The following is a 44,014-nucleotide window of genomic DNA, read 5'->3' on the forward strand; positions in this document are numbered from 1 at the left end:
GAACGATATAATCCCATTGTTTATTGTCATGTATTCAATCACGTAAGTATATATTTCATTTAATCTACTATCCAATATTGAAATTCTATAGCTGTTTGGATGTTAATGTGATGTCATGAAAATAAATTTGAAAACTTATTTATTAGATGCTATTAATCATGAGGTGAAATAATTATTGAAGAGGTGGTGTTATGAATGTAATAAAAGATGTTTGGACTATTATGATTAATTTTAAATATATAATAATCACTGTTGTGTTATATTCCGTGGCGTGTCTATATGGCTTGATAATAAACTTTTCTGATACGGCTAACTTGCCAATGAAAGCTTTATTTGGAACTATTTCTTTTTCATTGATTATGTTCTTGCCGATACTTTATAAATGGATCTACATATCGGCAAGAAAATTAATTAATAATTTTGATGATTAATCATTGGTCTAATTGTGCTTAGGGTCTCTTTTCGAGTTTGGATATATAGTAACAATTGTTTTGGTAAGGGAACAAACACCTATATAGCTGAGAATTATAATTGAAGTAATATTATTATTTAGTACTATGGAGTCAAAATAACTACCTCCAAGAGGTTTAGATATTGCCACAATTGATACAATTGCTACTGATGCCGTCAAGCCAATGTCGCATACCTTATTTATAACGGCTCTCATTTCTGGAAGCCAGTAATAAATCATGGAAAGTACTATTGATATAACTATTGGTGGGAAAAATAAGAATGTCGGTGAGAGGGTTTGTGAGATTGTTATTTTAACAAGATATACTGTTGAACATAATATCACTAAAAATATTATAAAAAAAGTAATTACAGAGCTAATCAAGAACCTTTTAACCGACATTCCTAAAATAACGTTCGGTTTTATTTCTTCGGTTTTTGCCTTTTGAGAGGGGGTGTTATTATTTTCTGGATTTTTAGGGTTGATATTTTTCACTTGCGTAATATCCTTCATAATATTTCCTTTCCTGACACTATTTCAATTAGTCGTAAATGAATTTATAGCATAATCGCCCAGTTTAACCTAGTCTGCCGCAGACCATGTAAGCATCCTAATAGTCGATAGGATATAGTTCATAGGTCTAACAAATTTTAACCTTATATATCAATTAGTTAATTGACAATGGAAAGTGCTGATGTATCATTCGCTTGTAGTTTCTGATTTCTGTTTGCGTTCATAAAAATTGCACCCATACTTATCTTCACATAAGAAGTTAAATTTTCATCCTCACCCCCACCAGCTCTCATCTTTCTAGGTTGCTCAAGGTATTGAAAGTGGGTGTAGGCTTCCTTGACATCAATGATGTCAAGGATAATGGCCAACGCTTCTTCGAATAAGTCAGTATAGAATCCTTTCGCATTGTGATTGCTGAAGGCATACATCTCATACTATGAGCCACTAACAACTCTTTGAAACCCGTGCGTTTTAACGTCATGTTAGCTTCTTAGCTGTTTGCCGGTGCAAGCTGCATATGAGAATCAGAAAGCATTATTGATTATCATAGGATAAGCAGCATCATTTTTCGGAATCGCCATTCAGATGCTAACATCTTGTAACATATTTATTAAATGGTGTATCCTCATTTCTATAGGAAAAATCCGCTTTAAAGCGGTTGCTGATTGTGATTATTAGTTTTGTGAGGCAATGGCAATGTGCGAAAGGACGTTAAAAAAAGATGTTTATTCTGAATGGGTTATACGCAATAGCCTGTACTGGATGACTTCGCTTACTCAGTGGAAACTTTGTGAAGATATATCCTCCTGGACAATCTCTTTTGAAAACAATGGTCCCGAATGCCTCTATGAATTCGAGAGGCTGCTGAATGATTATGCTTTGCGAGAAAAACTACAGCATAAAACGGGGGCGTTGAGAGATTCTATTGTCCATAAAGTGCTTCGCAGTGTCGATGAAAGGCTTTCGTGATGGAATTGATGCCATTCAATTTTGACAGATTGCCTAATGGACAGGTGTTTATAAGCAACCTCGCTGGTTTTCATCACTTCATTGATGAGCAAGAGCTGCTTGATCTTTCTGATGAGCAAATCAGTGCGGAACAATCAAACGCACTTGAAAGCAAGCTGTTCATAACCAACGAAAGCTCATCAGCTATTGCTCCCTATGCTTTAAGTTCTGCTTTTGCAAAACGATTGATGAATGAACTGGCTATCAGGCCAATTTTCATGATTGTGCCCACATTACGTTGCGACCATACCTGCAAGTATTGTCAGGTCAGTCGAGCTTCAGTGAACGCCTCTGGTTATGATTTAGATCCCGCTCTCATCCCTGATATCATTTCTACTATCAAAAAACTATCAACTCCACCTTACAAGATAGAGATACAGGGTGGAGAGCCACTCTTGCGGTTCGATTTAATTCAGTCTATCTATGAGCAATGTGCTGAAACGCTGGGAAGCACCGATTTTGAGATGGTGGTAGCATCAAGCCTGTCTGTCTTGAATGAGGATATGCTTGAATGGTCGAGAGATAGGAACATAACGTTCTCTGTTTCGCTTGATGGTGAGGAAGTTGTTCACAACAGTAATCGAATTCTTGGTCATGGGCTTGCGTACAGTAGAACAGTGTCAGGGGTAGAGGCTATCAAACGGTCTTTAGGCGCTGGTCGCGTTGCAACGGTTACTACAGTTACTAAAGATCTCATTAGGCATCCTGAATCGATTGTCAAGGCTCACTTGTCTCTTGGCATCAAGGACATGTTTATCCGACCTGTCAGTCCCTATGGGTTTGCACAAAAAGCATCGTTCACATTTTCTATGGAGGAATACTTCAGTTTCTATGCCTCGTTGATAGATGAAATTCTCAAGATGAATAATGAAGGGATAAGGGTTGTGGAACATTCGGCCTCCATTCATCTGAAAAGGATCTTCAATCCCGGTTTTAGTGGTTATGCGGATTTAAAGTCGCCAAGCGGGGTCGTGCTTAACAGTATTCTTTTCAATTATGACGGTCGAGTATATGGTAGCGATGAGAGCCGTATGTTGCAGAAGGTGAACCCTGAAACGGAGTTCAGTGCGGGTGAGGTTAAAACGCTATCATTTTCTAAGAGTCCTTACTATAACGCAGTGTTGAGTTCATCGTTCAATTTTGCTCTGCCGGGTTGTGATACATGTGCATATCAACCATTTTGCGGTGCAGATCCATGCCAGAACATAAGTGTACAGGGTGAGCCTGTCGGTGATAGGAGTCGTTCAACGTTTTGTCAGTATCACAAGGGGATGTTCAGGTATCTGATGAACTGCATCTCAGAAGGTGGTCCGAAGGCTGAGATGCTAAAAGGATGGGCATATGTCTGAGGTTATCAGGAACGATATCTTTCATTTTGCTTCAAAAAAGAATGTGCCCACAGGGTTCTATCGGTTATGCAAACAAAAACCAGTGAACCCTTTATTCTTTTTGCCCAATTTGCTGGTAGTTGCTGAAAGCAATAATGATGCCATTCTACCATGCTTTGATTACTCTGTTATTAGCACTGAATTATTTGAGTCAATTGAAGATGGAGATATTGGGGTAATTAACAATGGCAATATGATCCGCGTTATTCTGTCCCGCAGAGCCAATCATAATACTGTCTTAGTAACGGAACGCTGCAATAACTTGTGTCTCTTTTGTTCGCAGCCACCAAAGAAATCAAATGATGACTGGCTACTTACCCAATCAGCTCTTGCTATCGCTTCATTTGGGTTGAATGGAGTAGTTGGGGTCAGCGGTGGTGAACCTTTGCTGTATGGAGATGATTTCCTTAACTTCATTGATTTTATCATCGAGAATTCACCAGATACTGCTTTGCATGTTTTAACAAATGGACGCAAATTTGCTGATACCAACTTTACTCATGAAATGGCAAAGCGAAGTAAAAAGATAAAAATCACCTTTGGTATACCGCTCTACTCATCAAGACCACTTGTGCATGATCATTTGGTAGGAAGTGATGGCGCATTTAATGAAACGGTTAAGGGGTTAATCAATGCAGGGAACTCAGGGATTAATATCGAACTTAGAGTTATTCCGACACTGGCTAACTATACGGAATTGGATGACATCATAGAGTTCGTTGGCCGTGTTTTCTCCAACATCAATCAGATTTCCCTTATGGGGTTGGAATCTATCGGTTGGGCGCGAAAAAACTGGTCAACAATCTTCATTGAACACAGCAGCTATAGTGAGAAAATAACCTCCGCTATAGACGCTGCACACAGGTCAGGTATACCTCTAACAATTTTTAATTATCCTTTGTGTCATCTTCCTGAAAGAGCCTGGGAGCTTGCTGCTCAGTCGATCTCTGATTGGAAAAATTACTATCCTAAAGAATGTGATGAATGCACTCAGAAGTCTTCCTGTGCTGGTTATTTCAGTTCTTCAACGGGCCGTTTTCATCAACCACCGAGACCAATTTTATGAAAAAATTTAATTTTGCTGCTCTACTTCCGGGGTTTTTGGCACTCAATAATTCTGTATGGGCAAGTGATTCATCTACCGGAGCAAGTGATTTGCCTGGTATGACTCTTAATGAACATGATTTAGTGATAGCCCCACTTAACACCGAAGTTCCATTCTACATTGCAGGGCATCGCAGTCATAGCTCCCATCGGAGCCATAGTTCTCACCGTTCATCATCAGGTGGCGGGTACTATGGTGGCAGCACTCCCTATTATCCAAAAACATACAGCTCACCAAGTTCATCTGGGTCTTCAAGTTCAGGAACAACTTCCTCATCGTCCTCTTCCTCTGTGCGTTCGCTTCGTTCTAACGACAATATTAACTCTACTACTACGAATTCAGTTGGAACTACAGAAGCTAACCGTGCAAGTAATGGGCTTACTTCTGCTACAGAGAAGCGTAAGCGCTTAATCATGCGTGTTCAGTTCGCATTGCTGGACAAGGGATTTTACAATGGGAATATTGACGGCATTATGGGACCATCTACGAGGCAGTCTGTGAAAAATTACCGTATTGCGAACGGATTACCTATTCCTGCAACTGAAACACTCGACACTCAACTTTTGAATTCTTTAAATATTTTGGCTCGTTAAATCTCTATGGAGCATAAAATGAAAAGTAATAATTTGGCTTTACCGTTTTTGGCTCGATTCGCTACCGAGAGAACAGAGGGGGAAAACATTCCCGGTTGGTACTCGTATGAGCAAGATCTTTGGGTAGTTGAAGAGGACAGTAAAGAAATCCCAATAATCTCTAAATATACTCTTACACAGACAGTAACTAAAACTAAAGTAAGGCAAGAAAGCGATGATGATTCATCAGTTTCTATGCTTGAATTAACCACTAAAACAGAGGCTCAACTAGAAAGGGATGATTCCGATTTAAGTATGAACCACCTATTAGAGTTAATGACCAAAACAGATACAATCCAAGAACGAGACGATGATAACTGGTGTGCAGGAAATATTCTGGAGTTATCTATTAAAACGTTTGTTTCAGTAGAAAGAGATGAGGATTTCTCTATGCATACTTATGATCACCAAAGGGAAGGTTTAATTTAATGATATTGTTGGTGACTAATAAGCGCGATATAACTATGGATTATATCGTGGTTGAGTTAAAAAAACGAGGCATCAAGTACTTCCGTCTTAATACAGAAGACTTGCCAAGATCATACTGTTCTATGTCAGATTCATCATTTATGGATTGGAGTATATCTATTAATGGAAATACAATAAAAGGTATCGATGTTAAAGCCGCCTACTTTCGTAGACCTGGGAATCCCGAAGTTCCTGCCTCAATAACTGATCCTGGTATTGCTGATTACATTCAGGGAGAATGGAATAGTTTCCTTAAGAGTCTTTATTCGCGACTTGATTCTTTTTGGTTTTGCTCGCCTACTAATATAATTTTAGCTGAAGATAAACCAAAGCAACTGGTCGTTGCCAAACGTTTGGGTTTTAATATTCCAGAGTCAACCATCACTAATTCATTTGAAGAAATAAAAAGTTGTAGCAATAGCTTTCAAATGATCGCTAAGCCTTTACGACAAGCTCTATTTATAAATAATGATGCTGAAAGTATCATTTTTACCAACAGATTAGGTCAACTAGATGAGACCGATTCGAGTTCACTTTCTTTGGTACCTATTATAGTTCAGCATGAGATAATAAAAAAGTTTGATGTTAGAGTAACAGTAGTTGGGAAAAGAGTTTTTTCTGTTGCAATTTACTCCCAAAGCCATAAAGAAACAGAGGTAGACTGGCGCAAGGGGTCTCGAATTGACTTAAAACATAAACCTTTAGAGCTACCTACATCATTGAGTTCTAAGTGTATAGATCTAGTCGAATCACTTAATCTTCGATTTGGGGCAATAGATTTTATTTGCGACGAAGATGATGTTTTTTGGTTTTTAGAAATTAATCCTAACGGTCAATGGGCATGGATAGAAAACCAGACAGGTCTTCCTATTGCTAGTTCTATAGTCGATGAACTTATGAGGATCGGTAGATATGAGTTTTGAAGATATCAGAGAATTCTTTTGGCCAGTTTTAGTTGAACTGAATAGTGAAGAAATAAGACAAGATCAAGAAAAGCTGGATAATGATATCTTAATTATTAAAAATACTGACTGGACAAATGAAAGTGAACTAGCCCTTGATGAGGCAAAAAAACTCAATGAATTAGAAAATCAAAGAAGAGTAGGAGCTGAGAGTAAAGCTGCAATATATTTAACAGCTATTACTGCTCTTGCTCCTGTATTAGTCTCGTTAGTTCCCGGTATTATTAGTAGTGGTGGAAATAATGCCTTTGTGGATTTTTTGTCATTTGCAATTTTTGTGTATGCACTTTCTAATTTGCTTAGAGCTGCATTATGGGCTTTTAATACCTTAAAAGTTTCAGCTTCCAATAGAATCGACACGATAGATTTAGTTAGAATTTGGGGGGGAGCCGGAGATGCATACAAAAAAAATTTAATTGTTGAAAATCTTTGTGCTGTTCGAAAAAATAGAGATGGAGTAAATCGTAAGGTAACATGTATTAAAATGACGCATGAACTTCTCCTTAGAACATTTCTTGCGTTTGTTTTACTCTTATTGTTACAAACATCGATGTCATTTATTCCTAATATCAGCATTGCCAATCAGGTCTCTTCAACTACATGTAATGATAAACAGGATATTGTTCAACATCCTGTTAATATTTATAGAATATAGTAAAATTGAACGATACGAATCTAAATGCTGAATCTATCAATAGAAATAGAGAGGGCTAGAAACCCTCTCATTCCTTACCGAAAATGAGAGAATGCCCCATCACTTCCTTTTGGTGCAAACCAGAATACTCTTTTTATCCCTCGTGTTATAGCTACATATGCCAAACGATATGACTCATCGATCATAGCTTGATCATAACTATATTTGAAGTAGGGAATCTGTTTATAAACTTCATTTCTTAAAATGTGTCCTATATGAGCTTTGCTATCATCAAAGATCACACATACTTCCCCCTGCAAACCTTTAGCTTTATGGATCGTTAAAAAATTTATTCCTTTAATACTGCCATATCTTTCTATATAAAAATCTCTTATTTCTTTAAGTGTATTATTAGTTCGACTCAAAACTATAATATGAGTTTTATCTTTATGTTTTTGATTTTTTACCATATTTAATTGTTCATAAATTAGCTGAATTGCTTTATTTTTCCATGAATTATCATCTTTTTTATCATCATACCCATAACAATAGACACCATGCTCATCACCATCAGGTTTTCGGCATGATATAGATTCTTTTATGATTTTCCCTTTAACTAAAGCCATCATTTTTTCAGCATCATTAAGAATCGCAGCATCCGAACGATAGTTTTCCATCATAAAAACTGTCTTATGTTTTCCCAATGATTTATGCACAGGGAAAAAATCTGAAAAATTCATGAAAATATCAGGAGAACTGCCTCTCCATGAATATATTGATTGCCAATCATCACCAATAGCCATTATCGTAGGCCTTCGACTTAAAATTGCATTTTCTTTATGTATTGCCCTTAACCAATTAGCTATTTGAGGTGAAATGTCCTGGAATTCATCTACTAATAGATTTTCAAATCTAACATATTTATTTTTGAATAAATCACGTCTTTGCTGCAACACTAACTCATCTGAAAACATTATGAACATTCGATTGAAAGTCATTATGTTATTTTTATGGATAGTCTCTTCAAATAATGGCCAGAATAAAGCCAAAGCCTTGGCAAAATAATACTCAATACCCTTTTCTCGAAAAAGCGTAATATTAGATATTGTCGTAACAACTTCTTTGCCAAGACTTTCAATAAAAGAGCCTTGGTCATATAAAAGTTCAAGTATATTTGTTGAGTTTAACTCACCATGCAACTTGATTGAAAAATTGCTAGGGGATTCGCCAGTTTTAAATGTTCTCAGAAAGTTATTTACTGAGTTTAGTTTGTCATTGCTATTTATAAATATAGAAATTCTATTATTGTATCCAGCAACTATTTTGTTTTTTATAGATATTGCAGTACTTAAAAGTACTTTTTTCTTGGGATCGGTTTCATGAGGATCAAAAGAGTCATTCCCATCAAATAATTTCTTACTCCCAATATTACCTGATAAAAAAACCGGCATTTTATTATGTTCAACATACCCATTAGCATAAAAAATATTTCCATTAACATGAAAGCACTTTACGGGACCAGGCACAATTCCCTCTATAGGCCATTTCCCATCTTTAGACCATAGATCATTAATTTTTTTTGTTAGAGCAAGGTCTCTCTCTGCTGCATAATTAATTAACCAACTTCTTTGCTCTTTTTCATCGGATGAAGAGGATGATGTTATTGAAAAATCAACAAGCTTATCAATACAAATTTTGAATTCCTTGTTATTATTATATAACTCGGTGTAAACGCTTTTCAAAATGTCTATTTGCTCATTATTTTTTTTGCCTAACGATATTTCCAAGGCAGACTCATTCTCATTTTTATGTTCGCCTAAAAAATCGAAAACACTTATTCCTGGCATTGAGTTCAATGAAAACCTATATATAAGAGAGTGGAATGTGCTGACGAGTGAATTAACAGATTCTTTATCATACCCTTCATCCCAAAAAGTAAATACTTTATTTAACTTTTCACTTAACTCCTCACATGATTTTTTTGTAAATGATATTACTGTAATTTTATTTAATGGAATCTTTAAATAAAAATGCATAAACACTACGCGAAGAATTAGTGTTGTTGATTTACCTGAGCCAGCACCAGCAACAACGCAAGTCGCTGGATGATCTGAAAAAATCATTTCCCACTGAGAGGGGGAAGGTGAACTTATAATTCCAGCTTTAGTTGCAACTCTTACTTTTTCAATCATGAGTTGCTCTAATTCTCTCGTAACGCCAATATTTTCTGGTCCATAAATCGAGTTGTCAATAGCGGACATCGAGAACGTATCGATTTCGCGACGAATGTGATATTTTAACACACCATCATCATGACCTTTACGATAACCCTTATCTTTCCCCTGAGAATATCCTTTCTTGTACGAACGCTGAATTATTATTTTTATTTTTTTATAAAAGAACTTTACGAATATTCTGTCAGTTAATTTCATGTATATCCTTTATCTTAGTAAATATGTTTGAATATTTAGATAGAATAATATTTGTTGTGTGCAGTGTAAACGATTTTAAGTGTAAGAGGGCTTCAATGTTAGGCTATAATCATGGCAGGTAGAATTATATGTGAAAATGAAGCTCCTATCTTTATGGCAGGGGGCACTAACCCATTGCGATTTTACTAAGATCGTTTCAAAAAGTGCATACTTGATGAAAATTGACCTTGATACTTGGTTTGAACCTGGTGGATTATAGTAAACAGGTGCGCGTGATGGTATCAATGATGGTATCATACCCATTGTGGTAATTTTTAATGTCTTAAGATCATGAGGATAGTAGTGATGTGCGAGTCCGGCCTTCGCACTCATCCTCTAAACACCTCTCTTCGATGCCACTCCACAAACTCCTCCCTTGGATAATTCCCTTTCACCACCGGTAGCGCAATCTGCATCCCGGCAAAATCCCAGAACAACTGCCCAACAATCCCACCCCCATTCACCGCCTCAGAAACCAGCACCCGCATACTCTCATCCAGCCCTATCGATCCCTTATCAAACGCCTTATGATGAATCGCGCACAGCGCTAGTCCGTTCGGGATCTCACAAGGTCCGCCAAACTGCTTCCACTTGATATGTGCGGCTTCAAGTCCAACAGAGGCGTTATCATGCCGCATGTTAAATCCGCAGATGGCACATTCATAATTATATGCACGCAGCACCTGCTGACGGAACAGCGGATCGCGAACCTTACGGATCTGTTGAATATCAAAACCCATCTCATCCGCGATCTCCTCCTGAATGCTTTCAGGAAAGTGCGCTTCAAGGATCTGCTGCGCCAGCGAGCAGATCAGGTTTTTGTTCCTACTCAGCAGCGCAAAGTGTTCTTCATCAAACCCGCCTGCGACGTTATTTTCTACAAGTTCTTTAACAGGCGGTTGCTTACTGCCAGTGGTCGAACAGAACTCGGTATTCTTCAGATCCCAAAATCCATCACCTTTGAGCCGCCAGAAAGGCATATTCGGGTAATGCGCCTTCCGCTGTGGGCCAAAGCGTTCTAACAGGCTAAGCAGTTGCTCGTGGACCTCGGTTCCGTAATCAAACAGTCTCACATGCCCCTGCTGATAGTTCGCCAGCACGTACAGAAGCAATAAGGGCTTATGCGGCGCACGCTGTTCGCCTTTGCGCCAGATGGTGATGTCGGCAATTGCCTGTTCGAGAGTTTTGCTGGAAGCCATCGCGTTACGGAAGAAGGTAAATAATTGCGATGATGCTCGCAAAACCCAGACCAATCAACCCGCAACGAACAAAAAAATGACCTTACCGCACATAACTCTATTTCCTGAATCCCCTTCGCAAATTCCAAATTTACCCCACCCAAAACCGCTGTATTTATATTCAGCCCTGTATAATAGGCACCAGAAATTACGCCGAACGGCAAAGGAAGTATCAAGGAATATTTAAAGAGAGAATTCGCGATATGAAGGTGCTGCAACACCCCCATACCGCTAACCACTACCAACTACTGAGGAGTTGAAAATGGCTGCGACGAATTTTAAGCCAGAGTTTACTGTTTGCAAAACAGAATCAGACGCTTTCACCAGCATGATTGAAAACCGCGAGCTGGTACGCAAAAACAGCGCCCGCCGTCTGCACGGCAACCCGCCCAACGCGGCGCCCGTCCACCCACGCGCGGAAACGCCGCAGGACAGTGCCGCTTGCTGCGAACTGTATGCACGCATAGACATGAAATACCTTCTCCTGGGCGGCGACTGGTTAACCCGTGCAGGCTTTATCAACGGTATGCCTGTGAAAATCCGCGCCATGAAAGACTGCATCGTGATTACGCCACAGCATACAAGAGAATTATGGGGATGTCTGGAAGGTATGAGTGTGGTGAATATAAATAAGCAGAAAGTCGCCCAGTGGTTAAAAACGTTTCCGGGAGCGCTGAATGATACGGGAGATATACCTATGGTGAAGCGCGGAAATGGTCTGGCAAAGTAAGAATAATATCTAAAATATCCCTTCATTAATCATGTAAAAGGATAAGTTAATACGGGCTTGAATACGCATGCCCGTATTTTTCCTTTTTTAAATGAATTATCTAACACCGCTGGTGCACTCAATAAATCGGTTGTAACATTCTCCGCAAAGCGACAGGGAGGATTGCTATGCAGATTTGTAGGATGGATTACAACGATGTCTCAGCCGATGGACGAAGGCTGAAACTACACGTTTATGGCGTTGGGACGTTTCCCGTTTTTTCAGGAATAGAACCCGTAACCAATATTGCAGAGTGCGCCTTTATCAGGAATGCAGCATTACCTGTGGGTACGTACTGGATCGTTGATGCACCGGAAGGCAGTATTGCTAATCGGGTCGAGCGGTTTGTAAAAGACTTCAAGAACGGTACCAAACATTCTGAATGGTTCGGTTTGTTTAATGCTACTACCATGGCTGATAACGTATTTGTGAATGGGGTCGACAGAGGCTCATTTCGACTTCATCCATTGAGGCCGAATGGCGAGGGAGAGTCGTGGGGATGCATAACGTTCTATAATATCCCTGATTTTCAACTGGTCAGACAATCTTTGCTTGCACGTAAGAAGATTCGTGTTCCTGGTGGTAAAGGGTTGATGGCATTTGGACGTATTGATGTGACAGGCAGGGCTGATTATGCTTCATGCAAAGTTAAAAAATAATATCCTGATTGGTCTGGCATGCCTCATTGCTTCCTTCTTTATCGTCCTGTTTCCTTTGGGAGGCTTGCTCGATTACTTGTCTCAAGCCAGCAATGATTTTTTAAATCGCACCGGTTTGGGGTTTGCTGATGGTGAAGCAGACCCATCATTCCTGTGGGTGTTGGGTGGGATGATGGTCGTCGTTACCGCGCTACTGATGTTCGTCATTCGGAAGATATGCAATCTGAGGCAGGGATAAGACATTTCATGGGCATTTTCTATGACAATCCTTTTAAACGCCCTGAAGTGGTCAGCGCTCACGGTTGCCACTGTATGTATCCTCGGATGGTTGTTTGTATGGCTTGTGGCATCTGATTCTGATGCGACGACTGTTTATACGGAAAACGATTTTTTCCACTACCGGATACTGACAGACAAGGATATTAAGAACGCCCCAAAAGTAACGGACGACTATTATTTTGAGGCGCATTCGGGCGATGGTTACGAACCTTCAAACAGTATCATTTTTAAAGGCGCTACCAGTGCTGTGCCGTTGCGCGCTTATCTCGAAACGTTAGGGTATGTGAAGGAAAAGCGTAGCCTGGAAGTGAAGGAGGTCTGGTCGAAACCCGAACGGTTAAACGCAGATTTTTTCTATCTGTACTTTAATACCGCTACGGGTGACATTGAACTGACCAAAGTGATAGGTAACGGGCATGTAATCCCATGCCCGTAGTAAGAAAAAATCACTCGTGCTTTATCTGCTCTTTCACAGCCTTAACCAGTACAGCATGAAGTTCGCCAACGGTTAAATCGCGTATCACAGGTTCCGGTAGACCACGTATCCTGCGAATCAAACGGCAGAAACCAAAGTAATCTATGCCCTCGGTGCTAAAAAGAAACTCGTTTTCAGCGAGGGAAAAAATTTTCTCATAACCATCTTCTTCAATGACGAGCGTAACGCCAAACGCTTCCTCGCAGTCTTCAATCAGGGCATCGCCATCCATGCCGCATATATCGAGGTCGGCTTCGATTAGGGTGTTCTCATCAATGCGCTTGCGATGATGTCCCGAGGACTGACGTACAACCTCAATGACCTGCGAAAGAGTGGGGTACATTATGTTGGCTTCCGTGGGTGAAGAAATGACGTAGACATTGATTAATAGACCGAATTAACGTCTGGGATTTATTATTGAAGGTACAAAGAAAATCAAAACAGTCCACGCAAACATCCCAATGATTTTTAGCGGCCAAGGTTCGAATACATCAAAGCACACAATTGCGCCTATAACTAATAATGGTCCTCCCAATAATTCCACTATTCCTTCTAAGATCGATAACTTATGAGGCAATACACGATTCAGTAAAACGGCCATGAAATGTGCGCATCCTAAAGTGATGATTATAGCTATAGTGCATTCTTTCCAGTTATCAGTGACGCCCACGCATATGAGGCATAACACAATCAAAAAAACACAAAGTAACGTATTCAGCATGGAAATAATAAACTTACTCATAATAGTTGCCACGACGTTTAAAAATATAAAGAGCCTATGAATATCGTGCACCTGGTAGGATGACAAACGACATTCACTAATAATGCATTTAAGAGGCTCTTGCGCTTTAACTATTATTTAATCGGCTACAAAGCGGCTTCGTGCTCTTCCCACGCACTCCACCGCTAAATCGACTTTAACTAAACACCGGCACCCCCAGCCCAACCTTCACCTCCCTCAGCGTCGCCTGCGTCACCCCCTGCGCCCGTTCGGTCCCGCGCTTCAGCATCGCCATTAGCTCCCCCCTGTCCTGCATATACATCGCCCTCCGCTCCCGCATCGGCGCAATCAGCTCCTGCAAACACCCCTCCAGCTCGTTCTTACAAACCCGGTCACCCAGCCCGCCCGCCTGATAATGCGCCTTCATCGCCGCCACCTTCTCCTTGTCCGGATGAAACGCGTCGAGGTAGGTAAACACCACGTTCCCCTCAATCTGCCCCGGGTCGCTCACCTTCAGGTGGTTCGGGTCGGTGTACATGGCGCTGACCGCACGGTGAATGGTCTCTTCGCTGGCCGAAAGGTGCAGCGTGTTGCCCAGCGATTTCGACATCTTGGCGCTGCCGTCGATGCCGGGCAGGCGGCTGGTGTCGCTCAGCATCGCCTTGCAGTGGCGCAGCACCGGGGCGGGCAGCAGGCTGTTCATCTTGTGCACAATCTCGTTGGTCTGCTCAATCATCGGCAACTGGTCGTCGCCGACGGGCACGCACTCGGCCTTAAACGCGGTGATGTCCGCTGCCTGGCTGATGGGGTAGGCCATAAACCCGACCGGCAGCGAGCGGGCGAAGCCCTTCTGCGAAATCTCGTTTTTCACCGTCGGGTTACGCTCCACGCGGGCGACGGTGACGATGTTCATATACAGCATCGTCAGCTCGGCGAGGGCGGGCAGGGCGGACTGCAGGCAGATCGTGGTCAGGTTCGGGTCGATACCGGCGGCGAGGTAGTCGGCCAGCACTTCGGGGATGTTGTCGCGGATCTTCTGCGGGTTGCTGCCGTTGTCGGTCAGCCCCTGAAGGTCAGCAATCAGCACAAACTGGTTGTGCGTCTGCTGAAGCGCCACGCGCTGGCGCAGCGATCCGACGAAGTGGCCGAGGTGCAGCGGGCCGGTTGGGCGGTCGCCGGTGAGGATGGTTGGTGCGTTCATAAAGACTCCTTAATGTTGTAATGCCGAAAGGGGTCTTAGAAATGTGAAAGCCGCCTTTCGGCGGCTATCTGAAAATGGGGAAAACTACTCCGTGCCGCCTTTAAGAAGGCAGCCACCAGCGGTTTACGGTGAGCACGGCGTGGTTTATGTTCATCTCTTTACCGTACCACGTTCGGCGCGAAAAACAAAAGGGCACGTCATGCTGCAATCACTCAACCATTTGACCCTCGCGGTCAGCGACCTGCAAAAAAGCGTCACCTTCTGGCACGAGCTGCTGGGGCTTGCGCTGCACGCCCGCTGGAATACCGGGGCCTATCTCACCTGCGGCGATCTATGGGTCTGCCTGTCCTACGACGAGGCGCGCCAGTACGTGCCACCGCAGGAGAGCGACTACACCCACTACGCGTTTACCGTGGCGGAAGAGGATTTTGAGCCGTTCTCGCACAGGCTGGAGCAGGCGGGCGTCACCGTCTGGAAGCAGAACAAAAGCGAGGGGGCGTCGTTCTATTTTCTCGACCCGGACGGGCACAAGCTGGAGCTGCACGTGGGCAGCCTCGCCGCGCGGCTGGCGGCGTGTCGCGAGAAGCCTTATGCGGGCATGGTATTTACTTCAGACGGGGCTTGAGGCGCGCACCTTCAGCCTGCCCGCCAGCGTCACGTGTGTGGCGGCATCTTCCTGATTGCACAGGTACTCCACCGCCAGCCGTCCCAGCTCGCTGTAGGGCAGCTGGATACTGGTCAGCGGTGGGGTGAGCTGTTCGGAAATCTTCTGGTCGTCGTAGCCCGCCAGCAGCATGTCCTGCGGGATACGCACGCCGTTCACCGCCAGCGCCTGGTAGCAGCCAATCGCCAGCCAGTCGCTGGCACAGAAAATGGCGTCCGGGCGTTCGGTCAGTTCCAGCAGGGACGTGGTGGCGGTAAAGGACTCGCTGAACTGCCAGTTGGTCTGGCGCACCAGGCTCTCGTCACACGTTAAACCGGCCTGCTTCAATGCCGCCTGGTAGCCCGCCAGACGCTGGCGCGAGGCCTCCATCCAGCTCTCGCCGGTGATGTGGGCGATGCGCGTGGCGCCGCAGGCGATGAGGTGTTTAGTCACCTGGAAAGCGTTGGCGTAGTCGTCCGGGATAAACGACGGCAGCAGCGGCGAGCCAGGGTCGCGCTGGTTGAGCAGCACCAGCGGGATGCGGGTACAGTCCTGAAATGGCGTCATATCGACGACGTTCGTGACCGGAGAGGCAAGGATAATCCCGATGCAGTTGCGCTTGTCCAGCTGGCGGATGATGTTCAGGGCCAGCTCCACGTCGTCGCCGTAGTCGTAGACGGTGAGCAACGTTTCGTTGCGCCACGCCGCTTCCCGCGCCTGGCTGATGGCGTCGATAAACGGGTCGAAGCTCTGCAACGAGCTGACCAGCAGGGCGATCTCCTCCTGGTTGCGCGGAGCGTGAATGGCAGGAAGACGGTCGTAGCCGAGCTCGGTAGCGACGCTAATCACCCGCTGGCGGGTGTCGTCGCTGAGCTTGATGTTGCGGGACTGGTTAAGCACCAGCGATACCGTCGCCTGCGACACGCCCGCCGCCCGCGCAATATCGTTCATCGTCACCTTCGTTTTTCGCTTCATCCGTCCTCTCCCTTTCGCGAATTTGCATCATACCCTAACCGCACGCTTTAGCGCCGCCGATCACGTTTCTCATTCATCGAAGCGTGAACTTTGTGAGAGGCGTCGCTTTTCTTTGCACCGCGATTTGCGCATTTATCCCGCAGCTAATATTTATTAGCTAAACATTATCAGCAAGAGGATGCGTAATGAAAGAGCAGTGGAGTAAAGAACAGGCACAGGCGTGGTATCAGCAAAAAGGCTGGCTGTGCGGGTTCAACTATCTGCCGTCGACAGCGGTGAACTGGACCGATATCTGGCAGGAAGAGACCTTCGATGCCGCCACTATCGACCGCGAGCTGGGCTGGGCGGCGGACGCAGGCTATAACACCCTGCGCATCAACCTGCCGTTCATCGTCTGGGAGCACGACCGTGACGGGCTGATGGCGCGCATCGACCGCTTTTTGACGATTACCGACGACAACGGGTTCAGCACCATGCTGACCCTGATGGACGACTGCGGTTTCTCCGGCGACGAGCCGTACCTCGGCACGCAAAAGCCGCCCGTACCGGGCAAACACAACAGCCAGGCGGCGGCGAGCCCGGGGCGCGACAAGGTGTGCGATCGAGACTGCTGGCCACAGATTGAGCGCTATATCCGCGACGTTGTGCGCCAGTTCCGCGAGGATAAGCGCGTATTGCTGTGGGACCTGTATAACGAGCCGGGAAACCGCGGCATTTTCGCGACGGGCACGGAAGAGGTGTTGTACGACGAGAAGCTGGAGACCTGCGCGCACGAGTTGATGAAGCAGGCGTTCCGCTGGGTGCGTGAGGAAGACCCGACCCAGCCGCTTACCGTCTGCGCCTGGCGTCTGCCGGCGGAAGAGGAGGGCGAGACGTTTTATCAGCACCCGCTGGACCAGACCGCGCTGGAACTGTCGGACGTGGTGAGCTATCACGCCTACACCAATACCGGGCGCATGACGGCGATTATCCAGCAACTTCAGGCGCTGGGCCGCCCAATCTTCTGCACCGAATGGCTGGCGCGTCACGTGGGCGGCACCATCGAAGAGCAGCTCCCGCTGATGTACATGGCAAAGGTCGCGCCGTATCAGTGGGGGCTGGTGCGCGGTAAAACCCAGACCTGGCTGCCGTGGCCGGTGGTGATGAAGGAGTCCACGGACTACTGCCGCCTGTGGTTCCACGACGTGTTCGAGGAGAACGGTATCCCGTTTTCACGCGCTGAAATCGCGCTGATGAAGAAGCTGCGCAATATCGCCCCGGATCCGCAGGGCTAATAATAACGACCCGGCGCGCTGTCGCCGGGCAACCAGGTACGCACTATGGCAATGACAATGAAAATACCGTCTCGCGAGTTATGGTCCTACTTTGGCTATGGTTTAGGTCAGTGTTTTAGCTTTGGTTTAGTGGGTTCGTTTATAAACTATTTTTACACCGACGTGCTGGGGATCTCGGCGCTGGCGGCAAGTACCATCTTCCTGATTGCCCGCGCGTGGGACGCGGTTCACGATCCGCTGTTTGCCAGCATTATGGACACCATTAACAGCCGGTTTGGAAAGTTTCGCCACTTTTTACTGATTGCGCCGCTGCTGATTACCGGCGTCACCCTGCTGGCGTTCTATAAAATCGAAGCGGACATGACCACCAAAATCCTCTACGTCGGGGTGACATATATCCTGTGGGGGACGCTGTACGCCATCTCCGATATCCCGTTCTGGTCGATGTCGTCGGTGATGACCAATGACTCCGGCCAGCGCACCCGCGCGGTGACGGCGGCAATGCTCGGGGTAAACGCCGGGATTGCCTGCGCCAACATCTTCTTCCCGAAGCTGGCGGCGTTCTTTGCCCAGTACAGCAACGATAAAGGCTACTTTATGGCGGCGCTGGTGATGATGCTGGTGGGGCTGCCGCTGATGCTCAACGGCTTTATGCAGATCAAAGAGCGCGTCCCGCCCAGCCCGGAAAAGGTGACGATGCGCGATACCTTCCACAACCTGCGCCAGAACAAGCCGCTGTTTATCGTCCTGCTGTCGTTCTTTTTCTGCGTGTTCCATAACGTGGCGGGCGGCCTCTATATCTACTTCTTTATCAACAACATGGGCGACGGCAGCCTGCAAATGGCAATTGGCGTGATGGGGATAGTGGCGGCGGTGCTGTGCCTGGTCGCCCCGCTGCTGACGCGCCGGATGCAGAAGCGGAAGCTGTTTATGATCCTCTGCGGGCTGGACGTGGCGGTGCGCGTGGTGATGTGGTTCACGGGCTATCAGCACACGGCGCTGCTGTTTATCCTGCTCGGCCTGAGCACGCTGTTCGTGATGATGACCAACATCCTCACCTCGTCGATGATTGCCGACACCATCGAGTACGCGGAGTACCACACCCACAAGCGCTGCGCGGCGATCACTTTCTCCGGGCAGACCTTTACCGGCAAGATGTCGGTGGCGGTGGGCGGCGGGTTAATCGGCGTGTTTCTGACGATGATCAACTATGTGCCGCAGGCGCAGATCCAGAGTGAAGGCGTACTGGCGGGGCTGTTCTTCGGCATTTGTTTGTTGCCGGCGATTGGGTCGCTGATCCGCATGGGCTTTATGTCGCGCTTTACCTTTACCGAGGAGAAGCATGCGGAGATTTGTCGGCTTCTGGCGGAGCGGAATGCGTCTGCGAAAGCGCCGGGTGGTGGCTGCGCCTTACCCGGCCTACAGGACCAGCCCTTGTAGGCCTGATAAGCGAAGCGCCATCAGGCTTCGCGTAATGACTTACAGCGACTTCACAAACGCCAGCAGATCTTCGTTGAGCTGATCCTGGTGGGTCAGCGCGAAGCCGTGCGGCGCGTTGTCGTACACCTTCAGCGTGGCGTTTTTGATCATCTCCGCCGCCAGCTTGCCGGTGCTTTCAAACGGCACGATCTGGTCGTTGCTGCCGTGGATCACCAGCGTCGGCACGTCGATTTTCGCCATATCCGGACGGAAGTCGGTTTCGGCGAAGGCGGTCACGCAGTCGATGGTGCCCTTGAGGGACGCCAGCAGAGCGATGTTCAGCGTCTGCGTCAGGGCACCCGCGGAAACGGTCTGCCCGGCGTTGGTGCCGTAGAACGGGGTGGCGAAGTCGCTGATGAACTGGGCGCGGTCTTTACGCAGTCCGTCACGGATGCCGTCGAACACGCTCTGATCCACACCCTGCGGGAAGGAGTCGGATTTGCCGAAGATTGGCGTCACCGCGCCCAGCAGCGCCAGACCAGCCACGCGTTCGCTGCCGTAGTTGTTGATGTAGCGGGTCACGTCGCCGCCGCCCATGGAGAAGCCCACCAGCGTTACGTCGCGCAGATCCAGGGTAGTAATCAGGTCGTTAATGTCGGACGCAAAGGTGTCGTAGTCATAGCCGTTCCACGGCTGATCCGAACGCCCAAAGCCGCGACGGTCAAAGGCGATGGCGCGGAAGCCGCGCTCGGCCAGGTAGTTCAGCTGGCTGTCCCACATGTCGCCGTCCAGCGGCCAGCCGTGGCTGAAGAGGATCGGTTTGCCCGCGCCGCAGTCTTTGTAGTAAATCTGCGTGCCGTCTTTTGCCTTAAACAGTGCCATAGTGTGTTCCTGTGCAGGTGATTGTTATGGTTATACCGGCGCGACCAGATAGCGAATTGCCGGTGATGTTGTGCCCTGATGAAAAGCCAGAACGCGGCTCTGCAACAGGAGGTCATTCATGGTGTGGCGTTCCTGCTGGCGCAAATGCTCAATCCAGGAACCCATCAGGAAGGTCTCGATAAACAGCCCTGGACGTTCGATATCCTCGTACACCGCCCAGCTCATCGCTCCGGCGCGGCGGCGCACCCGGCGTAGCTCGTGCACGGCCTGCAAAAACGCTTTCGCGTTCTGTGGGTCGATGATGTACTCGTGCGACACCAGCACCGGGCCGCGCTCGTTCGGGAGTTCAATCTCCACGCCGTCCAGCGGCTGCCCGCTCAGGTCGAGATTTAAATTCGGATCTTTCTCCAGCTTCCAGCGGAACGCCGTCGCGCTTGCCAGCACCATCCCCAGCGTGGCAACCACCAGCGAGGTCGGGGTGCCGAACTGCGAGGCGATCTGCCCCCAGACGGCGCTGCCTGCGGTCATCGAGCCGAAGAACACCGTCAGATACACAGCCAGCGCCCGGGCTTTTACCCAGCGGGCGGCGCTGCGCTGTGCGCCAAGGTTGAGGGTGGAGAGCACCGCAATCCACGCGAAGCCGGTAAAAAACTCAAACAGGTTCAGCAGCCAGACGTGGCGCACGAACGCCAGCGCCAGCATGGTGAGGGCAAACGTCAGGCTGGCGGCCACCATCAGCCGATCGGCATTCAGCCGCTGGCGCAGGCGCGGCAGCAGGATCGCCCCGGCAATCGCCCCCAGGCCGATACACGCCAGCATCACGCCGTAGCCCGCCGGGCCTAAGCCCAGCTCGCGGCGCGCCACCAGCGGCAGTAACGCCCAGCCCGCGCTGCCGAAAACGAAGAACGCCACGGTACGCACCAGCACGTTACGCAGCACCGGGGCGGCGTGCACGTAGCGAATGCCGGACCGCACCGCCGAGAAGAAGTGCTCCGGCGGCAGCCGCTGCACGGAAGGCGCCGGACGCCAGCGCCACAGCACCCACGCCACGCCGACCACGGATAGCGCGTTAAGCGCAAACACCATCCACGGTCCGGCCAGCGACAGCAGGAAACCGCCCAGCGCCGGGCCAATCGCCCGGCTGATGTTGACCCCGAGCGAGTTAAGCGCCACGGCGGAACCCAGCTCGGGCTTGCTCACCAGGTCAGGCACAATCGCCTGAAACGGCGGCGAGCTCATGGCCGCGCCCACGCTCAGCAGAAACGTTGCCGCCAGCAGAACGGTGGGGGTGACGTGTCCGGTAAAAGAGAGCAGCGTCAGCCCGGCAGCGGCGATGAATACCCATAGCTGGGAGAAGAGCAGGTATTTTCGTCGGTCAACGATGTCCGCCATCACCCCGGACGGCAGGGCGAAGAGGAACATCGGCAGGCTGCTGGCCGCCTGCACCAGCGCGATATCCAGCGGATCGGCGCTGAGCGTCAGCATGCTCCAGTTGATGCCGACGTCGCTCATCCATGAGCCGACGTTAGAGACCACCGTGGCGATCCACAGTATGCGGAACACCGGCTGGCTCAGCGGCTGCCAGGGCGAAGCCGCCGATGCGGGCGTCGTCTCGACGTGTGCGTCGCGAACGTCGTTAACCTGGGTCATGCGAACCTCTCCGTCGTCTTACGCTGCAGCCGCCACTGGCCCGGTCCGGTGAGGGCGAGGGTGGTGAAGATAATCAGCAGCAGCCAGCCAAACTGCCCTTCGGCAATCGACCAGTCCGGGTGCACCGCCAGCATCGCCACCAGCAGCACGGCGATAATCGGCAGGCACGCCAGGCGGGTGTAAACCCCTGCAATGATAAACAGCGGGCAGATGACCTCGGCGACGATCGCCGGGATTAGGCTCGCGTAAGGTCCGAAACCAAACGGATCTTCGATGCGCGTCAGCTCTTCGCTGAAGTGGAGCACCTTCGGCAGGCCGTGCACGTAAAGCAGCAGCAGGCTGCCGGTCAGGCGCAGGAAGAACAGCCCCGGATCGATCCGGGGTGAAGCGTCATTATGTTTCATCAGAATGCAAAGCAGCTGCAGCCCAGCGCCCCCCAGAAAGCGTTATCGTCGGACACCGGCATCTCTGACGTGCGGGCGAAATCATGCTGGTGGCTATGAACCCCGCACGGGCCGCTGCAGTGGTGGACGGCGCTCATGCCGACGCGTGCGGCCTGCGGCGGCGCGCTGCGGTAGTGGCCCGGCACTTTCACCACCGGGGACCACTCGGGCAGGACCGGAATGGCGGGCGGCGCGAGCGGGCCAAAGCTGCCAGCAGCGTAGACGATATCGCCGTTGACCACGGTGAGGACGGACTCGATGCCCTTGATCTCCTCTTCCGGTACGCGGAAGTAATCTTTGCTGAGCACCGCCAGATCCGCGAGCTGGCCCGTTTTGATCTGCCCCTTCTGGTTCTGCTCGCTGGAGAACCACGCGCTGCCCTGGGTCCAGAGCATCAGGGCGGTATCGCGATCCAGACGGGCGCTGTGATCGTACATCTGCATCCCGCCAACGGTGCGGCCGGAGACCAGCCAGTAGAGCGCGGTCCACGGGTTATAGCTCGCCACGCGGGTGGCGTCGGTGCCTAAGCCCACCGGCACGCCGGTCTCCAGCATTTTCGCCACCGGCGGCGTGTGGCGGGTGGCTTCGATGCCGTAACGCTCGGCGAAGTATTCCCCCTGGAAGGCCATGCGGTGCTGCACGGCAATGCCGCCGCCCAGTTCTTTGATGCGGTCGATGTTGGCCTGGGTGACGGTTTCGGCGTGGTCGAAGAACCAGTGCAGCCCGTTGAACGGAATGTCGCGGTTCACCTTCTCGAACACATCCAGCATGCGGCTGATGGATTCGTTATAGGTGGCGTGCAGGCGGAACGGCCAGCGGTGTTCGACCAGATGGCGCACCACGCGCTCCAGCTCGTCCTCCATGCCCGGCGCGAGATCCGGGCGCGGCTCGAGGAAGTCTTCAAAATCGGCGGCGGAGAAGACCAGCATCTCGCCCGCGCCGTTGTGGCGGAAGAAGTCGCTGCCCTGGCCCGGCGTGAGCATGTCGGTCCATTTTTCAAAGTCTTCCAGCTCGTAGCCCGGACGCTGGGTAAACAGGTTGTAGGCGATGCGGATGGTCATCTGCTTTTTCTCGTGCAGCTCGGCAATTACCTCGTAATCTTCCGGGTAGTTCTGGAAGCCGCCGCCTGCGTCGATGGCGCTGGTCAGCCCCAGGCGGTTCAGCTCGCGCATGAACTGGCGCGTGGAGTTGACCTGCTGCTCCAGCGGCAGCTTCGGCCCTTTGGCGAGGGTTGAGTACAGGATCATGGCGTTCGGGCGGGCGATCAGCATCCCGGTCGGGTTGCCGTTGGCGTCGCGCTGGATCTCCCCGCCCGGCGGATTCGGCGTGTCCCTGGTGTAGCCGACCACCTTCAGCGCGGCGCGGTTGAGCAGGGCGCGGTCGTACAGGTGAAGGATAAACACCGGCGTATCCGGCGCGGCGTCGTTGATCTCATCCAGCGTCGGCATACGGCGCTCGGCAAACTGGAACTCGCTCCAGCCGCCCACCACGCGCACCCACTGGGGCGACGGCGTGCGCAGGGCCTGCTCTTTCAGCATGCGCAGGGCATCTGCCAGGGACGGTACGCCTTCCCAGCGCAGCTCGAGGTTGTAATTCAGCCCGCCGCGGATCAGGTGCAGGTGCGAGTCGTTCAGGCCGGGGATGGCGGTGTGGCCTTTTAAGTCGACCATCTTAGTGCCGTCGCAGTGGTGTTGCATCACCTCGGCGACGGTGCCCACTTCCAGGAATTTCCCGTCGCGCACGGCAACGGCTTCCGCGAGAGGGTTCTCGCGATCGACGGTGTGAAACTGGCCGTTAACCAGAATGAGATCGGCTTTACCGAGGGTAACCATAACTGCTCCAGACTGAGAGGGGAATGGTCAGGATTATGGGAACCGGTTTCGGGAAAGATCCAGTTATACAATAGGATAGGTATACCAAAGTATAACTATACCTAAGGTTAACTATACGAAGAGATAATTACGCGCCAGCGGCGTGGGTCATAGGATGAATGCGATTTTATCGGCGTGCTGTTCGCGGCGATTTTAACCTTTAACCTCACTGGATAATCTTATGACCACTACAAAGCTCGAAGTCTTAACCCCAGCCAACTGTCAGATCATCTTCATCGACCACCAGCCGCAGATGGCGTTTGGCGTGCAGTCTATTGACCGCCAGGTGCTGAAAAACAACACCGTGGCGCTGGCGAAAGCGGCAAAAGTGTTCAACATCCCGACCATCATCACCACCGTTGAAACCGAAAGCTTCTCCGGTAACACCTATCCGGAGCTGCTGGACGTGTTCCCGGGTCAGGACATTCTGGAGCGTACCTCCATGAACTCCTGGGACGACCAGAAGGTGCGTGACGCGCTGAAGGCTAACGGCAAGAAGAAGGTGGTTGTCGCGGGCCTGTGGACCGAAGTGTGCAACAACAGCTTTGCCCTGTGCGCGATGCTGGAAGGGGACTACGAAATTTATATGGTGGCGGACGCGTCCGGCGGCACCTCCAAAGAAGCCCACGACTTCGCGATGCAGCGCATGATCCAGGCGGGCGTGATCCCGGTGACCTGGCAGCAGGTGATGCTGGAGTGGCAGCGTGACTGGGCGCATAAAGAGACCTACACCGCGGTGATGGATATCGTGCGCGAGCACTCCGGCGCGTACGGCATGGGCGTGGATTACGCCTACACCATGGTGCACAAAGCGCCGTCTCGCCAGAAGAGCGAGCACCGTACCTTAGCGCCGGTTCCGGCACGCTAAATCCCGGCGGCGGGCTGGTCCCTCATCCGGCTCGCCACTGCCTTTTTCTCTGGAGTTCACAATGAGTACAGGGTTGATATCCCTCGCGGCAGGCGTGCTGATTGGCCTGATGTATGCCGTGCTGAAGGTGCGTTCCCCCGCGCCGCCCGCGCTGGCGCTGATTGGCCTGCTGGGCATGCTGGCAGGGGAACAGGCGATGCGTCATCTTTTATCCCGCGATAATCCCGCTGGCGTGCAGGTGACGGTTCCCCACGTTCAGCACCTGACCGGAGCGTCATCATGAAGGCCTGGATTATTTCGCTGGTGTGCGGGGTCGCGGCTGGGGTAATTTACGCCCTGCTCGACGTGCATTCCCCGGCGCCGCCGGTCGTCGCGCTGCTTGGCCTGTTCGGCATGCTGGTGGGTGAACAACTGATCCCCATCGGACGGCGTCTGGTGAGCCGCGAACCGCTGACCCTGGCCTGGTTTCGTCATGAATGCGTACCGAAAATCAGCGGTACCGCGCCCCCAGCGCCCGCGAAGGAAAGCCGCGACGCGTAACGAATTGTTTGAGGAAAGACAGCATGACGCTGCCGTGGCGCATTGCCATCATTGATGACGAACGCTCTGTTCGCAGCGGGCTCAGTAACCTGCTGCAATCGGAAGGGTATGCTACCGATACCTTCGATTCGGCAGAGGTGTTTTTGAGCCACCCTCTCGCCCTGTCCGGCGCGTCGCTGGTGATCACCGACATCAAGCTGCGCGGCATGAACGGGATCGAGCTGTTTGAGAAGCTGCGGTTGCTGGCCACGCCGCCGCCGCCAATACTGTTTATCTCCGGCCATGCGGATGAAAATATGCAGCGGTATGCACTCAGCCTGGGCGCCGCTGCATTTTTGCGTAAGCCGATTAACATCGATATTCTGCTGGATCATATTCAGCGGGAGCTGACCCGCCGACAATAAGGATCGCGGATGAACGAACAAACGTCGCCTGCATTTTGGCCCGCCCGGGGAAGTCTCCATGAAGGGCGGGCTTTTGTTCTGAAAGAGGATGTTATTTTTACCGTGCTGGCGCAGGAGGGCGGCATCTCCTGGATGAACGGGCGGCATCCCCAGTCCGGCGGTTCGTTTATTATTGCCACCGCGGTCAGCGATGAAGAAGAGGAGCGGGCAACGCGGCTGCTTAAAAACGAGTTTGCCCTGCGCGATCGGCTTCATGACGGCTGGGCTATCCGGCCCGTCGCTTCAACCCAGTACCGCGGACGTTTTGCGCTGGTCTACGCGCCGTTCTGCTTTGAACTGCTGGCGTGCCGGGCAGGTAAGGCGATTTCCGGGATCGCCCGCTTTATCGAGATGGCGATCCGCATCTGCGGTCCCCTGCGCCAGATGCATCTGCACAACCTGATCCACGGCGATATCAAACCCGGGTCGATCTTCGTTCATCACGACGCCACCAGCCGTCTGTGCAGCTTTGGTCTTTCCTGCGCCACTTCCGACGCATTCTCACAGTCCCGGCTTGCCGCGTCTGGCGGCACGCCCGCCTACATGTCACCGGAACACACCACGCGTACCCGGCGCGCCGTCGACAGCCGGAGCGATCTCTACAGTCTGGGTATCGTGCTTTATGAACTTCTGACCGGGCGATTGCCGTTTGAACTGAGCGCTGATGACCAGACTAACTGGGCGCATTACCACATTGCCTCCGAGCCGCTTGCGCCGGGCCGGGTGCGTCCGGACGTACCCGGCATGCTCTCGACCATTATCCTTAAGCTGCTGGAGAAGAATCCGGAGAATCGCTATCAGACCGTCGACGGGCTGATTGCCGACCTCAGGCGCTGCCAGGCGACGCTGACCGCCGAAGGTGAGATCGTCGACTTTATTCCCGGCCAGCAGGATCGCTCTCCGGCGATCCATCTTGCCGATTCGCTTTTCTCTGCGCATCCGCAGGCCAGCGACGTCATCGCCGCGTTTGAGCGGGTCAGCCAGAGCGGTGCGCCGGAACTGGTGACGATTGGCGGTCCGTCGGGGATCGGCAAATCTTCCGTGATCGCCACCACGCTGAAATCGCTGCAACAGCGCAAGGTGCTGCTGGCGGTGGGCAAGGTCGATCAATACTCTCCCACGCTGCCCTACGGCGTGCTGAGTTCGGCGTTTCGGACGCTCACGCTGCACCTGCTCGGGCTGCCAGCCGGGGAGGTGGCGACGTGGAAAACCCGCCTGTCGCGCGCGCTGGAAGGCTTCGAGGAGCTGGCTGTCAGCCTGGTGCCGGAGCTGAATTTATTTCTTGAGAACAAACCGCGTTTCTCTGCGGATACATTTTCCATCGACGCGCGGGCGCGCTTCAGCCATATGGTGCTGTCGCTGGTGAAAACCTTCGCCACCCAGGGCGCGCCGCTGGTGCTGCTGCTGGATGATGTGCAGTGGATCGACGCCGCCAGCCTGCAAACGCTCGATCACCTGCTGCGCACCTGCGGCGCCATCCCGCTGCTGGTGGTGGTGGCGCACCGCGATCTCAGTTCGCTTTCTGATCCCAGCTTGCAGACCGCGCTGGCGGGCCTGCCGGAGGTGGCGCAGCATGCCATGACGATCGTGCCGCAGCCGCTGTCGGTGAAGGCCGTGGCACGCTGGCTCGGGGGGATTTTTCATGCCCGCAGTACCGGCACCTCCGATCTTGCCACGCTGATCCATGAAAAAACCGGCGGCAACCCGCTGTTCGTTCAGGAATTTTTCCGCCGCATCGTCGATGACGGACTGGTGGTGCACAACAAATATCAGGGGAAATGGCATTACGATCTCCAGGCCATCCGCGCCCGGCATTACACCGAGAACGTGGTGACGCTGGTGCTTGAACAGCTCAAGGAGATGCCCGACGAGACGCGCCGCCTGTTGGGCAGCATCGCCTGCCTCGGCTGCACGGGCGAGCTGGAGATGCTGTGCCGCGTGGTGGGGCAGTCGGCGGCGGAAATCCGCTACGCCCTTCATCCGGCGGTTACCGCTCAGCTGATTGTGCTGACGGAGAAAGAGTACGCTTTTACCCACGATCGGGTGCAGGAAGCCGCCTTTGCCCTGCTGGATGAGGGCGAGAAAAGCCATCTGCACCTGACCACCGCCAGCCTGCTGGCGGATGCCGCGCGGCAGACGGCGGGTAACGAACTGCTGTTCCGCGCGGTTCACCACGTCAGCGCCGCGCTGGACTGCATCCAGCCTGCGCCGCAGCGCCAGAGATTCCGTGAGCTGAGCCTCCAGGCCGCGCGGCGTGCGAAGCGTACCGGCGATTACCTTTCCGCCTTAAGTTACATCCAGACCGCCAGAGCGCTGGGGAACGCGGGTCCGGTCTCGGACTTTATGCTGGATATCGAAGAGGCGGGCTGTGAGTTCGCGCTCGGGCACCTGGAGCGCACGCGCGCGCTGTGCGATACGATCCTCGGCTCACCGGGCGGGCTGACGGAGAAAGCGCTGGCCGCTAACCTGCTGGCGGAAGTCTATATGCGCCAGTCGGAGATCCGCCTGGCGCTGGAGGCGTCGTTATGCTGGCTGGGCGTGTTCGGGATCCAGATCAGCCGCTACCCGGAAAATGCCGAATGTGACGAGGCCTGGCAGCAGTTCTGTCAACGCACCGCCGACGCGCCGCAGAACCCGTTTACTCAGCTTAAGCTGATGGAGAGCGCGGAGACCGAAGCGGTAATGAACCTGCTTTACAGCGCCAGTATTTTCGCCAGCTTTACCTGCCCGCGCCTGCACTTTTTACTCCTGTGCCGGATGATGCACCTCACGCTCGATCGCGGCATAACCGGCGCATCCACCACGGCGATGGCCTGGTTTGGCGTGCTGATTGGCCACCGCTACGCCGAATACCGTCTCGGGTTTGAGTACGGCACGCTGGCTCGCGAGCTGGTGAACCGCCACGGCTATGATGCCTATGAAGCTAAAACTCTGCTGCCGCTCGACCAGCTCAGCGTCTGGACCCAGCCGCTGTCGTACACTATCGAGTGCGCCAAGGCCTGCTTTACCTCGGCGGTGACCCACGGCGACATGACGATGGCCTGCTTCGCGGCTTGTCATCAGATCATTAACTTCCTCTCCCGGGGCGATCATCTGGACGGCGTGTTGACCAGCATCGATCGCGGTCTGGCCTTTGTGCGTAAAACGGATTATCAGGACATTGAAACCGTTCTGCACATTCAGCGCCGCTACGTGGAGTTTTTACGCACGCCGGTGACGGGCACATGGAGCGCCGCCCAGGCGCTGCCTGACGATCTGCTGCCCGCACCGCCGGAGCAGGCGCCCGAGCAGACCTCGACCATGCTGTTCTGGTACTGGCTCTATCGCGGGATGGCGCACTTTACCTGCGGCGAATACGCCGACGCGCAGGCGGATTTAGAGAGGGCGGGCTGGTATGCGTGGTCCGCACCGGGCCATATCCATCTGCTGGATTACCATTTTTACAGCGCGCTGGCGCTCTCCCGCCAGCTCACGCCGGAGACCTTCTCGGCGGATTATCGCCGCAGTATTCATCACCATTACGACAAAATTGCCCTCTGGGCGCGGATCAATCCGGGCACGTTTGCCGATAAAGAGGCGCTGATTTATGCCGAAATCGTCCGTCTGGACGGCATGAACAGCATCGCGCTGGAGCAGTATGAAAAGGCGGTGCGGCTCTCGCGGGAGGGCGGGTTTAACCCGATCAATGCCCTGGCCCACGAGCTGGCAGGGCGTTTCTCGCTGGCCTGCGGCTACCCGACCGCCTCCGACGCCCATTTCCGCGGTTCGATTGCCGCCTGGGGCCGCGCCGGGGCGCAGGCCAAGGTGCGTCAGATGGAGCAGGATTTCCCGCATCTGCTGGCCTCCGGGCAGAGCCGCGCGTACGACACCGTGGCATTTGCCCAGAACGAGGTGATCCGCGATTTACAGAGCGTCATCAAAGCCTCACGCGCCTTGTCCGAAGAAATCAACCTCGAGCGTTTAATTGAAAACCTGATGACGCTGCTGCTTGAACGGGCCGGGGCGCAGCGTGGCCTGCTGCTTCGCGTCAGCGATAATCACATCCCGGAGATCGAAGCCAGCGCCTGGACCAGCACCGACGGGGTGCGGGTTCGCATCCTGAAAGAGACACCGATGGCGACGGACATGCCGCTGTCGGTGCTGGCCGCGGTGATCCGCACCGGGCAGGAGATCCGCACCGGCAAACCGGAGGAATTTCACCCGTTCAGCCAGGATCCTTATCTGGTGACGTCCGGCGCCGCCGTGATGTGTGTCCCGATGTTCAAACAGGCGCGACTGGTGGGGGTGCTGTATCTGGAAAACCGCCTGATGCCGGAAGTGTTTACCGCCGAACATTCGCGCGTGGTCAGCCTGCTGGGCGCGCAGGCGGCGGTTTCGCTGGAGACGGCACGGCTCTACGCCGAGCTGCTGGCGGAAAACATCCACCGCCGACGGGTGGAGAAAGAGCTGCGCGCCAGCCAGACCTCGCTGATGCTGGGTGAGCAGATCAGCCATACCGGCAGCTGGCGCTGGGAGCTGGTGCAGGATCTGATGTTTATGTCCGAAGAGTACGCCCGTATTCTTGGCCTGCCGGAGCAGCAAAAGATGATCTCAATGGCGGAGTTTTTGACCTTCGTGCATGAGGATGATTATGGCCGGATCGGTAACCTCGTTAATCAGAGCGTGCGTGACGGACTGTCGATGCGCGCGGAGTTTCGCATTATCCGCACCGACGGCTCCGTTCGCTACATTCTCGGGATTGGCGATCCGGTGGGCGTGGGCAGCGAGGTGAATGAGTATTACGGCATCATTACCGACATCACCAGCCAGCGGGCGGCGGAGGATGCGATGCGGGTGGCGCAAGCGGATCTGGCGCGAGTCTCACGGGCCACCACCGTCGGGCAACTCACCTCCTCGATCGCGCACGAGATCAACCAGCCGCTGATGTCGATTGTCTCGAACGCCGGCGCGAGCCTGCGCTGGCTCAACCGCGATCCGGCGCGGCTGGACAAAGTGCGAGAGGGGCTGGAGGAGATCGCCGCCGAGGGCGAGCGGGCAGGGGAGATCATCCGCAGCATTCAATCTCTGACGCGCAAACAGGACCCCACGTTTACGCGAATCGATCTGCACTTCCTGATCCACCACATCATTATGCTCTCCCGCAGCGAACTTGAGCTGCGACACATAAGCGTTGATTATCTCCTGAACGCTGACGACAGCTTTATCATCGGCGACAGCGTGCAGATCCAGCAGGTGCTGCTTAACCTGGTGATGAATGCGATGGAAGCGATGGCGGAAGTGACGGATCGCCCGTGCTGCATCACGATCGCCACCGCGAACTGCGCCGAAGGGAAGGTGATCTTTGAGATCGCCGATACCGGCAGCGGCATTGAGCCGGAGCTCACCGAGCGGATCTTTGACTCGTTCTATTCGACCAAAGCGCAGGGAATGGGGATGGGACTGACCATCAGCGCCAGCATCATTGAACGGCACCGGGGAAAACTGAGCGCGCGCCGCAGAGAGCCGTACGGCACGGTGTTTACCTTCGCGTTGCCGCTTGCCGGACAGGAGGCGTAACGGTTATTCCGCTGGCTGATGTTTTGTCAGGCGCTCGACGGCCCTGACCAGCTCGGCCACGGAGCGGACCTGCATTTTCTCCATCACCCGGCGGCGGTGTACTTTCACCGTAATCTCACTGACGCCCAGCTCGGCGGCGATCTGCTTGTTGAGCTTGCCGCTGATGGCAAGCTGAAGCACCTCATGCTCGCGCGGCGTGAGGGACATGTGGCGCTGTTTCAGGGCGTAGTGCTCTTTGACGCGGGCGGCGTTGTGCTGTGCCAGCCTGAGCGCGGATTCGATAGAGCCAATGAGGGCGCTGGATTCAACGGGTTTAGTGAGAAATTCGTAGGCCCCGCCTTTGATCGCCCGGACGGACATAGGGATAGTGCCGTGACCGGTGAGAAAGATGATCGGTATTTCTCGCCCGTTGGCTTTCAGCGCATCTGCGACATCAAACCCGGTGATCGTGGGCATCTGCATATCGAGGATCACGCAGGAGGGCAAATCCTCAAAGGGATGGCTGAGAAAGGCTTCTGCTGAGGAAAAGCCAAGGGCGTGTATATCCGCTGATTCCAGCAGCCCAACAACGGACTGCCTGACTGCGTCATCGTCATCAACCACATAAACAATGTGTTCCATTCACCGCCCCGGTGTGATCAGTAAACCATCGAGAATAAAATGCGCCTTTTTGAACGTAAGCGACTGTTTGCTATCCTCATTCATACTAACACATTAATAATTATTATGATTCGGCAATATGAAGATGATATGAAAGTGTAATAAAAATGTGGCGAATTGGTTAGGATCGGAACGCTGTTTTTAGAGACCTTTCCGGCTGCGAAGCCAGAGCGTGACACAGGCGATATTCATCCTGAGCCACGATGTTTTGTGTGAGGACGCCGACGGGTAAAACAGGCTACACTCTGATTTTGAGCGCGACAAGCTGAGGACATAACGATGCACTACACACTGAAAAGCAGTGACGATAAAGAAAAAGCGGAAGGAACAAGCGGCGCGGGCGCTCTACAGCAAAAACTGCTGGAATCCCGTTCGATTGTCATCTCCGGTGAGATCAACCAGGAGCTGGCCCAGAAAGTCATCACTCAGATGATCCTGCTGCAAAGCGTCAGCAACGATCCGATCAAGCTGTACATCAACAGCCAGGGCGGCCACGTGGAAGCGGGCGACACCATCCACGACTTCATTAAGTTTATCCGACCGGAAGTGCACGTCATTGGCACCGGCTGGGTGGCAAGCGCCGGGATCACCATCTTCCTGGCGGCGAAAAAAGAGCACCGCTACTCGCTGCCGAATACCCGCTTTATGATCCACCAGCCGCTGGGCGGCGTGCGCGGTCAGGCAACGGATATCGAAATCGAAGCGCGCGAGATTATCCGCATGCTGGAACGCGTAAACAAACTGATTGCTGACGCCACCGGCCAGCCGCTGGAGAAAGTGAAGAAGGACACCGACCGTAACTTCTGGATGTCACCGGCGGAAGCGCTGGACTACGGCATCGTGGGCAAACTGATCACCCATTATGACGAGCTGAACCTGGATTAAGTTTTAGCCCGCGCGTGCGTCGGGTGACGGCTTCGCCTTACCCGACCTACGCGCGCTCGATTGACCCATGACAAGTTCCCCCCTGGCTGTCTCTTCTATAATCGCGCCTGTCTCCCCTCTCACTGGTGCTAACCATGGCGTATCAACTGAACCTCGACTGGCCGGAATTTCTTGAGAAATACTGGCAAAAACAACCCGTTGTGCTGAAAAATGCCTTCCCGAATTTTGTCGACCCCATTACCCCTGATGAACTGGCGGGTCTGGCGATGGAGCCGGAAGTCGATAGTCGCCTGGTAAGCCATGCTAACGGCAAGTGGCAGGCGAGCAATGGCCCGTTTGAGCATTTCGATAACCTCGGTGAAACCGGCTGGTCTCTGCTGGCGCAGGCGGTGAACCACTGGCATATGCCCGCCGCAGAGCTGGTGCGTCCGTTCCGCGTCCTGCCGGACTGGCGTCTCGATGACCTGATGATCTCCTTCTCCGTCCCGGGCGGCGGCGTTGGGCCGCATATCGATCAGTACGATGTGTTTATTATTCAGGGGATGGGTAGCCGTCGCTGGCGCGTGGGTGACAAGCTGCCGATGCGTCAGTTCTGTCCGCATCCGGCCCTGCTGCACGTCGATCCGTTTGAGCCAATCATTGACGAAGATCTGGCCCCGGGCGATATCCTCTATATTCCGCCTGGATTCCCGCATGACGGCTTCACCCATGAAACCGCGCTCAACTACTCTGTCGGTTTCCGCGGGCCGAACGGTCGCGATCTGATTAGCAGCTTTGCCGATTACGCGCTGGAAAACGATCTGGGTGGCGAGCACTACAGCGATCCGGATCTGACCTGCCGCGAACACCCGGGCCGCGTAGAGCAGTACGAGCTCGATCGAATTCGCCAGATGATGATCGACATGATTAGCAAGCCGGATGATTTTACAAAATGGTTCGGCAGCTTCGTCTCCACGCCGCGTCACGAGCTGGATATTGCCGCCGCCGAGCCGCCGTATTCCGCAGACGAGGTGCTCGACGCGCTACAAGGGGGCGAAACGCTTTCACGCCTGAGCGGGCTGCGTGTGCTGAACGTCAACGGCAGCTTCTTTATCAACAGCGAACAGCTGGAGACGGCGAATGTGAACGGGGCGGACGCGCTGTCCCGCTACACCCAGCTCGGCCAGGTCGAGCTGGGCGATGCGCTGAATAATCCGGCGTTTGTGGAAGAGTTGACCGGATTGATTAACCAGGGATACTGGTACTTCGACGAGTAACAGACAGCGGCGTTTAGTCAGACTAAACGCCGCTACGTTTAAACCAGCATATTACAGGCCTTCCAGTAGTTCAGAAGCCGCTCATCGTCGCGCTCTTTTTCCGCTTTAATTTTCATCGCCTGGGCGAGATTTTCTCGCGATACCTCATGGCCTTTTTGCACGATGTCTAAGACCGCTTCACCAAGAGCCAGCGAAATTTCTGTCCGATTGTTGCGAATCGTCATAAATACCTCCTCGTTGGTTGCGATACTTTAATTATGAACGGGAAATAATCAGTCGCTAATAATTAATCTTATTCTTATTTTATCAATTCGGCGCTAAATAGACATAATATTCGGTTCTGTCAATGATGTTTCAAAATGCTAATACGCATTTTAGTTCCGAATTTATGCGCTACAGTTAATTTCGTGCAACAGGCAAATAACCGAAACAGGAGAATGAATATGGTAGATAAAAGCGCAATTAAGGATCACACTCAGGTTGTCGCCAGCTGCGGAACGCATGTCGGGGTTGTGGACCATCTTGATGGTGAGCGTATCAAGCTTGCGAAGAGCGACCCGGAATCAGGCGGCAAGCACCACTTTATTCCTCTCGGCTGGGTCGATAAGGTCGAAGATAATAAAGTTGTCCTGACCAAAAACCATAAAGAGGTTTTTGCTGAGTGGCAGGAAGCATAAATATATTTCTCGTAAAGAAATATACGCCTTCGCTCCGGCTTCGTCCGGAGCGTAATAGTGTCTGCGCCCGGTGATTGCTGCCATGGCAAATGAATGGTACTGTTTTGCCTGTCCTTTCCCCGATGCAGGCTCCGAATTATGCTCCAGAGTGAAAATACATCAGCGAAGCGCATATTTTTTGTTGAGGATTTTCAAATATTCGGCGAGCGCTACGGCATCGACTACCGTTTCCCGCAGCTAAAAGATGAGCAGGTCAGCGGCAGCCCCGTGTTGCAGGGGAATGTTGAAGAGATGACGCTCTCGTCCGGCATTTCACTGACCCATTCCGACGTACGTGTATTACAGCCCTATGAAACCACCTCTCGCCACAGCAGCCCGCTTTATATGCTGGTGGTGCTGGAAGGGTGCGTGACGCTCACGCTCAATGGTATCGATTATCCCGTCCGCCCGGGCATGGCGTTCAGCTCGCGTCTGAGTGAAGATCAGGTGATGAGCGCGCGTCACGATGCTGACAGCACGCTGAAAACGCTCTCGTTTGGCGTGTACCCGCACGATGCCGGACGTGAAGCCCTGCTTGAGTCGCTGCTGCTGGAATGGCAAAGCCTGAATACCCCCGCGTTTGTCTGGCACGTTCCCGAGTTTGTGATGTCAGGCATTCAGCATGCACAGCGGCAGGGGGGAAGCGTGCTCACGCGTAAGCTGTTGCTGGAGGGGCTCATGTACCAGCTGCTCGGCCACGGCCTGAACCAGTGCCAGCTGCCCTGCCCGAGCCGCCCTGAGCATGCGCGTCTGGAACGCGTCCGGTGCCTGCTGGAACAGTCTCCTGAACGTGACCATACACTCGCGCAGCTGGCAGCCCTTGCTGCCATGAGCCCAAGCAGCCTGCGCAGCAAGTTCCGTCAACGCTACGGCTACACACTCTTCGATTATCTCCGCGACTGTCGCCTTGCGCTGGCGCGTCGCTATCTGCTGGAAGGCCACAGCGTACAGCAGGCGGCGTGGATGTGCGGGTATCAGCATGCCACCAACTTCGCCACCGCGTTTCGTCGTCATTACGGGATTTCACCGGGTGACGTGCGCAAACTCCGCTAACGTAATTTTGTCCATCGCGCGAACGTATCCCGTGCGGTTTAGCATCGCGCATACATAACCTGGCGGCGCGCATAGCTGTTTGCACCCTCAAAAAGGTAATAATTCTTATTAACAATAAGAAATATCTCTGGAGAGGGTTATGTTTGCTAAATCGCGTCTGGCACTGCTGGTGGGATGGGTTACCGGTAGCGTCGCTTTTCCTTTACTGGCGCAGGATGCCCAAAAAACTGACACCGTGGTGGTGACCTCGCAGATGCAGTCTGCGGCCACCAAGCTTGAAACGCCGGATATTGAAACCCCGCAATCGGTCTCTATCGTCACCCGCGAGCAGTTCGAAGAGCAGGGCGCAACCAGCGTGCGTCAGGCCGTGAGCTACACGCCGGGGGTCTACAGCAACCAGATTGGGGCATCAAACCGCTTCGACTACATGGTGCTGCGCGGCTTCTCGGACGGCAGCCTGGACAACGTCTACCTCGACGGCCTGAAGATGATGGGCGACACCAATTCCCACAGCTCGCTGGTGGTTGATCCGTGGTTCCTGGACAGTATCGAAGTCGTGCGCGGCCCGGCCTCCGTGCTGTACGGTCGCTCATCGCCGGGCGGCATCGTGGCGCTCACCTCCCGTAAGCCATCGTTCGATCCGGGCGGGGAGATCAAGCTCTTCGCCGGTAACAATAACCAGCGCGGGGCGATGTTCGACGTCACCGGCCCGGTTGATGATAACGACCGCGTGGCGGTGCGCCTCAGCGGGATGACCCGCTATGCCGATTCCCAGTTCGATCCGCTCAAAGAAGAGCGTTACGCGCTGATGCCGAGCCTGACCTGGCGTATCACCGATAATACCCGTCTGGATCTGATGGCCTACCTGCACCGCGATCCGGAAGGCGGCAGCCACTCCGGCCTGCCGTATGAGGGCACCGTCGTGCCGCACAGCGGTAAGAAAATCTCCAACACCTTTTTTGAAGGTGAAGACGATTACGACAAGTACGATCGTCGGGAAAACATGGTCGGTTATAACATCGAGCACTTGTTTGACAGCGGCTGGGCCGTGCGTCAGAAGCTGCGCTACCTGCACACCAAAGTCGAGCTGAACCAGGTGTATGCCGCAGGCTGGCTGAACGACACCGAGCTGAACCGCGGCTATTCCGGCTCCGATGAGAAGATGAACGCCATCACCCTGGATAACCAGGTCGACGGCAGCTTCGATACCGGCGAGGTGAACCACCGCGTGCTGATCGGCATGGACTACCAGGACCGCACCAACAACGTCACCGGCTACTACGGCGGCTTCCCGCCGATTGACGCTTTCCATCCTGCTTATGGCGCGAAGCCGGACTACATCATCCAGTACAGCAGGGAAAAGCATAAGCTGCGCCAGACCGGCTACTACCTGCAGGATCAGATGTCCATTGACCGCTGGCGCCTCACGCTGGGTGGGCGTTACGACCAGGTGAGCGTGTCGAACGTCGACAACTTCAACCATACCCGCAGCGATCTGGATAAAAACAACTTTAGCAGCCGCGCGGCGCTGCTGTATCTGTTTGATAACGGCGTCGCGCCGTACGTCAGTTACTCCACCGCCTTTACGCCGACCAGCTTTGCCGACGAGCAGGGGAATATCCTGGATCCGATGAAGGGCAAGCAGTGGGAAGCGGGCGTGAAGTATGAGCCGGAGGGGATGAACAGCCAGTTCAGCGCCTCGGTGTTCCGCATCAACCAGAAGAACATTGCCACTAAAGAGGAGCCGACCGATCCGTACCGTTCCATCGGTGAAATCGAATCCGAAGGCGTTGAGCTGGAGGCGATTGGACAGCTGACCGACAGCCTGCGCATGCAGGCGGCCTACACCTATACGGATATTCGCTACAAGAAGAGCAGCCCGGAAGAGGAGGGCAAGCGCGCCGTCTATGCCCCGCGTAACATGGCCAGCGCCTGGCTGAGCTACGACGTCAAAAGCGGCCCGCTGGACGGCCTGACCGTCGGCTCCGGCGTGCGCTATGTCAACGGGATCGCCAGCGATCGTCAGAACACCCATACGCTACCGTCATACACCCTGGTGGATATGGTCGTGGGGTATGACCTGTCGAAAGTGGGGCTCACGGGCGTGAGCGCGCAGTTGAACGTCAATAACCTGACGGACAAAAGCTACGTTGCGGCGTGTAATTCGCTCTCTTACTGCTACTTCGGTGCAGAGCGCAGCATTGTCGGCAGCGTTTCGTGGACGTTCTGAGTCGTTAGCCAATGCCCGGTGGCGCTGCGCTTACCGGGCCTACGGGATCGGTTTTCACCCTCTCCCTGTGGGAGAGGGCCGGGGTGAGGGCAACAGGCCGCACTACCCCTCCATCGCAATCACAATCGCCTCACCCATCTTCTTCAACGCCTCGCGATGTTTATCCGTCGGCGGCAGCGCCACGTTGATCCGCAGACAGTTGCGGTACTTACCGGAGGCGGAAAACAGCGACCCGGCCGCAGCCTGGATTTTGAGACGGCACAGCTGCTTGCTGACGCACACCATGTCGACCGTCTCCGGCAGCTCGACCCACAGCAGGAAGCTGCCCTGCGGGCGGGTAACGCATATCTCTGCCGGAAAATACTGCCGCACCCAGCAGGTATAGGTCTCCATATTCTGCTGATAAATCTGGCGCATGCGCCGCACGTGGCGATGGTAATGGCCGTCGCGAATAAACGCCGCCACCGCCATCTGCGTGCCCGGCACGTTAAAACCGCCCGCGGCGTATTTCATGTGCATCACCCGGTCGTAATAGCGCCCCGGCACAATCCAGCCGACGCGCAGCCCGGGCGCCACGGTTTTGGTAAAGGAGCTGCAGAGGATCACGCGGCCATCAATGTCCATCGAGTGAATGGTGCGCGGGCGCGGGTACTCTGCGGCCAGCTCGCCGTAGATATCATCCTCCACAATCACAATATCGTGCCGCTGGGCGAGCGCCAGCACCTGCTTTTTACGTGCTTCCGGCATGATAAACCCGAGCGGGTTATTGCAGTTGGGGACCAGGATCACCGCTTTGATCGGCCACTGCTCCAGCGCCAGCTCTAACGCCTCGATGCTGATCCCGGTCTCGGGATCGGTAGGTATTTCAATCGCCTTGATGTCGAAGCCGCGCAGCATCTGCATGGTGCCGTGAAACGACGGCGACTCGACCGCCACGATATCCCCCGGCTTGCACACCGAGAGCAGGGCGATCGACAGCGCGCCGTGGCAGCCGTTGGTGATCACAATCTCGTTTGCCGCCACGGTGGAGCCGCCGTCCAGCATCAGGCGGGCGATCTGCTCGCGCAGCTCCAGACGACCATCGAGCACGTCATAGCTCAGCATTTCGCCAGGGTTATGCTGCGCAATGCGGCTCATCTCGCGCCACAGCGGCTTCAGGCTCGGCTGGTTGATGTCCGGCGAGCCGCCGCCAAAGGAGATCATCTCTTTGTCGGCGCGGGCGTCCAGCAGCATCATCACCTCATCCCACTGGGTGACGTCCACGGGGCGCTGCACCGGGCGCGTCATCGCCGGTACGGGCGGCTGCGCTTTGCGTTTCGAGACAAAATAGCCGGAGCGCGGCTGGGGCGTGATCAGCTGGAGATTTTCGAGGATCTGGTAGGCCTGCTGTATGGTGCTGATACTCACGCCGTGTTCCTGGCTCAGCGTGCGTACCGACGGCAGACGTTCGCCGCTGCGATACAGCCCTTGTTCGATACGTTCCGCCAGTAGGTTGGCCAGATGTTGATAGCGCGTCATGCTGTATCCTTTGTTTTCACCATACAGATTATTAAACCAGTACAGACTGGTGGGTAAAACGCCATGCAGATACCGTTTTAGTGGATCTGTATGGTAAACAAAAGCAGTTTTTGAATCTGTATTGTACTGGCCGTTTTCCATGATGATAACCCCCTGGCACAGCGAGGAGAGCATCATGGAATTCTACGAGAATCGTTCAAAACGTCCGTTTATCGCGTTTGTCTGGGTAGCGAAAACGCTGCGTAACTGGTATCGCATCAACCGTACCCGCCGCATTCTGAGCCAGATGAGCGACGAGCAGCTCAAGGACGTTGGGTTATCGCGATATGATGTGTAAGCATAGGGTTGCCCGGTGGCGCTACGCTTACCGGGCCTACAGGAGACCGTAGGCCGGGTAAGGCGCAGCCGCCACCCGGCGGTTTTCAACTCAACAGCGCAAGCGTCTGCCGTTTCGGCCTTTCCAGCAGCTCAACCGCCTCCTGATATGACCGCACGTTGTTATAGCCCATCACCAGCCCGTAGCGTTTGCCCGACCCGCGATACCACTCCGAAAGCGCATTAACCTGTAGTTGCTGTTCCTGCCAGCAGCGGGCAATCTCCCGGTCAGCGCTTCCCTTTGCGAGGAACGCGACAATATGCATTCCACCGTCGTTTTGCTCGGTGAAGAACAGGTCACCATAGACCTCACCCAGGGCGGCAATTATCCAGTCGCGGCGGATCTGATACAGGGCGCGCATCTTTTTCAGATGACGAAAAAAATGCCCTTCGTTGAGAAATGCGGTGAGGATTTTTTGCGTCAGCACCGGCTGGCCGCTGGTGGTAATGTCCGCGCAGTCGGTAAAGGCCCCGACGGTGCTGGCGGGCATCACCACGTAGCCCATGCGCAGTGAAGGCATGATGGTTTTGCTGAAGGTGCCCATAAAGATCACCCTGTCATGCTGGTCGAGGCTTTTCATCGACGGCAGCACTTTGCGGGTGTAGTGAAATTCCCCGTCGTAATCGTCTTCGATAATCCACGCCTCGTTTTGTGACGCCCAGTCGAGCAGCTGCTGCTTGCGCGGCAGTGAGAGCGTCACCGCCAGCGGACTCTGATGCGACGGGGTAACGATGGCAAAACGCGCGTCGCGATGATGACGGAGCAGGTAGTCCGTATCGATGCCGCAGCGATCAACCGGCACGGTGTGCAGGCGGGGCACGATCCGCTTGAGCAGCTGCTGGCCCATAAAATAGCCCGGATCCTCAAACACCACCTTGTCGCTGCGGCTGGCAAGCGTGTCAAGGATCAGGCGCAGGCTGCCGCTGTAGCCGCTGGTGATCAGTACCTGTTCGGCGGTGCAGGATAACCCGCGCGAGATATTGAGATAGCGGGCAATCGCCTCGCGCAGCGGATACCAGCCCAGCACCGGCGGGTTGAGCATTTCATCCTGACGCATGGCGCGCGTCGCTTGGCCCGCCAGCAGCAGCCATTTTTTATAGGGGAAGCTGTCGAGCGCCGGAATGCCGGGGCGCAGAAAACCGGCCCGTTCGCGCTGGCTAATCAACGACGCCGGCAGCGTGCCGGTCGCTTGTTCTGTGGGGGCGTGTTGCGCGGGCAGCAGAAGATCCGGGTTCACCCGCGTCCCGCGCGCGCCCTGGCTTACCAGATACCCTTCGCCCGTCAGAATGGCATACGCCGTCTCGACGGTTTTACGCGCCACCTTCAGCTCTTCGGCCAGCACGCGGATGGCAGGCACTTTATCGCCCGGCTTCAGCACGCCGCGCGTGATGTTGTCGCGATAGCGGGAATAAATCTCATGATAGCCCGGCTTCATGTCCTACCTCATTTCACGCTTTTTGTGTCTTTTTACTATGTCATTAACGGCGTAGATTTGCCTTATCGCATGAAAAAAACGGCACAAAAAGAGGAAAGACAATGAGCACCCGCGTAAACCACCACAAAGCCACACCTGCACTTGCCAACGCGCTTTCTGCCCTGAGCATGGAGGTGGCGAAAACCTCCATCGACCCGGCGCTTAAGCACCTTATCGACATTCGCGTATCGCAGCTGAACGGCTGCACCTTCTGTCTGGATATGCACTCGAAAGAGGCTAAAATCGCCGGTGAGCGCGAGCTGCGCCTGTACCATCTGGCGGCCTGGCGCGAGTCCCCGCTGTTTAGCGCCCGTGAAAAAGCGGCGCTGGCCTTCACCGAAGCGCTGACCCAGATTGGCGTACATGGCGTGAGCGATGCGCTGTACCGCAGCGTGGCGGAGCACTTCTCGGATGTCGAGATTTCAGAGCTGAACTTCGCCATCGTAGCGATCAACGCCTGGAACCGCCTGGGCATTACCTCCCGCATGGAGCCGGGCGCGCTGGATGCGGCTTACGGTCTGAACAAGGCTAACCTGGAATAATTCTGCGCTCGCGGATCATCGCCACCAGCGCCCGTAATCCAGGCGAGTGGGGGATTGGGGCGTTTATGGAGTCGAAGTCGATGGTGGGTTAAACCCTGCCCGGTGGCGCTACGCTTACCGGGCCTACATGAGCCCGTAGGCCGGATAAGCGCAGCGCCATCCGGCAAACACTTCGCTCCATACCGAAGCATTGTGGTTTTTCCTCCTGCATTCTCTCCACACCCTCACAACGGAGAGACACCCATGATCGCAGTCCTTTTTGAAGCCAAAGCGGAGCCTCATCATCAGGCGCGCTATCTGCAGCTTGCCGCTGAACTCAAGCCTTTGCTGGCGGACATCGACGGCTTTATTGATATAGAACGTTTTCAGAGCCTGAGCATCGACGGCAAAATCCTGTCCCTTTCCTGGTGGCGGGATGAAGAGGCCGTCCGCCGCTGGAAGCAGAATGTCTTCCATCAGGCCGCGCAGGCCGAAGGCCGGGAGTCGATTTTTTCTTTCTACCGTATTCGCGTGGCGCAGCTGGTGCGGGAGTACAGCTCCGAAACGGGAGGGCACGCGGATGTATGACGTTCACGTGATTTTTAGCGACAGGCCCGGCGAGCTGGCGCGCTTTGGACAGCTGTTAGGCCGCAACGGCGTGGGGCTGGAGGGGGGCGGCGTTTTCGGTACGGATGCCCATTTCCTGGTGGAGGACGGGGAAAAAGCCCGCCGTGTGCTGCTCGACGCCGGGTTTACCGTGCAGGCGCTGCGAAAGCCGGTGATCAGAAAGCTTAAGCAGGAGCGTCCTGGCGAGCTGGGCGAGATAGCGGCGGCGCTGGCCGCAAAGGGCGTGTCTATCCTGACTCAGTACAGCGACCACGCGAATCACCTTATTCTGCTGACGGATGATGATAAGCTGGCCGCTGAGATCACCACACCCTGGGCGACGAATGTTAAAGACGAGCTTACCCTCTGATAACAGCGCGATGCTGGAAAAGGCCATTGCTGCTGTAGCGGCTGCAATGGCCGATCCGTCGCGCGTGAAAATGCTGTGCGCGCTGATGGACGGGCGAGCGTGGACGGCCACCGAACTGAGTGCGGCGGCAGACGTTGCGCCGTCGACCGCCAGCGGGCATCTCGCCCGGCTGGTTGAAGGGCAGTTAATTACCTGCCTGTCGCAAGGGCGGCATCGTTATTATCGTCTTGCCGGGCACGACGTGGCGGCGCTGGTGGAACAGATGATGGAGCTTTCGTGGAGCCGCATTACCCCGCCGGAAACTACCGCGCCGAAAGCCATGCGTAAAGCCCGAACCTGCTACGACCATCTCGCAGGCGCGGTGGCGGTGCAGATCTACGATTTCATGCAGGCAGCAGGCTGGCTGGAGGTAGACGGTTCAGCGCTCACGCCGTATGGTCGGGAGCAGTTTCTGAAGCTCGGCGTTTCGTTAAGCGCTCATTCGCGCCGAAAAGCGTGCTGCGCCTGCCTGGACTGGAGCGAGCGGCGGTTTCATCTCGGAGGCGAAGCCGGCGCGGCGCTGCTTATTTATCTGGAAAGCAAAGGGTGGATCCAGCGGGTGGCGGGGTACAGGGAGGTGGTTGTGACGGCTTCAGGACAGGGCGCCATCACCAGACATTTTAGCCGCTAAACTCCGCTGCGGGCTGTGCCCTCACTCTGCCCTTCTCCCACAGGGCTGAGGGATCCCCAGTAATTTTTTTATGCAGAAGCAATAAAGTTGCTTTCTAAATGACTGAGGGCTGTCAGCGATGCCCTGGTCCGGCTGTAAATC

General features: G+C 53.4%; 44 protein-coding genes. 29 read left to right on the forward strand and 15 right to left on the reverse strand.

All coding sequences use genetic code 11. The features are described from left to right. Positions 1 to 439: 439 nt before the first annotated feature. Together ACNQ0T_RS21520 and ACNQ0T_RS21525 are read right to left on the reverse strand one after the other, a co-directional pair. Positions 440 to 964 carry a hypothetical protein gene (locus tag ACNQ0T_RS21520; protein WP_154964117.1) on the reverse strand — a complete coding sequence of 175 codons (525 nt, stop codon included), beginning with the start codon at positions 962 to 964 and terminating at the stop codon, positions 440 to 442. A gap of 158 nt (positions 965 to 1,122) precedes the next feature. Further along, the gene (locus ACNQ0T_RS21525; RefSeq protein ID WP_112919104.1) at positions 1,123 to 1,392 is read right to left on the reverse strand and encodes a hypothetical protein; all 270 of its coding nucleotides are present in this window, start codon (positions 1,390 to 1,392) and stop codon (positions 1,123 to 1,125) included. 268 nt (positions 1,393 to 1,660) lie between these two features. On the opposite strand from ACNQ0T_RS21525, the gene hxsD reads away from it, so the two are divergent. The 7 genes from hxsD to ACNQ0T_RS21560 are packed head-to-tail and all read left to right on the forward strand — an operon-like array spanning position 1,661 to position 7,182. Then, the gene (hxsD, locus tag ACNQ0T_RS21530; protein ID WP_112919103.1) at positions 1,661 to 1,933 is read left to right on the forward strand and encodes a His-Xaa-Ser system protein HxsD; all 273 of its coding nucleotides are present in this window, start codon (positions 1,661 to 1,663) and stop codon (positions 1,931 to 1,933) included. Beyond that, positions 1,933 to 3,321, forward strand: coding sequence for a His-Xaa-Ser system radical SAM maturase HxsB (hxsB, locus tag ACNQ0T_RS21535; protein WP_112919102.1), 1,389 nt, complete (start codon positions 1,933 to 1,935; stop codon positions 3,319 to 3,321). The genes hxsD and hxsB overlap by 1 nt, the downstream gene beginning before the upstream one ends. Beyond that, positions 3,314 to 4,426: a His-Xaa-Ser system radical SAM maturase HxsC gene (hxsC, locus tag ACNQ0T_RS21540; RefSeq protein WP_112919101.1), complete on the forward strand. Its 1,113-nt coding sequence runs from the start codon at positions 3,314 to 3,316 to the stop codon at positions 4,424 to 4,426. Before hxsB ends, hxsC begins: the two co-directional genes overlap by 8 nt. Beyond that, entirely contained in the window at positions 4,423 to 5,058 is a 636-nt protein-coding gene (gene hxsA / locus ACNQ0T_RS21545) for a His-Xaa-Ser repeat protein HxsA (RefSeq protein ID WP_112919100.1), read from the forward strand. Before hxsC ends, hxsA begins: the two co-directional genes overlap by 4 nt. A gap of 18 nt (positions 5,059 to 5,076) precedes the next feature. After that, positions 5,077 to 5,526, forward strand: coding sequence for a hypothetical protein (locus tag ACNQ0T_RS21550; RefSeq protein ID WP_000841452.1), 450 nt, complete (start codon positions 5,077 to 5,079; stop codon positions 5,524 to 5,526). Between the two features lie 47 nt (positions 5,527 to 5,573). After that, positions 5,574 to 6,488 (forward strand): hypothetical protein, encoded by a 915-nt coding sequence (locus ACNQ0T_RS21555; RefSeq protein ID WP_223332485.1) that lies wholly within the window; start codon positions 5,574 to 5,576, stop codon positions 6,486 to 6,488. After that, positions 6,478 to 7,182 (forward strand): hypothetical protein, encoded by a 705-nt coding sequence (locus ACNQ0T_RS21560; protein WP_023279396.1) that lies wholly within the window; start codon positions 6,478 to 6,480, stop codon positions 7,180 to 7,182. The genes ACNQ0T_RS21555 and ACNQ0T_RS21560 overlap by 11 nt, the downstream gene beginning before the upstream one ends. A gap of 74 nt (positions 7,183 to 7,256) precedes the next feature. Here ACNQ0T_RS21560 and ACNQ0T_RS21565 read toward each other — a convergent pair whose 3' ends face one another. Then, on the reverse strand, positions 7,257 to 9,593 hold the full coding sequence (locus ACNQ0T_RS21565; RefSeq protein ID WP_029497367.1) for a UvrD-helicase domain-containing protein: 2,337 nt from the start codon (positions 9,591 to 9,593) through the stop codon (positions 7,257 to 7,259). A 368-nt stretch (positions 9,594 to 9,961) separates the two neighbouring features. Next, entirely contained in the window at positions 9,962 to 10,831 is an 870-nt protein-coding gene (locus tag ACNQ0T_RS21570) for a phosphorothioated DNA-binding restriction endonuclease (RefSeq protein ID WP_417930362.1), read from the reverse strand. Between the two features lie 301 nt (positions 10,832 to 11,132). On the opposite strand from ACNQ0T_RS21570, the gene ACNQ0T_RS21575 reads away from it, so the two are divergent. The 4 genes from ACNQ0T_RS21575 to ACNQ0T_RS21590 all read left to right on the forward strand — a co-directional run bounded on the left by ACNQ0T_RS21575 (position 11,133) and on the right by ACNQ0T_RS21590 (position 13,013). Next, the gene (locus tag ACNQ0T_RS21575; RefSeq protein ID WP_074142911.1) at positions 11,133 to 11,600 is read left to right on the forward strand and encodes a SymE family type I addiction module toxin; all 468 of its coding nucleotides are present in this window, start codon (positions 11,133 to 11,135) and stop codon (positions 11,598 to 11,600) included. A gap of 167 nt (positions 11,601 to 11,767) precedes the next feature. Further along, the gene (locus ACNQ0T_RS21580; RefSeq protein WP_417930363.1) at positions 11,768 to 12,298 is read left to right on the forward strand and encodes a DUF2778 domain-containing protein; all 531 of its coding nucleotides are present in this window, start codon (positions 11,768 to 11,770) and stop codon (positions 12,296 to 12,298) included. Further along, positions 12,273 to 12,536 (forward strand): hypothetical protein, encoded by a 264-nt coding sequence (locus tag ACNQ0T_RS21585; protein WP_023299224.1) that lies wholly within the window; start codon positions 12,273 to 12,275, stop codon positions 12,534 to 12,536. The genes ACNQ0T_RS21580 and ACNQ0T_RS21585 overlap by 26 nt, the downstream gene beginning before the upstream one ends. 21 nt (positions 12,537 to 12,557) lie before the next feature. After that, a complete protein-coding gene (locus ACNQ0T_RS21590) occupies positions 12,558 to 13,013 on the forward strand; it encodes a hypothetical protein (protein ID WP_023299225.1) in 456 nt (151 codons plus the stop codon). Positions 13,014 to 13,023: 10 nt separating this feature from the next. Here the strand turns inward: ACNQ0T_RS21590 and ACNQ0T_RS21595 are convergent, their stop codons facing one another. Both ACNQ0T_RS21595 and trpS read right to left on the reverse strand, forming a co-directional pair. After that, complete coding sequence (locus ACNQ0T_RS21595; protein WP_023299226.1) at positions 13,024 to 13,395, reverse strand: hypothetical protein; 372 nt, start codon at positions 13,393 to 13,395, stop codon at positions 13,024 to 13,026. A gap of 574 nt (positions 13,396 to 13,969) precedes the next feature. Beyond that, positions 13,970 to 14,974 carry a tryptophan--tRNA ligase gene (gene trpS / locus ACNQ0T_RS21600; RefSeq protein WP_417930364.1) on the reverse strand — a complete coding sequence of 335 codons (1,005 nt, stop codon included), beginning with the start codon at positions 14,972 to 14,974 and terminating at the stop codon, positions 13,970 to 13,972. 199 nt (positions 14,975 to 15,173) lie between these two features. Between trpS and fosA the strand changes: the two genes are divergently transcribed. Continuing rightward, positions 15,174 to 15,599: a FosA/FosA2 family fosfomycin resistance glutathione transferase gene (gene fosA / locus ACNQ0T_RS21605; RefSeq protein ID WP_023305374.1), complete on the forward strand. Its 426-nt coding sequence runs from the start codon at positions 15,174 to 15,176 to the stop codon at positions 15,597 to 15,599. On the opposite strand, the gene ACNQ0T_RS21610 is transcribed toward fosA, so the two are convergent. After that, entirely contained in the window at positions 15,585 to 16,592 is a 1,008-nt protein-coding gene (locus ACNQ0T_RS21610; protein WP_150312277.1) for a LacI family DNA-binding transcriptional regulator, read from the reverse strand. The genes fosA and ACNQ0T_RS21610 overlap by 15 nt on opposite strands. A gap of 185 nt (positions 16,593 to 16,777) precedes the next feature. Here ACNQ0T_RS21610 and ACNQ0T_RS21615 point away from each other — a divergent pair, with 185 nt between their 5' ends. Both ACNQ0T_RS21615 and ACNQ0T_RS21620 read left to right on the forward strand, forming a co-directional pair. After that, positions 16,778 to 17,866 (forward strand): cellulase family glycosylhydrolase, encoded by a 1,089-nt coding sequence (locus tag ACNQ0T_RS21615; protein ID WP_417930365.1) that lies wholly within the window; start codon positions 16,778 to 16,780, stop codon positions 17,864 to 17,866. 45 nt (positions 17,867 to 17,911) lie between these two features. Continuing rightward, on the forward strand, positions 17,912 to 19,306 hold the full coding sequence (locus ACNQ0T_RS21620; protein WP_417930366.1) for an MFS transporter: 1,395 nt from the start codon (positions 17,912 to 17,914) through the stop codon (positions 19,304 to 19,306). Positions 19,307 to 19,345: 39 nt separating this feature from the next. On the opposite strand, the gene ACNQ0T_RS21625 is transcribed toward ACNQ0T_RS21620, so the two are convergent. The 4 genes from ACNQ0T_RS21625 to ACNQ0T_RS21640 are packed head-to-tail and all read right to left on the reverse strand — an operon-like array spanning position 19,346 to position 24,092. Further along, on the reverse strand, positions 19,346 to 20,167 hold the full coding sequence (locus ACNQ0T_RS21625) for an alpha/beta fold hydrolase (RefSeq protein WP_022646918.1): 822 nt from the start codon (positions 20,165 to 20,167) through the stop codon (positions 19,346 to 19,348). A gap of 30 nt (positions 20,168 to 20,197) precedes the next feature. Next, on the reverse strand, positions 20,198 to 21,817 hold the full coding sequence (locus tag ACNQ0T_RS21630) for an MFS transporter (RefSeq protein WP_417930367.1): 1,620 nt from the start codon (positions 21,815 to 21,817) through the stop codon (positions 20,198 to 20,200). Then, the gene (locus tag ACNQ0T_RS21635) at positions 21,814 to 22,221 is read right to left on the reverse strand and encodes a DoxX family protein (protein ID WP_032625334.1); all 408 of its coding nucleotides are present in this window, start codon (positions 22,219 to 22,221) and stop codon (positions 21,814 to 21,816) included. Before ACNQ0T_RS21635 ends, ACNQ0T_RS21630 begins: the two co-directional genes overlap by 4 nt. Next, positions 22,221 to 24,092, reverse strand: coding sequence for an amidohydrolase (locus ACNQ0T_RS21640; RefSeq protein ID WP_045307856.1), 1,872 nt, complete (start codon positions 24,090 to 24,092; stop codon positions 22,221 to 22,223). The genes ACNQ0T_RS21635 and ACNQ0T_RS21640 overlap by 1 nt, the downstream gene beginning before the upstream one ends. Positions 24,093 to 24,312: 220 nt before the next feature. On the opposite strand from ACNQ0T_RS21640, the gene ACNQ0T_RS21645 reads away from it, so the two are divergent. The 5 genes from ACNQ0T_RS21645 to ACNQ0T_RS21665 all read left to right on the forward strand — a co-directional run bounded on the left by ACNQ0T_RS21645 (position 24,313) and on the right by ACNQ0T_RS21665 (position 31,538). Next, the gene (locus ACNQ0T_RS21645; RefSeq protein ID WP_022646922.1) at positions 24,313 to 24,999 is read left to right on the forward strand and encodes a hydrolase; all 687 of its coding nucleotides are present in this window, start codon (positions 24,313 to 24,315) and stop codon (positions 24,997 to 24,999) included. Positions 25,000 to 25,060: 61 nt separating this feature from the next. Further along, the gene (locus ACNQ0T_RS21650) at positions 25,061 to 25,282 is read left to right on the forward strand and encodes a DUF1427 family protein (protein ID WP_022646923.1); all 222 of its coding nucleotides are present in this window, start codon (positions 25,061 to 25,063) and stop codon (positions 25,280 to 25,282) included. Next, positions 25,279 to 25,539: a XapX domain-containing protein gene (locus tag ACNQ0T_RS21655; RefSeq protein WP_006810276.1), complete on the forward strand. Its 261-nt coding sequence runs from the start codon at positions 25,279 to 25,281 to the stop codon at positions 25,537 to 25,539. Before ACNQ0T_RS21650 ends, ACNQ0T_RS21655 begins: the two co-directional genes overlap by 4 nt. Before the next feature lie 23 nt (positions 25,540 to 25,562). Then, complete coding sequence (locus ACNQ0T_RS21660) at positions 25,563 to 25,943, forward strand: response regulator transcription factor (protein ID WP_006810275.1); 381 nt, start codon at positions 25,563 to 25,565, stop codon at positions 25,941 to 25,943. Between the two features lie 9 nt (positions 25,944 to 25,952). Continuing rightward, positions 25,953 to 31,538: an AAA family ATPase gene (locus ACNQ0T_RS21665; RefSeq protein WP_417930368.1), complete on the forward strand. Its 5,586-nt coding sequence runs from the start codon at positions 25,953 to 25,955 to the stop codon at positions 31,536 to 31,538. 3 nt (positions 31,539 to 31,541) lie between these two features. On the opposite strand, the gene ACNQ0T_RS21670 is transcribed toward ACNQ0T_RS21665, so the two are convergent. Then, positions 31,542 to 32,159, reverse strand: a complete 618-nt coding sequence (locus tag ACNQ0T_RS21670) for a response regulator transcription factor (RefSeq protein ID WP_063152454.1) — start codon at positions 32,157 to 32,159, stop codon at positions 31,542 to 31,544. A 318-nt stretch (positions 32,160 to 32,477) separates the two neighbouring features. Here ACNQ0T_RS21670 and ACNQ0T_RS21675 point away from each other — a divergent pair, with 318 nt between their 5' ends. Together ACNQ0T_RS21675 and ACNQ0T_RS21680 are read left to right on the forward strand one after the other, a co-directional pair. Further along, entirely contained in the window at positions 32,478 to 33,083 is a 606-nt protein-coding gene (locus ACNQ0T_RS21675; protein ID WP_022646928.1) for an ATP-dependent Clp protease proteolytic subunit, read from the forward strand. Between the two features lie 134 nt (positions 33,084 to 33,217). Beyond that, positions 33,218 to 34,339, forward strand: a complete 1,122-nt coding sequence (locus ACNQ0T_RS21680) for a JmjC domain-containing protein (protein WP_417930369.1) — start codon at positions 33,218 to 33,220, stop codon at positions 34,337 to 34,339. A 38-nt stretch (positions 34,340 to 34,377) separates the two neighbouring features. Here the strand turns inward: ACNQ0T_RS21680 and ACNQ0T_RS21685 are convergent, their stop codons facing one another. Continuing rightward, positions 34,378 to 34,563: a hypothetical protein gene (locus ACNQ0T_RS21685; protein WP_010427252.1), complete on the reverse strand. Its 186-nt coding sequence runs from the start codon at positions 34,561 to 34,563 to the stop codon at positions 34,378 to 34,380. Positions 34,564 to 34,782: 219 nt separating this feature from the next. Here ACNQ0T_RS21685 and ACNQ0T_RS21690 point away from each other — a divergent pair, with 219 nt between their 5' ends. The 3 genes from ACNQ0T_RS21690 (at position 34,783) to foxA (ending at position 38,338) form a co-directional block, all read left to right on the forward strand. Continuing rightward, positions 34,783 to 35,016 carry a DUF2171 domain-containing protein gene (locus tag ACNQ0T_RS21690; RefSeq protein WP_003863067.1) on the forward strand — a complete coding sequence of 78 codons (234 nt, stop codon included), beginning with the start codon at positions 34,783 to 34,785 and terminating at the stop codon, positions 35,014 to 35,016. 138 nt (positions 35,017 to 35,154) lie between these two features. After that, complete coding sequence (locus ACNQ0T_RS21695; RefSeq protein WP_417930370.1) at positions 35,155 to 36,108, forward strand: helix-turn-helix domain-containing protein; 954 nt, start codon at positions 35,155 to 35,157, stop codon at positions 36,106 to 36,108. Between the two features lie 121 nt (positions 36,109 to 36,229). Beyond that, on the forward strand, positions 36,230 to 38,338 hold the full coding sequence (foxA, locus tag ACNQ0T_RS21700) for a ferrioxamine B receptor FoxA (RefSeq protein ID WP_417930373.1): 2,109 nt from the start codon (positions 36,230 to 36,232) through the stop codon (positions 38,336 to 38,338). A gap of 102 nt (positions 38,339 to 38,440) precedes the next feature. Here the strand turns inward: foxA and ACNQ0T_RS21705 are convergent, their stop codons facing one another. Beyond that, positions 38,441 to 39,856: a PLP-dependent aminotransferase family protein gene (locus ACNQ0T_RS21705; RefSeq protein ID WP_022646932.1), complete on the reverse strand. Its 1,416-nt coding sequence runs from the start codon at positions 39,854 to 39,856 to the stop codon at positions 38,441 to 38,443. A 175-nt stretch (positions 39,857 to 40,031) separates the two neighbouring features. On the opposite strand from ACNQ0T_RS21705, the gene ACNQ0T_RS21710 reads away from it, so the two are divergent. Beyond that, positions 40,032 to 40,193 carry a DUF1127 domain-containing protein gene (locus ACNQ0T_RS21710; protein WP_003863073.1) on the forward strand — a complete coding sequence of 54 codons (162 nt, stop codon included), beginning with the start codon at positions 40,032 to 40,034 and terminating at the stop codon, positions 40,191 to 40,193. An 85-nt stretch (positions 40,194 to 40,278) separates the two neighbouring features. Here ACNQ0T_RS21710 and ACNQ0T_RS21715 read toward each other — a convergent pair whose 3' ends face one another. Further along, entirely contained in the window at positions 40,279 to 41,667 is a 1,389-nt protein-coding gene (locus ACNQ0T_RS21715) for a PLP-dependent aminotransferase family protein (RefSeq protein WP_417930371.1), read from the reverse strand. 101 nt (positions 41,668 to 41,768) lie between these two features. Here ACNQ0T_RS21715 and ACNQ0T_RS21720 point away from each other — a divergent pair, with 101 nt between their 5' ends. The 4 genes from ACNQ0T_RS21720 (at position 41,769) to ACNQ0T_RS21735 (ending at position 43,873) form a co-directional block, all read left to right on the forward strand. Continuing rightward, entirely contained in the window at positions 41,769 to 42,248 is a 480-nt protein-coding gene (locus ACNQ0T_RS21720) for a carboxymuconolactone decarboxylase family protein (RefSeq protein WP_022646934.1), read from the forward strand. Between the two features lie 243 nt (positions 42,249 to 42,491). Then, complete coding sequence (locus ACNQ0T_RS21725; protein WP_038415232.1) at positions 42,492 to 42,815, forward strand: antibiotic biosynthesis monooxygenase family protein; 324 nt, start codon at positions 42,492 to 42,494, stop codon at positions 42,813 to 42,815. Then, the gene (locus ACNQ0T_RS21730; RefSeq protein ID WP_022646936.1) at positions 42,808 to 43,203 is read left to right on the forward strand and encodes an amino acid-binding ACT protein; all 396 of its coding nucleotides are present in this window, start codon (positions 42,808 to 42,810) and stop codon (positions 43,201 to 43,203) included. Before ACNQ0T_RS21725 ends, ACNQ0T_RS21730 begins: the two co-directional genes overlap by 8 nt. Next, positions 43,178 to 43,873, forward strand: coding sequence for an ArsR/SmtB family transcription factor (locus ACNQ0T_RS21735; RefSeq protein ID WP_417930372.1), 696 nt, complete (start codon positions 43,178 to 43,180; stop codon positions 43,871 to 43,873). Before ACNQ0T_RS21730 ends, ACNQ0T_RS21735 begins: the two co-directional genes overlap by 26 nt. The last annotated feature ends 141 nt before the right edge of the window (positions 43,874 to 44,014 follow it).

It is taken from the genome of Enterobacter cloacae complex sp.6700776, assembly GCF_048284255.1.
Taxonomy (GTDB): Bacteria; Pseudomonadota; Gammaproteobacteria; order Enterobacterales; family Enterobacteriaceae; genus Enterobacter; species Enterobacter intestinihominis.

Coding starts and splice junctions, on each gene's coding strand:
- ACNQ0T_RS21550 (WP_000841452.1), top strand. CDS start 5,077: ATGAAAAGTAATAATTTGGCTTTACCGTTTTTGGCTCGATTCGCTACC.
- ACNQ0T_RS21655 (WP_006810276.1), top strand. CDS start 25,279: ATGAAGGCCTGGATTATTTCGCTGGTGTGCGGGGTCGCGGCTGGGGTA.
- ACNQ0T_RS21725 (WP_038415232.1), top strand. CDS start 42,492: ATGATCGCAGTCCTTTTTGAAGCCAAAGCGGAGCCTCATCATCAGGCG.
- ACNQ0T_RS21595 (WP_023299226.1), bottom strand. CDS start 13,395: ATGTACCCCACTCTTTCGCAGGTCATTGAGGTTGTACGTCAGTCCTCG.
- ACNQ0T_RS21690 (WP_003863067.1), top strand. CDS start 34,783: ATGGTAGATAAAAGCGCAATTAAGGATCACACTCAGGTTGTCGCCAGC.
- ACNQ0T_RS21570 (WP_417930362.1), bottom strand. CDS start 10,831: ATGGCTTCCAGCAAAACTCTCGAACAGGCAATTGCCGACATCACCATC.
- ACNQ0T_RS21525 (WP_112919104.1), bottom strand. CDS start 1,392: ATGTATGCCTTCAGCAATCACAATGCGAAAGGATTCTATACTGACTTA.
- ACNQ0T_RS21560 (WP_023279396.1), top strand. CDS start 6,478: ATGAGTTTTGAAGATATCAGAGAATTCTTTTGGCCAGTTTTAGTTGAA.
- ACNQ0T_RS21650 (WP_022646923.1), top strand. CDS start 25,061: ATGAGTACAGGGTTGATATCCCTCGCGGCAGGCGTGCTGATTGGCCTG.
- ACNQ0T_RS21520 (WP_154964117.1), bottom strand. CDS start 964: ATGAAGGATATTACGCAAGTGAAAAATATCAACCCTAAAAATCCAGAA.
- fosA (WP_023305374.1), top strand. CDS start 15,174: ATGCTGCAATCACTCAACCATTTGACCCTCGCGGTCAGCGACCTGCAA.
- ACNQ0T_RS21685 (WP_010427252.1), bottom strand. CDS start 34,563: ATGACGATTCGCAACAATCGGACAGAAATTTCGCTGGCTCTTGGTGAA.
- ACNQ0T_RS21720 (WP_022646934.1), top strand. CDS start 41,769: ATGAGCACCCGCGTAAACCACCACAAAGCCACACCTGCACTTGCCAAC.
- ACNQ0T_RS21665 (WP_417930368.1), top strand. CDS start 25,953: ATGAACGAACAAACGTCGCCTGCATTTTGGCCCGCCCGGGGAAGTCTC.
- trpS (WP_417930364.1), bottom strand. CDS start 14,974: ATGAACGCACCAACCATCCTCACCGGCGACCGCCCAACCGGCCCGCTG.
- ACNQ0T_RS21680 (WP_417930369.1), top strand. CDS start 33,218: ATGGCGTATCAACTGAACCTCGACTGGCCGGAATTTCTTGAGAAATAC.
- ACNQ0T_RS21640 (WP_045307856.1), bottom strand. CDS start 24,092: ATGGTTACCCTCGGTAAAGCCGATCTCATTCTGGTTAACGGCCAGTTT.
- ACNQ0T_RS21705 (WP_022646932.1), bottom strand. CDS start 39,856: ATGACGCGCTATCAACATCTGGCCAACCTACTGGCGGAACGTATCGAA.
- ACNQ0T_RS21670 (WP_063152454.1), bottom strand. CDS start 32,159: ATGGAACACATTGTTTATGTGGTTGATGACGATGACGCAGTCAGGCAG.
- ACNQ0T_RS21660 (WP_006810275.1), top strand. CDS start 25,563: ATGACGCTGCCGTGGCGCATTGCCATCATTGATGACGAACGCTCTGTT.
- ACNQ0T_RS21585 (WP_023299224.1), top strand. CDS start 12,273: ATGCTTCATGCAAAGTTAAAAAATAATATCCTGATTGGTCTGGCATGC.
- ACNQ0T_RS21730 (WP_022646936.1), top strand. CDS start 42,808: ATGTATGACGTTCACGTGATTTTTAGCGACAGGCCCGGCGAGCTGGCG.
- hxsB (WP_112919102.1), top strand. CDS start 1,933: ATGGAATTGATGCCATTCAATTTTGACAGATTGCCTAATGGACAGGTG.
- ACNQ0T_RS21695 (WP_417930370.1), top strand. CDS start 35,155: ATGCTCCAGAGTGAAAATACATCAGCGAAGCGCATATTTTTTGTTGAG.
- ACNQ0T_RS21630 (WP_417930367.1), bottom strand. CDS start 21,817: ATGACCCAGGTTAACGACGTTCGCGACGCACACGTCGAGACGACGCCC.
- hxsA (WP_112919100.1), top strand. CDS start 4,423: ATGAAAAAATTTAATTTTGCTGCTCTACTTCCGGGGTTTTTGGCACTC.
- hxsD (WP_112919103.1), top strand. CDS start 1,661: ATGTGCGAAAGGACGTTAAAAAAAGATGTTTATTCTGAATGGGTTATA.
- ACNQ0T_RS21620 (WP_417930366.1), top strand. CDS start 17,912: ATGGCAATGACAATGAAAATACCGTCTCGCGAGTTATGGTCCTACTTT.
- ACNQ0T_RS21625 (WP_022646918.1), bottom strand. CDS start 20,167: ATGGCACTGTTTAAGGCAAAAGACGGCACGCAGATTTACTACAAAGAC.
- hxsC (WP_112919101.1), top strand. CDS start 3,314: ATGTCTGAGGTTATCAGGAACGATATCTTTCATTTTGCTTCAAAAAAG.
- ACNQ0T_RS21715 (WP_417930371.1), bottom strand. CDS start 41,667: ATGAAGCCGGGCTATCATGAGATTTATTCCCGCTATCGCGACAACATC.
- ACNQ0T_RS21735 (WP_417930372.1), top strand. CDS start 43,178: ATGTTAAAGACGAGCTTACCCTCTGATAACAGCGCGATGCTGGAAAAG.
- ACNQ0T_RS21615 (WP_417930365.1), top strand. CDS start 16,778: ATGAAAGAGCAGTGGAGTAAAGAACAGGCACAGGCGTGGTATCAGCAA.
- ACNQ0T_RS21610 (WP_150312277.1), bottom strand. CDS start 16,592: ATGAAGCGAAAAACGAAGGTGACGATGAACGATATTGCGCGGGCGGCG.
- ACNQ0T_RS21590 (WP_023299225.1), top strand. CDS start 12,558: ATGACAATCCTTTTAAACGCCCTGAAGTGGTCAGCGCTCACGGTTGCC.
- ACNQ0T_RS21645 (WP_022646922.1), top strand. CDS start 24,313: ATGACCACTACAAAGCTCGAAGTCTTAACCCCAGCCAACTGTCAGATC.
- ACNQ0T_RS21580 (WP_417930363.1), top strand. CDS start 11,768: ATGCAGATTTGTAGGATGGATTACAACGATGTCTCAGCCGATGGACGA.
- ACNQ0T_RS21675 (WP_022646928.1), top strand. CDS start 32,478: ATGCACTACACACTGAAAAGCAGTGACGATAAAGAAAAAGCGGAAGGA.
- ACNQ0T_RS21565 (WP_029497367.1), bottom strand. CDS start 9,593: ATGAAATTAACTGACAGAATATTCGTAAAGTTCTTTTATAAAAAAATA.
- ACNQ0T_RS21575 (WP_074142911.1), top strand. CDS start 11,133: ATGGCTGCGACGAATTTTAAGCCAGAGTTTACTGTTTGCAAAACAGAA.
- ACNQ0T_RS21635 (WP_032625334.1), bottom strand. CDS start 22,221: ATGAAACATAATGACGCTTCACCCCGGATCGATCCGGGGCTGTTCTTC.
- ACNQ0T_RS21710 (WP_003863073.1), top strand. CDS start 40,032: ATGGAATTCTACGAGAATCGTTCAAAACGTCCGTTTATCGCGTTTGTC.